General features: G+C 67.4%; 52 protein-coding genes (2 of these 52 only partly in view). 21 read left to right on the forward strand and 31 right to left on the reverse strand.

Features of this window, described 5'->3' with window-relative positions:
- On the forward strand, positions 1-2,059 hold the 3' portion of the coding sequence (locus tag AB0I35_RS01595; RefSeq protein ID WP_357393385.1) for a lysylphosphatidylglycerol synthase transmembrane domain-containing protein. The gene continues 314 nt to the left of window position 1, outside the view; only the last 2,059 of its 2,373 coding nucleotides appear in the window; its start codon lies beyond the left edge, outside the window; the stop codon is at positions 2,057-2,059.
- On the opposite strand, the gene AB0I35_RS01600 is transcribed toward AB0I35_RS01595, so the two are convergent.
- Positions 2,056-2,550 (reverse strand): hypothetical protein, encoded by a 495-nt coding sequence (locus tag AB0I35_RS01600; protein ID WP_357393387.1) that lies wholly within the window; start codon positions 2,548-2,550, stop codon positions 2,056-2,058. The two genes, AB0I35_RS01595 and AB0I35_RS01600, sit on opposite strands and share 4 nt — an antisense overlap.
- 274 nt (positions 2,551-2,824) lie before the next feature.
- Between AB0I35_RS01600 and AB0I35_RS01605 the strand changes: the two genes are divergently transcribed.
- Positions 2,825-3,592, forward strand: coding sequence for a GntR family transcriptional regulator (locus tag AB0I35_RS01605; RefSeq protein ID WP_357393389.1), 768 nt, complete (start codon positions 2,825-2,827; stop codon positions 3,590-3,592).
- Here AB0I35_RS01605 and AB0I35_RS01610 read toward each other — a convergent pair.
- The 5 genes from AB0I35_RS01610 to AB0I35_RS01630 form a co-directional block, all read right to left on the reverse strand.
- The gene (locus AB0I35_RS01610; RefSeq protein WP_357393391.1) at positions 3,584-5,029 is read right to left on the reverse strand and encodes a threonine/serine exporter family protein; all 1,446 of its coding nucleotides are present in this window, start codon (positions 5,027-5,029) and stop codon (positions 3,584-3,586) included. The two genes, AB0I35_RS01605 and AB0I35_RS01610, sit on opposite strands and share 9 nt — an antisense overlap.
- 114 nt (positions 5,030-5,143) lie before the next feature.
- Positions 5,144-6,262: a nitronate monooxygenase family protein gene (locus tag AB0I35_RS01615; protein ID WP_357393393.1), complete on the reverse strand. Its 1,119-nt coding sequence runs from the start codon at positions 6,260-6,262 to the stop codon at positions 5,144-5,146.
- A 44-nt stretch (positions 6,263-6,306) separates the two neighbouring features.
- On the reverse strand, positions 6,307-7,656 hold the full coding sequence (locus tag AB0I35_RS01620; protein ID WP_357393395.1) for a wax ester/triacylglycerol synthase family O-acyltransferase: 1,350 nt from the start codon (positions 7,654-7,656) through the stop codon (positions 6,307-6,309).
- 260 nt (positions 7,657-7,916) lie between these two features.
- Positions 7,917-8,783: a hypothetical protein gene (locus tag AB0I35_RS01625; RefSeq protein WP_357393397.1), complete on the reverse strand. Its 867-nt coding sequence runs from the start codon at positions 8,781-8,783 to the stop codon at positions 7,917-7,919.
- Positions 8,784-8,919: 136 nt separating this feature from the next.
- Positions 8,920-10,593: a cutinase family protein gene (locus AB0I35_RS01630; RefSeq protein ID WP_357393399.1), complete on the reverse strand. Its 1,674-nt coding sequence runs from the start codon at positions 10,591-10,593 to the stop codon at positions 8,920-8,922.
- 234 nt (positions 10,594-10,827) lie between these two features.
- Between AB0I35_RS01630 and AB0I35_RS01635 the strand changes: the two genes are divergently transcribed.
- Positions 10,828-11,529, forward strand: a complete 702-nt coding sequence (locus AB0I35_RS01635) for a VTT domain-containing protein (RefSeq protein ID WP_357393401.1) — start codon at positions 10,828-10,830, stop codon at positions 11,527-11,529.
- Between the two features lie 43 nt (positions 11,530-11,572).
- On the opposite strand, the gene AB0I35_RS01640 is transcribed toward AB0I35_RS01635, so the two are convergent.
- Positions 11,573-12,328 carry an alpha/beta hydrolase gene (locus AB0I35_RS01640; protein WP_357393403.1) on the reverse strand — a complete coding sequence of 252 codons (756 nt, stop codon included), beginning with the start codon at positions 12,326-12,328 and terminating at the stop codon, positions 11,573-11,575.
- 234 nt (positions 12,329-12,562) lie between these two features.
- Between AB0I35_RS01640 and AB0I35_RS01645 the strand changes: the two genes are divergently transcribed.
- Complete coding sequence (locus AB0I35_RS01645; RefSeq protein WP_357393405.1) at positions 12,563-13,039, forward strand: DUF1772 domain-containing protein; 477 nt, start codon at positions 12,563-12,565, stop codon at positions 13,037-13,039.
- A gap of 122 nt (positions 13,040-13,161) precedes the next feature.
- Here the strand turns inward: AB0I35_RS01645 and dnaB are convergent, their stop codons facing one another.
- From dnaB to rpsF, 5 genes are all read right to left on the reverse strand, one after another.
- On the reverse strand, positions 13,162-15,783 hold the full coding sequence (dnaB, locus tag AB0I35_RS01650) for a replicative DNA helicase (protein ID WP_357393407.1): 2,622 nt from the start codon (positions 15,781-15,783) through the stop codon (positions 13,162-13,164).
- A gap of 588 nt (positions 15,784-16,371) precedes the next feature.
- Entirely contained in the window at positions 16,372-16,824 is a 453-nt protein-coding gene (rplI, locus tag AB0I35_RS01655) for a 50S ribosomal protein L9 (protein ID WP_067497239.1), read from the reverse strand.
- Between the two features lie 17 nt (positions 16,825-16,841).
- Entirely contained in the window at positions 16,842-17,093 is a 252-nt protein-coding gene (gene rpsR, locus AB0I35_RS01660; RefSeq protein ID WP_067497238.1) for a 30S ribosomal protein S18, read from the reverse strand.
- A 32-nt stretch (positions 17,094-17,125) separates the two neighbouring features.
- Complete coding sequence (locus tag AB0I35_RS01665; RefSeq protein ID WP_067497236.1) at positions 17,126-17,683, reverse strand: single-stranded DNA-binding protein; 558 nt, start codon at positions 17,681-17,683, stop codon at positions 17,126-17,128.
- Positions 17,684-17,766: 83 nt separating this feature from the next.
- Positions 17,767-18,054: a 30S ribosomal protein S6 gene (gene rpsF, locus AB0I35_RS01670; protein WP_067497234.1), complete on the reverse strand. Its 288-nt coding sequence runs from the start codon at positions 18,052-18,054 to the stop codon at positions 17,767-17,769.
- 171 nt (positions 18,055-18,225) lie between these two features.
- Here rpsF and AB0I35_RS01675 point away from each other — a divergent pair, with 171 nt between their 5' ends.
- Positions 18,226-19,599, forward strand: a complete 1,374-nt coding sequence (locus AB0I35_RS01675; RefSeq protein WP_357393409.1) for a hypothetical protein — start codon at positions 18,226-18,228, stop codon at positions 19,597-19,599.
- A gap of 54 nt (positions 19,600-19,653) precedes the next feature.
- On the opposite strand, the gene AB0I35_RS01680 is transcribed toward AB0I35_RS01675, so the two are convergent.
- Together AB0I35_RS01680 and AB0I35_RS01685 are read right to left on the reverse strand one after the other, a co-directional pair.
- A complete protein-coding gene (locus AB0I35_RS01680) occupies positions 19,654-20,760 on the reverse strand; it encodes a DUF475 domain-containing protein (RefSeq protein WP_357393411.1) in 1,107 nt (368 codons plus the stop codon).
- A 69-nt stretch (positions 20,761-20,829) separates the two neighbouring features.
- Entirely contained in the window at positions 20,830-21,405 is a 576-nt protein-coding gene (locus AB0I35_RS01685; RefSeq protein WP_067497229.1) for a TerD family protein, read from the reverse strand.
- A 191-nt stretch (positions 21,406-21,596) separates the two neighbouring features.
- Here AB0I35_RS01685 and AB0I35_RS01690 point away from each other — a divergent pair, with 191 nt between their 5' ends.
- The 4 genes from AB0I35_RS01690 to AB0I35_RS01705 are packed head-to-tail and all read left to right on the forward strand — an operon-like array spanning position 21,597 to position 27,467.
- Positions 21,597-22,814 (forward strand): hypothetical protein, encoded by a 1,218-nt coding sequence (locus AB0I35_RS01690; RefSeq protein ID WP_357393413.1) that lies wholly within the window; start codon positions 21,597-21,599, stop codon positions 22,812-22,814.
- 44 nt (positions 22,815-22,858) lie between these two features.
- Positions 22,859-24,070: an HpcH/HpaI aldolase/citrate lyase family protein gene (locus AB0I35_RS01695; protein WP_174550367.1), complete on the forward strand. Its 1,212-nt coding sequence runs from the start codon at positions 22,859-22,861 to the stop codon at positions 24,068-24,070.
- Entirely contained in the window at positions 24,067-26,643 is a 2,577-nt protein-coding gene (locus AB0I35_RS01700) for a phosphoribosyltransferase (RefSeq protein WP_357393415.1), read from the forward strand. Before AB0I35_RS01695 ends, AB0I35_RS01700 begins: the two co-directional genes overlap by 4 nt.
- Positions 26,640-27,467, forward strand: a complete 828-nt coding sequence (locus tag AB0I35_RS01705; RefSeq protein ID WP_357393417.1) for an HAD family hydrolase — start codon at positions 26,640-26,642, stop codon at positions 27,465-27,467. The genes AB0I35_RS01700 and AB0I35_RS01705 overlap by 4 nt, the downstream gene beginning before the upstream one ends.
- Here the strand turns inward: AB0I35_RS01705 and AB0I35_RS01710 are convergent.
- The 3 genes from AB0I35_RS01710 to AB0I35_RS01720 are packed head-to-tail and all read right to left on the reverse strand — an operon-like array spanning position 27,464 to position 29,563.
- The gene (locus tag AB0I35_RS01710) at positions 27,464-28,225 is read right to left on the reverse strand and encodes an AIM24 family protein (RefSeq protein ID WP_067643392.1); all 762 of its coding nucleotides are present in this window, start codon (positions 28,223-28,225) and stop codon (positions 27,464-27,466) included. The genes AB0I35_RS01705 and AB0I35_RS01710 overlap by 4 nt on opposite strands.
- A 3-nt stretch (positions 28,226-28,228) precedes the next feature.
- The gene (locus AB0I35_RS01715; RefSeq protein WP_067643395.1) at positions 28,229-28,927 is read right to left on the reverse strand and encodes an AIM24 family protein; all 699 of its coding nucleotides are present in this window, start codon (positions 28,925-28,927) and stop codon (positions 28,229-28,231) included.
- 12 nt (positions 28,928-28,939) lie between these two features.
- Positions 28,940-29,563 carry an AIM24 family protein gene (locus AB0I35_RS01720; protein ID WP_067497217.1) on the reverse strand — a complete coding sequence of 208 codons (624 nt, stop codon included), beginning with the start codon at positions 29,561-29,563 and terminating at the stop codon, positions 28,940-28,942.
- 137 nt (positions 29,564-29,700) lie between these two features.
- Here AB0I35_RS01720 and AB0I35_RS01725 point away from each other — a divergent pair, with 137 nt between their 5' ends.
- The 4 genes from AB0I35_RS01725 to AB0I35_RS01740 all read left to right on the forward strand — a co-directional run bounded on the left by AB0I35_RS01725 (position 29,701) and on the right by AB0I35_RS01740 (position 33,739).
- Positions 29,701-31,047 carry a TerD family protein gene (locus tag AB0I35_RS01725; protein WP_357150722.1) on the forward strand — a complete coding sequence of 449 codons (1,347 nt, stop codon included), beginning with the start codon at positions 29,701-29,703 and terminating at the stop codon, positions 31,045-31,047.
- 30 nt (positions 31,048-31,077) lie between these two features.
- Positions 31,078-32,910 carry a TerD family protein gene (locus tag AB0I35_RS01730; protein WP_357393419.1) on the forward strand — a complete coding sequence of 611 codons (1,833 nt, stop codon included), beginning with the start codon at positions 31,078-31,080 and terminating at the stop codon, positions 32,908-32,910.
- A gap of 89 nt (positions 32,911-32,999) precedes the next feature.
- On the forward strand, positions 33,000-33,320 hold the full coding sequence (locus AB0I35_RS01735; protein ID WP_357393421.1) for a type II toxin-antitoxin system prevent-host-death family antitoxin: 321 nt from the start codon (positions 33,000-33,002) through the stop codon (positions 33,318-33,320).
- Positions 33,317-33,739: a type II toxin-antitoxin system VapC family toxin gene (locus AB0I35_RS01740; protein WP_357393423.1), complete on the forward strand. Its 423-nt coding sequence runs from the start codon at positions 33,317-33,319 to the stop codon at positions 33,737-33,739. Before AB0I35_RS01735 ends, AB0I35_RS01740 begins: the two co-directional genes overlap by 4 nt.
- 64 nt (positions 33,740-33,803) lie before the next feature.
- Here AB0I35_RS01740 and AB0I35_RS01745 read toward each other — a convergent pair whose 3' ends face one another.
- From AB0I35_RS01745 to AB0I35_RS01755, 3 genes are all read right to left on the reverse strand, one after another.
- Positions 33,804-35,519, reverse strand: coding sequence for a glycosyltransferase 87 family protein (locus tag AB0I35_RS01745; protein WP_357394131.1), 1,716 nt, complete (start codon positions 35,517-35,519; stop codon positions 33,804-33,806).
- A 90-nt stretch (positions 35,520-35,609) separates the two neighbouring features.
- Entirely contained in the window at positions 35,610-37,769 is a 2,160-nt protein-coding gene (locus AB0I35_RS01750) for a transglycosylase domain-containing protein (protein WP_357394133.1), read from the reverse strand.
- A gap of 801 nt (positions 37,770-38,570) precedes the next feature.
- Positions 38,571-38,990 (reverse strand): DUF5318 domain-containing protein, encoded by a 420-nt coding sequence (locus tag AB0I35_RS01755; RefSeq protein ID WP_159372838.1) that lies wholly within the window; start codon positions 38,988-38,990, stop codon positions 38,571-38,573.
- Between the two features lie 123 nt (positions 38,991-39,113).
- Here AB0I35_RS01755 and AB0I35_RS01760 point away from each other — a divergent pair, with 123 nt between their 5' ends.
- From AB0I35_RS01760 to AB0I35_RS01775, 4 genes are all read left to right on the forward strand, one after another.
- Positions 39,114-40,178 carry a DUF1707 domain-containing protein gene (locus tag AB0I35_RS01760; protein ID WP_357393425.1) on the forward strand — a complete coding sequence of 355 codons (1,065 nt, stop codon included), beginning with the start codon at positions 39,114-39,116 and terminating at the stop codon, positions 40,176-40,178.
- Between the two features lie 4 nt (positions 40,179-40,182).
- Complete coding sequence (locus tag AB0I35_RS01765; protein WP_357393426.1) at positions 40,183-40,971, forward strand: DUF1707 domain-containing protein; 789 nt, start codon at positions 40,183-40,185, stop codon at positions 40,969-40,971.
- Positions 40,972-41,125: 154 nt separating this feature from the next.
- Positions 41,126-41,683, forward strand: a complete 558-nt coding sequence (locus AB0I35_RS01770; RefSeq protein WP_067497596.1) for a PadR family transcriptional regulator — start codon at positions 41,126-41,128, stop codon at positions 41,681-41,683.
- Positions 41,676-42,785, forward strand: coding sequence for an inositol-3-phosphate synthase (locus tag AB0I35_RS01775; RefSeq protein ID WP_357393428.1), 1,110 nt, complete (start codon positions 41,676-41,678; stop codon positions 42,783-42,785). Before AB0I35_RS01770 ends, AB0I35_RS01775 begins: the two co-directional genes overlap by 8 nt.
- A 53-nt stretch (positions 42,786-42,838) precedes the next feature.
- Here AB0I35_RS01775 and AB0I35_RS01780 read toward each other — a convergent pair whose 3' ends face one another.
- The 6 genes from AB0I35_RS01780 to AB0I35_RS01805 form a co-directional block, all read right to left on the reverse strand.
- Positions 42,839-43,270 carry a GyrI-like domain-containing protein gene (locus AB0I35_RS01780; protein WP_067643408.1) on the reverse strand — a complete coding sequence of 144 codons (432 nt, stop codon included), beginning with the start codon at positions 43,268-43,270 and terminating at the stop codon, positions 42,839-42,841.
- Positions 43,267-43,734 (reverse strand): GyrI-like domain-containing protein, encoded by a 468-nt coding sequence (locus AB0I35_RS01785; protein ID WP_357150718.1) that lies wholly within the window; start codon positions 43,732-43,734, stop codon positions 43,267-43,269. Before AB0I35_RS01785 ends, AB0I35_RS01780 begins: the two co-directional genes overlap by 4 nt.
- Before the next feature lie 170 nt (positions 43,735-43,904).
- A complete protein-coding gene (locus tag AB0I35_RS01790) occupies positions 43,905-46,175 on the reverse strand; it encodes a transglycosylase domain-containing protein (RefSeq protein WP_357393430.1) in 2,271 nt (756 codons plus the stop codon).
- 65 nt (positions 46,176-46,240) lie between these two features.
- Entirely contained in the window at positions 46,241-47,140 is a 900-nt protein-coding gene (locus tag AB0I35_RS01795; RefSeq protein ID WP_357393432.1) for a carbohydrate ABC transporter permease, read from the reverse strand.
- On the reverse strand, positions 47,140-48,117 hold the full coding sequence (locus AB0I35_RS01800; protein WP_357393434.1) for a sugar ABC transporter permease: 978 nt from the start codon (positions 48,115-48,117) through the stop codon (positions 47,140-47,142). The genes AB0I35_RS01795 and AB0I35_RS01800 overlap by 1 nt, the downstream gene beginning before the upstream one ends.
- Before the next feature lie 45 nt (positions 48,118-48,162).
- Complete coding sequence (locus tag AB0I35_RS01805; protein WP_357393436.1) at positions 48,163-49,410, reverse strand: ABC transporter substrate-binding protein; 1,248 nt, start codon at positions 49,408-49,410, stop codon at positions 48,163-48,165.
- A gap of 365 nt (positions 49,411-49,775) precedes the next feature.
- On the opposite strand from AB0I35_RS01805, the gene AB0I35_RS01810 reads away from it, so the two are divergent.
- Both AB0I35_RS01810 and AB0I35_RS01815 read left to right on the forward strand, forming a co-directional pair.
- Positions 49,776-50,573, forward strand: a complete 798-nt coding sequence (locus AB0I35_RS01810; RefSeq protein ID WP_357394135.1) for a DUF2786 domain-containing protein — start codon at positions 49,776-49,778, stop codon at positions 50,571-50,573.
- On the forward strand, positions 50,570-51,112 hold the full coding sequence (locus AB0I35_RS01815; RefSeq protein ID WP_357393438.1) for a TIGR04338 family metallohydrolase: 543 nt from the start codon (positions 50,570-50,572) through the stop codon (positions 51,110-51,112). The genes AB0I35_RS01810 and AB0I35_RS01815 overlap by 4 nt, the downstream gene beginning before the upstream one ends.
- Positions 51,113-51,518: 406 nt before the next feature.
- Here AB0I35_RS01815 and AB0I35_RS01820 read toward each other — a convergent pair whose 3' ends face one another.
- From AB0I35_RS01820 to AB0I35_RS01835, 4 genes are all read right to left on the reverse strand, one after another.
- Positions 51,519-51,941: an organic hydroperoxide resistance protein gene (locus tag AB0I35_RS01820; protein ID WP_357393440.1), complete on the reverse strand. Its 423-nt coding sequence runs from the start codon at positions 51,939-51,941 to the stop codon at positions 51,519-51,521.
- An 8-nt stretch (positions 51,942-51,949) separates the two neighbouring features.
- Positions 51,950-52,381: a MarR family transcriptional regulator gene (locus AB0I35_RS01825; RefSeq protein ID WP_357393442.1), complete on the reverse strand. Its 432-nt coding sequence runs from the start codon at positions 52,379-52,381 to the stop codon at positions 51,950-51,952.
- Between the two features lie 97 nt (positions 52,382-52,478).
- Positions 52,479-53,465, reverse strand: coding sequence for an o-succinylbenzoate synthase (locus AB0I35_RS01830; RefSeq protein ID WP_357393444.1), 987 nt, complete (start codon positions 53,463-53,465; stop codon positions 52,479-52,481).
- Between the two features lie 71 nt (positions 53,466-53,536).
- On the reverse strand, positions 53,537-54,706 hold the full coding sequence (locus tag AB0I35_RS01835) for a thiolase family protein (RefSeq protein WP_357393446.1): 1,170 nt from the start codon (positions 54,704-54,706) through the stop codon (positions 53,537-53,539).
- Positions 54,707-54,797: 91 nt separating this feature from the next.
- Between AB0I35_RS01835 and AB0I35_RS01840 the strand changes: the two genes are divergently transcribed.
- Positions 54,798-55,322 (forward strand): helix-turn-helix domain-containing protein, encoded by a 525-nt coding sequence (locus AB0I35_RS01840; protein ID WP_357393448.1) that lies wholly within the window; start codon positions 54,798-54,800, stop codon positions 55,320-55,322.
- 67 nt (positions 55,323-55,389) lie between these two features.
- Here the strand turns inward: AB0I35_RS01840 and ugpC are convergent, their stop codons facing one another.
- Positions 55,390-56,472 carry a sn-glycerol-3-phosphate ABC transporter ATP-binding protein UgpC gene (ugpC, locus tag AB0I35_RS01845; RefSeq protein ID WP_357393450.1) on the reverse strand — a complete coding sequence of 361 codons (1,083 nt, stop codon included), beginning with the start codon at positions 56,470-56,472 and terminating at the stop codon, positions 55,390-55,392.
- Positions 56,473-56,613: 141 nt separating this feature from the next.
- On the opposite strand from ugpC, the gene AB0I35_RS01850 reads away from it, so the two are divergent.
- Positions 56,614-57,129: the 5' portion of an LLM class F420-dependent oxidoreductase gene (locus AB0I35_RS01850; protein ID WP_357393452.1), read on the forward strand. The gene runs 279 nt beyond the window's last position; 516 of the gene's 795 nt are visible here — the first part of the coding sequence; the start codon lies at positions 56,614-56,616; the stop codon falls past the right edge of the window.

Below are 57,129 nucleotides of genomic sequence, written 5' to 3' on the forward strand. Positions count from 1 at the left end.
GGGACTGCTCGCGGTGCTGGCCCTGTCGATCACCGGGGCGGGCATCTCCACGCCGAAATGGCATCTGCCGGTGCCCGACCGGTTCGACACCTTCCTTTCCCAGTTCCTCGACGATCCGCGCTGGATCGCCATGCTCGCCGCCATGCTCACCGTGTCGAGTCCGTGGTTGCCGGTGCGGCCGAGGCGCTGGATGTGGTTTCTGCTGCTGATGTTCGCGCCGATCCACCTGGTGGTGAGTTCGGTGGTGCCCGCGCGGGCGATGCTCGGTCTGGTCGTCGGCTGGCTGGTCGGCGCGGTGATCGTCTGGCTGGTCGGCACACCCGCACTCGAGGTGCCCCTCGACGCCGCCGTGCGCGTGCTGGCCGAACGCGGGTACACGGTGAACTCGTTCCGGGTGGTCCGCCCCGCCGGTCGCGGGCCGCTGCTGTTGGCCACCGCTGTCGACGGGCCGGAATCCGAAATCATCGTCGAGCTGTACGGCAAGAACCAGCGCAGTTTCGGTGCCATCCGTCAGCTGTGGCGCTGGCTCACCTTCCGCTCCAGCGAGACCGCGCCACTGCACGGCTCGCTGCACCGGGCGGTGGAACATCGCGCGCTGCTCGGTATCGCCATCGGCGATCTCGGCATGGCCTCGGCACATCAGGTCGCGGTGGCGAGCCTGAACCGTGGCTGGATGCTGTACGCGCACACCGTCCCTCGCGGTACACCCTTGCGCAAGCTCTCCGCGCAGGTGCTGCCCGGGGTGTGGCGCTCGCTGGTCCGCCTGCACGACAACCAGATCAGCCACGGCGACCTGCGCCCCGATCACGTGCGAGTGTGCCAGGGCGACACCCTGTTCAACGGTTTCGCCGCCGCCGAATTCGGGGCGTCGGACTCCCAGCGCCAAACCGACATCGCGCAACTGCTCGTGTCGACCACCGCGCTGTTCGGCAAGCACGAGGCCGTCTCGGCGGCTGTCGGCGTGCTCGGCGAGAGCGCCGTCGTCACCGCCGCGGGCAGGCTGACGAAATCGGCCATGCCGGCGGGCATTCGCAAGACGGTGCCGCAGTGGACCAAGGTGATGGCCACCGCGCGGGAAGAAGTCCGTGAGCAGACCGGTCACGACCGCATCGGCTCCGAACAGCTCACCCGGTTCACCCGCAACCAGGTGATCCAGCTGGTGCTGCTCGTCGCGCTCGTCTACGTGGCCTACCCGTTCTTCAGCCAGGTGCCGACGTTCTTCAGCCAGCTGCGCACCCTGAATTGGTGGTGGGCGCTGCTCGGCCTGGTCATCACCGCGTTCACCTATGTCGGTGCGGCGGCCGCGCTCGGCGCCTGTGCCGACGGGCTGGTCCGGGTCCGCGACCTGTTCCTCGAACAGTTCGCCAACACCTTCGTCGCCACCACCACCCCGGCCGGTGTCGGCGGACTCGCCCTGAGCGTGCGGTTCCTCGTGCAGGCGGGCATGTCGACCGCGCGTGCCACCGGAGCCGTCGCCTTGCAGCAGTCCATGCAGGTGCTCACCCACCTGGTGCTGCTCGTGGTGTTCAGTGTCGTCGCGGGCACCTCGACCAACCTCGCCCACATCGTGCCCGATGCCACCGTGCTGTACCTGGCCGCCGGGGTGGGCGTCGGGTTGATCGGCGCGTTCATGTTCGTGCCGAAACTGCGCCGCTGGGTGAACCATTCGGTGTGGCCGCAGATCCGGGAGGTGGTGGGCGAGGTCGTCGCGCTCGCCCGCAACCCGATACGGTTCTCCGTGATCGTCGGTGGGTCGGCGGTGATCACTCTCGGCAAGGCGTTCGTACTGTGGGTGAGCGTCGAGGCCTTCGGCGGCGGAACCGATTTCGTCGCCGTCACGATCGTCACCATGATCGGTGGCACCCTCGCCTCGGCCGCGCCGACCCCCGGCGGTGTCGGTGCGGTGGAGGCGGCCCTGATCGGTGGTCTGGCCGCCTTCGGGGTGCCCGCCGAGATCGCGGTGCCCGCCGTGCTGCTCTACCGCGTGCTCACCTGCTGGATCCCGGTGGCGCTCGGCTGGCCGATCATGCGCTGGATGGGCGAGAAGAACATGATCTAGTTCGCCCGCAGCGCGATGGTGAGCCCGTCCTTCTCGCAGATCGACGGGACGGCCGGGTCGGGCTGGGCGTGGCAGTCCCAGCCGTCGACGTCGAGCTCGTCGGACGGCTGGATCGTCGTCACGTAGGTGGAGGCGACGTCGATCGCCTCGGTGCAGCCGGGTCGGCCCTCCGGCGAGCCGACGGCGATCACCGTGCGGGTGCCGCCGACGGCGTCGGTGACCGGCCCGCAGTCCACGTCCTCGACGGGCTCGTCAGGGACCGCGCTCGTGGTCCGCGACGCGGTGGAAGTCGCCCTGGTCGTGCTCGATGCCGCTGCGCGGGTCGACTCGACGATCTCACTCGTCGGGGCGACCACCTGGGCCGATGTGGTCGGCGCGGCGGTGCTGCTCGGGTGTGCGGACTGGTTGCCGGAGTCCTCACCACAACCGGACGATCCGGCGATCACGGTGAGCGCGGCGACCGCGCACACGACGACATGAATCTGCTTCAACGCATCCTCCAGAGTCGGGGGTCCCGCCGATACGTGCGCATTCAATCACGATGCGGCGCAACGCTGTCTGATCCGCGCGCAGCCGAATCGGGAATTCTCGCTGCCCGAATCGCCGGTTGCCTGCCGGTCGCTGAACATGCCGGTCGGTCGGATCGGTTTGCTGATCGGCCGGGGTGGGGAATCACCGCGAGGATTGCCGACCGTGCCAAGCGTCGTGTCCAGCGCCTAAGCTGTCTGGGACGTAGCCGGATCATGACCGAGAGGTGTTGCTTCGATGGGATCCCGGACGGTGGTCGCCGACGTCGCCGACGAGCTGGCCCGCCGTGTCGCCACCGGCGAGTACCGCCCCGGCGAGCTGATGCCCTCGGTGCGCCAGGTCGCCGACGAATTCGGGATGAACCGGGCCACCGCCCAGCTCACCCTCGGCAGGCTCGAGTCCTACGGCTTCGTCGAGGCGCGCCGTGGCAAGGGCTTCACCATTCGCGATGTGCGCTCCGAAGGCGGGATGGACGCCTACCGGCACCTGTTCCGTTTCTCCCTGTCGGCGCCCGAGATCGCGGCGGAGATGTTCGCCGACATCGTCGAGGTGGAACGCGGCATCGTCCTGGAAGCGCTGCTCACCTACACCGGCGCGGCGAAAACGCTCGACCACCGCGAACTCGCCGCAACCGTCGACGAGCTGGAGGCGCTCGCCCGCCACACCGTGCCCGACTATCCGCGCATCATCGCCATCGAGATCGCCCTGATCCGGCGAATACTCGGTGCGCTCGGGATGAGCATGCAACGCGCGGTGCTCAATACGATCGGTGACATGGTCGCCGAGGTGCCCGAGGCGGTCACCGCCTACTTCGCCGTCGCCGCCGACCTGCACGTGCTCGTCTGGCGTGCGCTGCTGGCGGTGTGGGAGTCGGGCTCCGAGCCGACGGAGGCGCAATCGGCCCTGTTCGTCGACCTTTTCGCGCTGTACCACGAGAAGGTGAGCGCCCGGTTCGACGATCTGCTCGGCATCACCGGCCCCGTGGCCGAGGCCGAATCAGCCTGAGCTGTCTGGGTCGCCGTGGCGGCGGGCCTCGGCGGCGTGCCGTGCGTCGGCCGTGTGATGCCACGGCAGGTGCGCTCTGGGCACGATCGAGTCGAGGATCGGTGCGACGTGCGGCGGGTAGGAGGCCCGCAGACCCGAACCGACCATCACACCCAGCGCGATCGACATCACCGACAGCAATGCCGAGGCAATCACTTCCAGTCCGCCGCTCGCGGCCCCACCATGGGTGCGCATCACCAGCTCCGAGATGCCCGTGAGGCTGATGCCGCCGGGCACGAGCATCCAGAACGCGGGCAGGAACGCCACCTGCGTCGGCGGTGCGTTCTTGCGGTTCCGGATCAGGTAGGCCGCGGGCACGGCGACGAGACCGCCGAGAAACGTGCCGGTCAGCGGGCCCGACAGCGCCTTACCGGCGAACTGCGCGAGATAGGTGATGTAGAGGACGAGCAGCAGCCAGCCCACCGAATTCTGCGGCGCGCTCGACCGCCACGAATGCCCGTACCCGATCAGCAGCACCCCGAGCAGTGGTGCCCACCAACCCAATTGGGCCGAACTCACCGGAACCGTCTGTAACTGCCCGAGCAGACTGATGCCGACGAACAGCCCGAAAGCCAGCAGGAACAGCATGTTGATGCCGTAGACGAGCCGACTGGCCCCCGCCACCATCGACCCGGTCGACAGCTCGATCGTGCCGTTGGTGAGCATCGCCCCGGGCAGCAGCGTCGCCACCGCGGGGATCAGCAACTGCTGCGGCTGACCACCGGCCAGCGCCCCGGGAAACCCGAACGACAGCATCGCGACCACGGCCGCCGCGACCACCGGCAACGACGACTTCAACAGCCGGAACCGGTCGGCCAGCTGGGTGAGCAACCCGACGATCAGCCCGAGCACCACGTACCCGACCAACGCCCGCGCCCCGGGATTGAGCATCATGCCGATCCCGACCGTCAGCACCACGTGACCCAGCAGGATCACCAACGGCGGACTACCCGGTTTCGCCGACAGGATCTTGTCGAGGTCGGCCGATGCCTCGGCAGGCGGCGGCGCGTCCTGCTCGATCCTGTCGATGAGCTTGTAGAGCCCGGCGATCTGGTCGAGCGGCAGGGTGCCGACCCGCGCGTCGAGCATGTCGACCGCGGAACCCTCGTGCGTGCGAACGCGCACGAACACCGCCGTTGGCAGCACCATGAAATGGATGTTGTCGGTGGCGTATCGCTTGGACAGCCGGTCGAGGATCTGCTGCACGCCCTGGGAGGTCTCGCCCGAGCCGACCAGCGCCACGCCGAGCCGGCACAGCAGGTTCAGCAGGTCGGCCGGTACCGGTGGGTCGTCCACCGGCGCCGGCCGACCGGGGTACTGCGCGCGGGTGGTCGCCACGGCATCGGCGACCCGCTTGCGCGCCGCCGCCCACGTGCTGATCCTGTGTTCGGAAGCCATGCCACCGCCGTCCGCAACCGTTGGGCACTGTGCACCTGGGTGAGATACCGCGAGTCTAGGCGAGCAGTGCCGTTGCGACGGTGTGGTGCCGGCAACCTACCGGCATCCGGGCGGTCAGGAGTTGAGGGTGCTGAGCCGATCGCACGCGGTGACGTATTCGTTCACCAGTCGCTCGATCACGTCGGCACTGCGCTCCACCTTGTTCATCATGCCGACCACCTGGCCCACCGGATTGAAGTTCACGTCCTTGGCGGCCTCGGGGTAGCGGTGTCCGCGCTTGACGCCGTCGAGGGCAACCATCATCTGCAGCGGCATCGGCAGCGGGTCGGGAGTGTCGGTCGATTCCCAGGCGTCGGTCCAGTCGTTGCGCAGCATGCGGCACGGCTTGCCCGTCCACGACCGCGAGCGGATGGTGGCGTGGCTGTCGGCCTCGAGGTAGGTCTCCATCTGCGCGGGCGGCACATTGGCCTCCTCGACGGTGAGCCACAGCGAGCCCGTCCACGCCCCCGCCGCGCCCATCGCCAGCGCCGCCGCGACCTGCGCGCCGTTGCCGATACCACCGGCCGCGAGCACCGGCGTGTCGCCGATCGCCTCGATCACCTGCGGCCACAGCACCAGCGAGGACACCTCGCCGCAGTGCCCGCCGCCCTCGGTGCCCTGACACACCACGAAGTCCAGGCCCGCGGCCTTGTGGTTCATCGCGTGCTTCACCGAACCGCACAGCGCCCCGATCACCCGGCCGGAGTCCTGGATGCGCTTGATGACGTCGTCGGGCGGGGTGCCGAGGGCGTTGGCGACGAGCTTGGCCTTGGGATGGTTCAGGATGACGTCGACCTGCGGACCCGCGGTGGTCGCGGTCCAGCCGAGCAGCTCGTTGTGGTGTTCGCCGTCGGGCAGCGGCGGCACGTTGTGGTCGGCAAGGATCTGCTGGGCGAAGTCGCGATGGCCCTGCGGAACCATCTGCGCCAGTTGCTTTTCCAGCTGCTCGGGGGTCAGGCCGTCGACACCCTTGCCCTCGTACTTCGAGGGGATCACCAGGTCGACGCCGTAGATGCCGTTGACGTGTTCATCGAGCCAAGCCAGCTCCACCTCGAGCTGTTCGGCGGTGAAGCCGACCGCGCCGAGCACCCCGAGTCCGCCCGCATTGCTCACCGCCGCCACGACGTCGCGGCAGTGGGTGAAGGCGAAGATCGGGAATTCGATGCCGAGCTGTTCGCAGAATTCGGTACGCATACCGAACTGTAACACGTTCTAGTTTGGTGGAGAATGCCCAATTTCTAGAGTGCCGCGTCCTCCAGCGCCGACAGCGAATCCTCCAGGTGGTCGAGCAATCGATGCAGGTCGGGCAGGGTGCGTCGGCAACCGACCAGGCCGAAATCGAGGTTGTCGGCATTGGAGGTGAGGGTGATGTTCACGGCCTGGCTGTCCAGTGGGATGGAGAGCGGGAAGACCGCGTCCAGCCGCGCACCGTTCCAGTACATCGATTCGCGCGGACCGGGCACATTGGAGATGACGATGTTGAACGGCGGCGCCGTCATCGACGCGAACCCCGGCAGCAGCATCGCCGCCATCGGGCTCACCACCGCACCCGACACGGCGAGCGTCTGCAGCGGACCGAGGCCCTCATACACCTGCTTGTTGCGGCGCATCGAATCACTCACCACCCGAAGGCGTTCGGCCGGGTCCTCGATATCGGTACCGAGATTGCAGAGCAGCGCGGCCACTTTCACGCCCTGCGTGTCGAGGTCGTCCTCGTCGCGCAGCGACACCGGAACCATCGCGATCAGCGGCTTGTCCGGTAAGGCGTTGTGTTCCACCAGGTATGCGCGCAGCGCGCCCGCCGACATCGCGAGCACCACATCGTTGAGCGTGGTGCCGGTCGCCTTCTTCACCTGCTTGAGCCGGTCCATCGACCAGCTGCGCACCGCGCACTTGCGGGCGCCACCGATCGGCACGTTGAGCAGGGTGCGCGGCGCCTCGAACGGCAGGGTGAGCTGCTGCTCGAGCAGCCCGGTCCTGGTGGCTTTCAGCAGTGCGGCGGCCGATGAACTCGCCGACGACAGCGCGCCGAGCAATCCGGTCTTCGGCTGCGCGGTCCGCGGTGCGCGCTCCTTACGTGGCAGGTTCCACGGAACCGTGACATCGGTCGCGAACGGGTCGGTGGTGAGAGTGCGCTGCATGATTCGCTGGGCGGAAACGCCGTCGATCAGCGCGTGGTGCATCTTCGCGTACAGCGCGAAGCGGCCGTCGGCCAGACCCTCGATGAAATGCATCTCCCACATCGGGCGATGCCGGTCGAGCAGCGCGCTGTGCAGGGTCGAGACGTGGTCGAGCAGCTGGTCCATCCCGCCGGGCGCGGGCAGTGCGCTGTGCTGCAGGTGATAGTCCAGGTCGACCTCGTCGTCCTGGGTCCACGCCAGCTGCGGAGCGCCGAGCCAGGTGGCGGGCCGCCTGCTGAAGGTGGGCCGAACGGTGTTGTCGGCCAGTAAGGTTTCGCGGAGTTCGCGAAGATAGTCGGGCCCGGCGTCCTCGGGCGGTTCGAACAGTTGCAGTGACCCGACATGCATCGGGTGTTCCCGAGATTCCGCGAGCAAGAACAGCGCATCCAACGGCGCTATGAGATCCATGCGAGATCGCCCCCTGACGACAGGTGATGGCAAAGATTTCAGATGATCGACCACGCTGTCGGGTACGGCACCCCTGCGTGCCGTATGTATCCACGCTACCCGGTGATGCGGGTGACGTCAGCCGAACGTCGCGACCCTGCCGAACTCCACAGCGCACCACGGCTTCACCTCGTACCGGGAAACAGCGGTCCGGACGAGCAGGCGTTGGTTTCACCGAGAGGCGAATCAGTGCGCCCGTCGGTCTCGCATGCGATGACTGGTCAGGCCCTGACCGTTTCCGCTTCGCGTGGGTCGGCCGCGTCGCGCGGATCATCGGCCAGTGCTTCGGTCGGGTGCTCTGATTCCGGCTGAGTCTCGGTGACCTGTTCGGGTTCGGCCTGGAGATCAGCGGATTGCGGTGGCACAGACGGCAATTGCTCCGTCACCTGTTCCGCCTCGGGCTCGTCGGAATGCGCTGTCGGCGACGGGGTTTCGGCGACCGGCCGGACCGGGGCCGGAGCCGGTTCCGCGCCTACGGTTTTCGAGGCGATCTCGATCCCGAGTTCGATCCGGGTGGTCTCCACCAGTGCCCGCTCCTGCTCGGCCGCATGACGCATCGCCTTCTGCCACAGCGACGCCATCTCCTCTAGCTCCTCCACCGTCGCCTCCACATCGATGTGGAGCTTCAGGCGCTGCATGGTGATGTGCTGGGCGACGGTGAGCGTGCGCAACAGGTCTTCGCACTTGTTGGGGATGCGGCGATGCGCCACCACCCGCAACCGAGTGAGCATGCCGCTCGGGCCACCCCAGATCAGCTTGTGGATCTGCGCGCCCGCATTGTCGATCTCGTCGACAGTTAGCAGCTCCCAATCGCCACAGCTGGCCAGGTCGGCCCGCACCGACGCCGAGGTCTCCAGGATCGAAGCGACTGCGGCGAGCACTGCCTCGCGCCGCCACGCCTCGTGATCGCGCTGGTCGCCGACCATGTTCGACAGCTCGACATGGCGTTGCGCGGCGTCGAGCGCCTGCCTGCCGCGCTCGTCGGCCGCCGCGAGTGCATCGCGGTGGGTTCGGTTGTTGGCGATCACGCCGACCAGAACTGCGCCGGCGACGGGGAGCGAGCCGAGGAGTGGGAGCCACTGAGTCACCCGCCGATCATTGCACCGAGGCCCGTCACAGTCACCATGATCGGCGCGTCGGACCGCGATGTCGGTGCGTTCCCGGCGGGCGTGGACACGAAAAACCCGGTGCGACACGAGGTCACACCGGGTTCTTCGGCGTCGGTCAGTTCGTCGCGGTGCTGGACGGCTCGACAGTGGTGCTCGGTGCGACCGTTGTGGTCGGAGCCACCGTTGTGCTCGGCGCGGGCGCCTGGGTGGTGGTCTCCGGGGCGGCGGCCTGGTTCGTCGCCGGTTCGGTGGTGGTCGGCGGGGCCGTCGGGGTGGACGGTGCGACGGTCGTGGTCGACGATTCGACGGTGGTCGTCGGCTTCGACGTGCTGGTCGCCGCCTTCGACGTGCTCGACGTGGGCTCGGCGACCTTCGATGTGCTCGGCGCCGCCGAGGTGGTCGTGGTCGCCGGCTTGGTCGGCGCGGCGAGCGCGGCCGTCACATCGGAGTCCTCCGGAGCCGACTTCGCGTCGACCGTCTCACCCGCCTGCGCCTGCTTGGCCAGGTGTGTCAGCCAGGCGGCGGCGTACTCCGCCGAGGTCAGCGGCTTACCGTTGGCCGCATCGGAATCGCGCCAGTAGTCGAAGTGATGACCGGTGCCGTTGGGGCCGAGGGTGAGCTGGTACGGATCGCTCAGCGCGACCGGGATGGTGTTCTGGTTCGTCACGATCAGCCCGATGATCTCGTTGAACACCTTCTGCGGCAGGTACGCCAGCGGCGAGATCTTCTCGGCCGCAATCGTGTCCGCCTTGGCGGGCGCCTTCGTCTCGCCCGGCTTGTAATCCGGGTCCGACACCTTCAGCAGCACATCGAGGAAGGTTTCGTCGCTGGCCATCCAGTTCGGATTCGCGGCGATATCGGAGAAGGCGGCCATCGCGATCCGGCCGAGCGTGAACGCCATGTCCTGACCCGTCGCCGGGGTGAGACCATCGCGCTGCAGATCGTCGACATTGATCTGCCTGCCCACGTTGGCGGCCAGTTGCAGCAGCGAAATGTTCTCCGGCGCCGCGCAAGTCAGGTCGCCTTCGGAGCAGAACGAGGCGATCTTGCCGTTGAGGGCGCCGAAGTCGCCGCCCGTGGTCACGCCCTTGCCCGAGATCGGCTTCGTGCCGTCCTGGTATTTCTGGTCGAAACCGTCGGGGTTGGCGAACGGATCCTCGGCGCCGATGAACGGGCCCTCACCCGCTCCGCGACCGGCATCGGCGAACATCACCACACCGAGCACGTCGTCGGGGTCCACCACCGAGTAGCCGTCCTCGGGGGCGTCGTTGCCGATGCCCTCGGCGACGCGGCGAACCACATCGGCGCCCTCGCTGTAGCCGACGATGGAGAACTTGGTGTCCGGGCAGGCCGCGGAGATCTCACGCATCACCCGCTGGGTGTTGGCGACACCCGCGTTCACCGCGTCCTCGTAGGTGGACATGTCCGCCGGATAGGCGATGTACACCGCCGCGTACTGGCCTTCGGCCAGATCGTCACGTGGCGCGTTCACCACCGGGTCGACCCACACACTGCTGTGGTCGCCCGACAGTGCGGCGGGCAGTGGGTTGCCGTTGGCGTCGAGCAGCATAGCGGTGGTGCCCTCGACCGGGGTGTCGTTGCGTCCGGCCACCGAGATGGTCACCATCTCGCGGCACTCGGTCACCGAGGTGGTGAGGGTGTATTCAGGGGAGGCGGGCTTCGATGTCACCGCGAACGACGCGGCGACGATGGCCGCGACCCCCAACGCCGCAGGCGCGGCAACAGCAGAAGCGATGCGATGTTTCGCGAGAAACGCACGCAGATTCATATGTTGATCCCGTTCGAACGACCTACAGGTGGGCAGGCCCCCCGACGGGCCGCATGTCACGAACCATGTCGCCCCCACCTGCAAGATCGTTACTGCGGCGTACGGGATCGTATGCCCCCATTTCCGTGGTCATGTGGGCTCGCTATCGCGGTGAGGGTGATGGCGCGGGCCGGGTGATAGCGTCCGAATGGAACAATGACGACGTGAACCGACCCGTCATCCCCAGGTAGGACTATGACCTCGCACATCCCGGCCGACACCGTGCACCTCGCGCTGCTGCCCGGCTTCCTCGACCCGGTGAACCTGCTCAACTCCTTCGGCACCTGGATGCTCGCCGGGCTCCTGCTGGTGGTGTTCATCGAGTCCGGGTTGCTGTTCCCGCTGCTGCCCGGCGATTCCCTGCTGTTCACCGCCGGGTTGATCGCGGCGTCGAAGTCGACCGAGATCGAACCGTTCGCGCCGATCGGGGTGTTGCTCGTGCTGATCCCCGTCGCCGCGATCCTCGGCGATCAGGTCGGGTACGTGATCGGCGCGCGCGGCGGGACCGCGTTGTTCAAGAGCAACGACGCCCGGTTCTTCAAGAAGCGCTATATCGACGAATCCCACGAATTCTTCGAAAAGCACGGACCGATCACCATCGTGCTCGCCCGCTTCGTCCCCATCGTGCGCACCTTCGCGCCGGTGGTGGCAGGCGCGTCCGGCATGCGGTACCGGACGTTCCTCGTCTACAACGTGGTCGGCGGTGTCGCCTGGGGTTCCGGTGTCACCTATCTCGGATTCCTGCTCGGTCAGATCGCCATCGTCCGCGACAATGTCGACCTGATCTTCCTGCTCATCGTCGCCGTCTCCGTGCTGCCGATCGTCGTCGAGGTCGTCAAGCGCATGCGTCGCAAGGGTTCTCCCGACGACGACCCCACCGAGCGCGTCAACTCCTGACCGGCCCGGCCGGGAAGTTCGTCGCTTCCCGGCCCCGTCGGCCTCATCCGGCGATCTCGCGGACCGAATCCGCGATCGCCCGGAAATCCTTCCGCAGGATGGCGCCGTGATTACTCGGCACCTTCGCCCCGAGCTGGATATGGGGATTGCGCGCGATAGCCGAATCCAGTCCCTGGCGGATCTTCTCCTGTTCGTCCTTCTTGCTGCCGAACGAAGTTCCCGAAGCGATCACATACCGCACCGGAACAGTGATCGCCTCCAGCACGGGACCCAGCGCGCTTTCCCGCGAAAGTTTCCCGAGCTCGATATTGCTCTCCGCCTGCTCACTTGCCGACAACCTCGGCGTCAGTCCCGTCGGCCGAAGCAACGGCATCACCCAGTTCAACCGCTTGAACAACTTCCGAATCCGCTGCTCCATCGCCTCATCGAGCCAGTCGTACGGAAACGCGCCGTCCACCAGCACCGCCCCGATGGTGCGCCCCGGATTCCGTTGTGCCCAATGCGCTCCCACGACGGCGCCATAGGACCACGCCACGACAATGGCCCGCTCCACACCCCTGGCCGCGAGCACCGCATCCACATCGCGCACCGCCGCCTCGAACGAGTAATCCTTGGAAGTCTTGGACTTCCGCCCACGCCCCCGCTCGTCGAAGGTGATGTGCCGGAACCCGTCGCCCAATTCGGCAATGGTCTTCTTCCAATAACCCTGGGTAGCGAACTGCCCGTTCAGGTAGATCACCGGAATACCGTCGCCACCGGTGTCGGTGACGGCCAACGCGGTGTCGTCCACCTCGACCATGCCGCTCCACGCATAACCCCGATTTGTTCCCTGAGCAGTCATCACTCTTGCCTTCCAGTCGTTCTCGCCGTTACGAGAACCACTGTCACACCACCTCCTGACACCGCCCTGACACCCGACCTACACGCCCGCTGATACGGGGGCGTCCGCCGTTTCCAAGTCCGCTCCTAGTGCCTTCCAAACCCCTGCGCGCATTCTCGGACATACGAGAAAGCCCCAGGAAGGGAAGCCGAAATGCTTGTTGTCACCGGCCAGATCATTGCCACCGTCGCCGTACTCGCCAATGCCGTCGTCTACGGCACCGATGTCTGCGGGGCGGTGATCATGCGGTCGGTCTACCGGAAGCTCGACGACGCGACCGTGACGGTGAGTGCGGGGTGGGGTCACTACTACGGTGACAAGCGCATGCCGGTCATCGGCGCCGGAGGCATAGTGACCGCGGTGCTCACCTTGTTGATCGCGCTGCTGGCCGGCCGGCTGGGCGCGGCCGTCGCCGCGGCAATCACGGTGGCGGCTCTATTCATCTGGCTCGCCCTCTACGTGCGCATCGCCAAGCCGATCAATTCCCAGCAGACCGCCGCCGCTCTGTCGGGCATCATTCCGCCGGATGCCCGGGCGCTGCAAAACAAGTGGGACAGCATCCTGAAGTATCGAGTCACCCTGCAGTTCACCGCCATCGCCGGCTTGTGCGCCGCACTGATCCTGTTCTGATCCGTCAGCGAGGCGAAGGCCGCAAAACGTATCGCTCCGAAACCCGACAGGCGTTGGTGCTGATCATCACGCCGGCGCCGAGGAAGCGGTAGGACGGTGCGCGACGCTTCCCCGCGCACCGATCAGCCGCGTGCCATATCCACGAACCGGCTCAAATGCAGCTGGTGCGCAACGGTGATCGTGGCCGTCGGACCGTTACGGTGCTTGCCGACGATGAGGTCGGCTTCGCCGCCGCGCGGGTCGTCGCGCTCGAACGCGTCCGGGCGGTGCAGCAGGATGACCATGTCGGCGTCCTGCTCGAGCGAGCCGGACTCGCGGAGGTCGGACACCATGGGACGCTTGTCGGTTCGCTGTTCCGGACCACGGTTCAGCTGGGAAATCGCGATCACGGGAACTTCGAGTTCCTTGGCCAGCAGCTTGAGATGCCGCGAGAATTCCGAGACTTCCTGCTGCCGCGACTCGACCTTCTTCCCCGAGCTCATCAGCTGCAGGTAGTCCACCACGACGAGTTTCAGATCATGACGCTGCTTGAGCCGCCGCGCCTTGGCCCGAATCTCCATCATGGTCAAGTTCGGCGAATCATCCACGAACAGCGGCGCCTCACTGATCTCACTCATCCGCCGCGCGAGCTTGGTCCAGTCGTCATCACTCATCCGCCCGGACCGCATATCACCCAGCTTGATCTTCGCCTCAGCTGAAAGCAGACGCATCACAATCTCGGTCCGGCTCATTTCGAGCGAAAAAATAACACTGGCCATGCCGTGCTTGATCGAGCAACTGCGCATGAAATCCATGCCGAGCGTCGAGTTGTGTGTCGGGACCATGGAGCGACCGGCCAGATAGAGATGGTCGGCATTGTCGACTTCCACGCATCGGACCGGAACGGAATCGATGCGACGCACATCGACGATATAGCGTGAATTCGAGCGGGCGGTGTTGCGAGCCGCACGACGTTCCTTGTGTAGCAAGGCTTTCCGGTGCAGCCCGAAGACCTCGTCGTCGGTCGCGAAAGTGAGGGTGAAGCAGGTCGACGACTCTTCCGACCGTCCGCGAACACGCTTGGTCGACACACCGCAGCGGTAGCCCAGCCCGACGACGAGTTCCTGCACATCACGGAACAGCCGTTCGCTGGTGACCGCGAACTGCACCGAACCGCCATGGGTGACGGTGCCGTCGGTGTCGAGCAGACCGGCCAGCAGGGCTCGGCGCTGGCCCTCCGACGCACGCAGATAGGACATCGGAATGTGCTTGTCGCCCAGGACACCGAGCGTCCGCAGGCGGGCCTGCACACTACCGACGGTGTTGCGGCACGACTGGCACGAACGCAGACCGATGGAAGGGCCACCGCAGTTCGCACAGGTGGGTGCCGGAACGGGCGCGGAGATGAACCGCGCCTTGCCACCGCAGGAACGGCCGCAGGTGCGAACTTCACTGGTGAACGGGACGAATTCGGTGCCACACACCACGCATTCGCGCGGCGCGACGGGTTCGTCCGCAGGCAACGTCAACTGGAAGCGCCATCGCGCGGACTGGGACGGGACCGCGACGATGCCCTCGGCTTCGATACGCGCGACGATTTCGGGGTCGACGCTGGTGATCTGGGCGGCAGCTGCGGTTCCGTCGCCCAACCATGCCCCGAGGGTGTACGGCGGGACGAGCAGGTCTCTTGCGGGGAGTTGCAACGGTGCCGCGTTGGTGACCGAGTGGTTGATCCGCCGGTCCGCGGTGTCGCAGCGCAGTGTCCGCGCGATCTCGGCCGTGGTGCGGACCGCGGCGGAGGTCCGCTGGGTGCCGCCTCGGGCAGCCTCCTGTGCGGAACGTCGTGAAGCACGGGTCTCGGTAAGCCACTGGTGCTGTTCATCCGCGACCAAGACGGTGCCGTCGGAGAACTCGACCTCGTAGCAAGGACGGTCGGTCATGACTTCGGTTGCCGCGACGACGCGTGTCGGATGCCCCTGCGCGTCTAGCAATTCATCGCCAACGCGGACCTCACCCATCGTGGTCCACCCGCTGGGGGTAGGCAGCGGCGTATCGAGCGCCAGCGCCTTGCCCACGCCTGGTCGCGCGGCGACGATGATCATCTGACCCGGGTGCAGACCGTTGGTGAGCTCGTCCAGTTCGGTGAAGCCCGTGGGGACGCCGAGGGAGATGCCACCTCGGGAGGCGATGGAGTCGATTTCGTCCATCGTCGGCTGGAGGAGTTCTTCGAGGGGGGTGAAGTCCTCGGTGGTGCGGCGTTCGGTGACCTCGTAGATCTCGGCCTGGGCGCGGTCGACGACCTCGGCGACGTCCTGGCCGTCGGCGCCCGCGTAGCCGAACTGGACGATGCGGGTGCCCGCTTCGACGAGGCGGCGCAGGATGGCCTTCTCGGCGACGATTTCGGCGTAGAAGCCGGCGTTGGCGGCGGTGGGGACGGTCTGGGTGAGGGTGACCAGGTAGGCGGGGCCGCCGATGCGCTTCAGCTCGCCACGGCGGTCGAGGCCGGCGGCGACGGTGACCGGGTCGGCGGGTTCGCCGCGGCCGTACAGGTCGAGGATCGTGTCGTAGACGGCCTGGTGGGCGGGGCGGTAGAAGTCGCCGGGCCGCAGCACCTCCACCACGTCGGCGATGGCGTCCTTGCTGAGCAGCATGCCGCCGAGGACGGACTGTTCGGCAGCCATGTCGTGCGGGGGCTGACGGCCGAAGTCCTCGCCGGGGGGCTCGGGTGGAAACTCGGTATGCGCGCGGTCACCGGTGGTAGTCACCAGAATCGACCGTCCTCTCTGCCCGCAGAACCGGGGGTTTCACATCGATGTACTCGTTGTACTCCCGGGCACCGACACGAGTGCCAGCAATCGGTTCCCTGCACGATTCCCGGGGTCACGTGCGAGGCGATGCGATGAACCTAGGCGACGTTTTCGAGCCACGCCAAACCGACATGTGCACACAACTGTGGATAACTTGGGGGTAGTTCACCTGTTGTTGTGCAGCCCCTGTGGAAAACGTGGGGAAAACCCAGGTCAGTGCGGTAGAACGCCCTGATAGATCGCCCTTTACCAGACTTCGGCCCTGTGGATTAAAGAAGTTGCGGCGTGTCGGCGAACGTGAACAACCGGGCGTGTTGGGTAAACAGCGGGCGTTCACGTTATGACCGGAGTCACAATTCTGCCGGTCGGTTTCCTCGGTAATCCACAGGCTGAATAACAGGAGGTCAGGCAGTTGCCGACTGTGGGCTGGGTTACTCGACCACAACGAACCCGAATCTCGGCTACTAGCCAGCTATCGGAGAAGATCCCTCGACAAGGGCAGCAGAAACCACCCCCGTGACAACACGGGGGTGGTTTCCGGCGAAACTAGTTCGCAGTGACCTCGAGGTCGAACTTGGCAACCACATCGGGGTGCAGGTGCACCACGATGCCGTGCTTGCCGGTCGCCTTGATGTGCGACTTCGGCAGCTCGATGCTGCGCTTGTCGACCACGGGGCCACCGGCCGCCTTGATGGCCGAGGCCACGTCGGCGGTGGTGACCGAACCGAACAGCTTGCCGCTGTCGGCGGTCTTCACGGCCAGCGAGACACCGGTCAGGCCCTCGATGGCCTGCTTCAGCTCGTTGGCGTGATCCAGGTCGCGCACCTTGCGGGCGTCCTGGGCGCGGCGGATGCCGTCGACCTGCTTCTGGGCGCCACGGGTGGCCTGGATGGCCAGACCGCGGGGCAGCAGGAAGTTGCGGCCGTAGCCGTCCTTGACCTCGACAAGGTCGCCGGGGGCGCCGAGATTGTCGACATCAGCAGTGAGGATGAGCTTCATCTGTCCGACTCCCTTTCTCAGCGAGCAGTCGACACGTAAGGCAGCAGAGCCACCTCACGCGAGTTCTTGACGGCAACGGCGATGTCACGCTGGTGCTGCACGCAGTTGCCGGTGACGCGGCGGGCGCGGATCTTGCCGCGATCGCTGACGTACTTACGCAGCAGCGTGGTGTCCTTGTAATCGATATTGACGATTCCGGACTTGCTTTCCTTGCAGAAAGCGCAGGCCTTCTTCTTCAGTACCTTTTCGCGCGCGGGCGCTTTAGGCATGGTTTTCTCTCCGTACTATGAGTGCCGTTCGATCAGAACGGCGGTTCGTCATCCATGCGGCCGCCGCCCCCGAAGGAGCCGGCCGCGGGCGCGCTACCCCACGGGTCGTCGTCGCCGGCATTACCTGCCGGGCGTCCGCCACCACTGTTGGCGTTGTAGCCGCCTGCGCTTGCACCACCACCGGCATTACCGGAACCACCACCGAAGCCACCGCCTCCGCCACCACGACCGGCCTTGGAGACCTTCGCGGTCGCGTACCGCAGCGACGGGCCGACCTCGTCGACCTCGAGCTCGACGACCGTGCGCTTCTCACCCTCGCGGGTTTCGTAGGAGCGCTGCTTGAGCCGTCCGCTCACGATCACGCGAGCGCCTCGGGTCAGGCTTTCGGCGACGTTCTCCGCTGCTTCGCGCCAGATGTTGCAGCGCAGAAACAGTGCCTCGCCGTCTTTCCATTCGTTCGAATTGCGATCGAACACACGGGGAGTCGAAGCGACGGTGAAATTCGCCACCGCTGCGCCCGCGGGCGTGAAACGAAGCTCGGGGTCTGCCGTCAAGTTTCCGATGACGGTGATGACCGTGTCGCCTGCCATGGGGTTCCTCCTGCTCGGGGGTGCAGTCCACATCCTGGATTTGCGCTGAGCCTAAAGCCAGGCTCCGACACAAAGGAGGTGAACTACTTGTCGTTGCGCAGAACCTTGGTGCGCAGCACCGTCTCGTTCAGGCCCAGCTGGCGGTCGAGCTCGCTCACGGTGGCCGGGGTCGCGGTCAGGTTGACGATCGCGTAGATGCCTTCTGCCTGCTTGGCGATTTCGTAGGCGAGCCGGCGGCGGCCCCAGATGTCGACCTTGTCGAGCTTGCCGCCCTCGGTCTTCACGACCGAGAACAGATTATCCAGGGACTGCCCGACGATGCGCTCGTCCAGGCTGGGGTCGAGGATGACCATCACTTCATATTGACGCACGGACCAATCACCTCCTGTGGACTGGTAAACGGCCACGGACTTTCCGTGGCAGGAGGGTTCGTTGCGTCAGCAACCCGACAAGGCTACATGACCCGCCGAGTGCGATCGAAACCGGTCGGCGCGGCGGGTGATCGCCGGGCTCCGGCGCCGGTTCCGCTTAATGTGGTCGACATGACCACGGCCGTACCGCTGCAGCATTCGGCACGCCGTGCGGCGACAGCCACGGCGTTGACCTTCCTGATCGTGCTGTTGTGCGGGCTCACCCTCGCCTTGGCGTATGCGAACAAGGCGCGGTGCGCGGGCGGCGCGATCGACGAATCGGGCCGCAGCCTGATCTTCGAGGAGCGCAAGGACACCGCCGTCTGTTATTCGGATATCCAGTTCCTCTGGCTTGGCCGCGATATCGACAATCACGTTTTCCCGTACGTCGACGGTGCCATCACCGACGACGGCGCGCTCACCGGTGGCGCCGTCGAGTACCCCGTGCTGAGCGGCCTGCTGATGTGGGCGGGCGCGATCGGCGCGTCCAACGACGCCGATTTCCTGTGGCATTCGGCGTTGCTGCTCACCCCGTTCGCCCTGCTCACCGCCTGGATGCTGGCGCGAATGGCCGGTCCGGCCGCGCTGCTGTGGGCGATCGGCCCGCCGCTGGTGCTCTACGCCTTCCACAACTGGGAGCTGCCGGTGGTGTGCACGGCGGTGGCGGCGGTCTATGTGATGACGATGCTGACCGGTCTGTCGGTGCGGACCAGGGGAATCATCGCCGGGGTACTGCTCGCGCTCGGTTTCTGCCTCAAGATCTACCCCGGAATCTTCGTGCTGCCCTTGGCCTTCTACGTCCTCACCGAGGGTGCGCCGCGCGACGGGCGCCGGTTGCGCGAACTCGATGTGGCAGGCGCGTCGCAGACCCTGCTCGCGGCGATGGCGACGGTGGTCGCGGTGAATCTGCCGTTCGTCCTGGCGGGAGTCGAGGGCTGGCGGGCCTCGATCACCTTCCAGCAGATGCGGCAGGCCGACATCACCACCAATTCGATCTGGTACTGGGGTCATCAAGCCCTGTTCGGCCGGACCGCCGAAACGTCGGCAAGCTGGCACACCATGGTCTCGGTGGTCTCACCGCTGCTGATCTTCGTGTCGTTCGCCCTTGCCCTGTGGCTCGGTTACCGGCGCTGGACCCCGGCCTCGGCGTTCCCGTGGGTGGGTGTGAGCGCTGCGATGCTGGCCGGTTTCCTGCTTTTCCACAAGGTGCACTCACCCCAATACACCCTGTGGATAATTCCGTTCCTCGTGCTGCTCGAGGTGCCGTGGACACTCGTCGCCGGCTACCTGATCGCCGACATCGCGGTCGGCGTCGGCGTCTTCCGCTACTTCGCGGCGATGGGCGAGGGGAAGAACGTGCACCTCATGGAAGGCATCGTCCAGTTCGGTGTCTGGACACGGATCGCCCTGCTCGTCATCCTGTTCTTCGTGTTCCTGCGGGCCGGTCCACGCCGCACCGCCCAGCGCGTCTCAGGACAGCTCCGGCGCGAACTGCAACCGGCCTGAGAAACGACAACGGCGGCGGATCCGTCGAGGATCCGCCGCCGCAGGTCACCACGTCTAGACCGACGCGGGTTCCTTGCTGTCTTCGATCGCGTCCGGCTCCGCCTTGCGGTTGCGGATGATCGAGCTGATCAGCGCCGCGCCGATGAACGCCACACCGATCAGGCCGGTGATGAGCTCGTCGACGTGCACGCCGATCGAGACCAGCAGGATCGTGGCCAGCGCGCCGATCGCCCAGTGGGCGCCGTGCTCGAGGTATACGTAGTCGCCGAGCGTGCCCTGACGGACCAGGTACACCGTGATCGACCGGACGAACATCGCACCGATGAGGCCGAGGCCGAGCGCGATGATGATCGGGTCGGACGTGATGGCGAACGCGCCGATCACACCGTCGAACGAGAACGAGGCATCGAGCACCTCGAGGTACAGGAAGAGGAAGAACGCGGCCTTACCGGTCGCCTTGACCAGCGTGGACGGCCCACCCTGCGGGCCTTCCTCGAATTCCTCGGTGTGGAACATCGAACCGAGGCCGTCGACGAGGATGTAGACGATCATGCCGAGCAGGCCGGCGACCAGCACGGTAGAGCGGTCGTCGTCGGCGGCGAGGAACTCCGCGACCAGGACCAGGCCGGTGCCAGCGACGACCACGGAGAGCATGTCGAGCTTGCCCGCCTTCGCCAGCGGCTTCTCCAGCCAGCTCAGCCAGGTGATCTCACGCTCTTCGAAGATGAAGTTCAGGAACAGCAGTGCGAGGAACATGCCGCCGAAGGCCGCGATCTGTGGATGCGCGTCGGTGAGCAGCTTCTCGTAGCTGGGGCTGCCGTCGGGGAACTCGAGGGCATCGTTGGCCGGCGGGTTCAGCGCCAGGTCGAAGGCTTCGACCGGGTTCAGTCCGGCGGTGACCCACACGATGGCGAGCGGGAACAGCAGACGCATACCGAACACGGCGATGAGGATGCCGACGGTCAGGAAGATCCGCTGCCAGAATTCGCTCATCCGTTCCAGCACGGTGGCGTTGATGACGGCGTTGTCGAACGACAGCGACACCTCGAGGATGCCGAGGATCGCACACAGTGCGAGGGCAGTCATGCCACCGTAGAGGTAGGCCACGACCAACGAGAGCACCGTGATGACGATGGACAGGCCGAAGATGCGCGTTATCACGCGGAGGGACCTTTCTGTGTCACACGAGCAGGGGGCCCGAAACCTGGAACCCCCTGCTCATGATGATGACTAGACGTTGACGCCGTAGTCGCGGGCGATACCGGCCAGGCCGGAGGCGTAGCCCTGACCGATGGCGCGGAACTTCCATTCGGCACCGTTACGGTACAGCTCACCGAAGACCATAGCCGTCTCGGTGGAAGCGTCCTCGGACAGGTCGTAGCGGGCGAGCTCGGTGCCGTTGGCGCGGTCGACAACGCGGATGTAGGCGTTGCGCACCTGGCCGAACGACTGCTGACGGGTCTCCGCGTCGTAGATCGAGACCGGGAAGAAGATGCTCTCGATGGTCGGCGGGGTGTTGGCCAGGTCGACGTTGATGACCTCGTCGTCGCCCTCGCCCTCACCGGTGGTGTTGTCGCCGGCGTGCTCGATCGCGCCTTCGGGGGACTTCAGGTTGTTGAAGAACACGAAGTGCTTGTCGGACACGACCTTCTTGTCGGCGCCGGTCGCGATGGCGCTGGCGTCGAGGTCGAAGTCGGTGCCGGTGGTGGTGCGCACGTCCCAGCCGAGGCCGACCGCGACCGCGGTCAGGTTCGGGGCCTCTTTGGTCAGCGAGACATTGCCGCCCTTGGACAGACTGACACCCATGCGGGAATCCCTTCGGTTAGTCCGGTGTGTCGTTTCCCAGCATGTCCGAATCGCCGGGTACCGCTACGACAGTAATAGGTTTCGGCGAACTTGCGTAGGAACAACCGAGAGCCCTGGTAGCTAGGCGGAATCTCCTACGATCGGGTCAGCGGGCGGGTGACCGCTGCGTGGTTCGGAAAGGGGATACGCCGGTGACACCTCGCAGACGCGGATGGTTCAGGTCGGGGCCGGACAATGCCTGGATCAGTGGGGCGCGGGCCGCGACGGCCGCGGCCTTCCTGGATATGGATCGCAGGCAGACGGCAGCGGAGGCGGGTGTGGCGGCGAGCGAGCAGGTGTTCCCCGAGCGCCACATCGGCGCCGTATGGGAACCGGTGCGCACGCGGTGCTATGCCGCGTCGGGCGCCTATCTGAGTTTCACCGACGAACTCGACAGCGCCGAGGCCGCGGGGACCGCGATCGCCGACGGCCCGGCCAGGGCCGACGCGCTGGTTCGTGAGCTCGCCGACGCCGCGCGCGGGGTCGACGAGTTCTATCACGCGCATCGGGCCGGACTCGAGCACGCGGTGAGCGTGCGGGCGTCGGTGCCGCAGTTGCTCGCACAGGTGCGGGCCGAGGCCGAGCGGGAACTCGCCGCGGCCGAGTCGTCGGAGTACGTCTCCTACCCTTCGGTGGCCGCGGGCGTGCGGAAATTGAATGAGGCACTGGTCACAGCTTCAGGGGTCGATCCGGGTACCGCCGTCGCGGCCGCGCGGGAGGCCGCGACCGAGATCCGCCAGGCATGTGTGGGATTGCGGGAAGTGTTGGCGCAGGCACCATCTCGTGCCAACGCCGCGTCCAACGCGATCGCCTCGGTGACCACCCGGCTGGCGGCCGTACGCAATCGGGCCGACGCGCTCGGCCCCGCGTACTCGGCGTTGCTGCGCGAGTTCAACGCTGCGAGTTCGGCGGATCTGACCAACAATGAACGCGAAAGCCGGCGCGGTATCGAGGCCGCGGACGCGGCGCTGGTACGCGCGCGCGTCGCGGCTGCCGACCGCGATCCGGAGACCGCCCTTGACCTGACAGCGACCGCGCGCGAACACCTCGCCGAGTCCGAACAGCTCGTCGACGCCGTCACCCGGCGGCTCGAACTGTTGCGCGAGGTACGTGCGGACCCCGAAGCGCAGCTGCGCACCGTACGATTCCGGCTGCGGGACGCGCAGATGCTCGCCGTCGATCGAGGGCTGGTCGGCGAGTGGGGTTCGGTGCTCGACGCGCAAGCCGAACGCCTCGATCGCATGACGGCTGGACTGACCGGTCGTCATCCAGACTATTGGGCGTATGTTTCTGAACTGCGAACCGTCGCGGAGTTCATCGCCGGAGTGGTCGATCGCATGCGAAAAACCGTAGGAACCGACAGCACTTAGGACCGCACACGACATGACACGGGTCGACGAATGAGGTGGGGGGAATGACCGCAGGCTACGCCATCGCACCGGAGGTGAACCTGCGAAAGCAGGTGCCGCTGCGCCACTTCCACAATCTGCAGGGCCCGCGCAGCCGTGAGTTGTTCCTGGTCGAACCGGAACCGATTCCGGGAACCGCCGACCGCGAACTGCTCGCCACCGCGCTCGGCGCCACCCTCTATGTGCCCGCGACCCGTCCCGATCTGGCCGCGACCATTCTGCGTCGCGCCGCGCGCGGAGTGTGTTCGATGGTGATCGACCTCGAGGACGCCGTGGCCGACCATCAGGTCGACGCCGCGAAGGAACACGCGGTCGCCACCCTCGACCTGCTCGCCGGTGTCGCGGACCCGGTGCCGATGTTGTTCGTCCGGGTGCGCGACGTGCAGACCGTCACCGAATTGGCCGACCGGCTCGGGCCGGGCGCCGACATGCTCACCGGTTTCGTCTTCCCCAAGTTCGACGCCGTCACCGGGCCCGCCTATCTGGCCGCGCTCGACGCGGCCGGTGACCGCCTCGGCCGCCCCGTCTACGGCATGCCGGTGCTGGAATCGGCGAACCTGGTGCATCGCCAGACCCGCGACGAACAGCTCTCGCGCATCGCCGAGCTGCTCGCCGAGCATCGGGACCGGTTGCTCGCGGTGCGCATCGGCGCCACCGACATGTGCTCGACCTTCGGCATCCGCCGCGACCGCGACCTCACCATCTACGACGTGCGGGTGATCGCCGACGTGATCGCCGACATCGTCAACTACCTCGGCCGCGCCGACGGCACCGGTTTCATCATCACCGGCCCGGTGTGGGAGTACTTCGCCGACCACGAACGCATGTTCCGCCCGCTGCTGCGCACCGCCCCGTTCGAGGAATCCGACGCGGTGCCGTTCCGGCAGTACCTGGTGAGCCGCGACCTCGACGGTTTGCTGCGCGAGATCACCCTCGACCGCGCCAACGGCATCCAGGGCAAAACGGTGATCCACCCGTCGCACGTGGCCGCCGTGCACGCGCTGTCGGTGGTGACGCACGAGGAATACGCCGACGCGCTGCACATCATGGAGGCCGATGTCGGCGGGGTTGCCGCCTCCGAGTACCGCAACAAGATGAACGAGATGCGCCCCCACCGCAGTTGGGCCCGCCAGACGCTGGTCCGGGCTCGCGCGTTCGGGGTGGCGAACAAGGGAGTGTCCTTCGTGGATCTGCTGACAGCGATGATCGCGGAATGAACGCGGTGCGCACGATCGAAATGCCTTGGGCCACAAGTCATCTCGGAATTCGCCTGCATCACGGACAGGCTTTCGCCACGGGCGCGTCGCAGGAAGTGACCGCGATCGCCGAGTCGGACGTGCTGCCCGGCGCACTGTCGATCGGTGAATTGGTGCGTCCGGGTCTGCGTCGGAATCCGCGTCGGGCGCATCTGCTGGTCTCGACCGTGCTCGGCAAACACCTGCCGACCGACCCGCACGTGGTGATCGGGGCGGGCAACCGCCTGGCCGACCTGGTCGCGGACAAGCTCGGCGGGCAGGAGGCGGTGGTTCTCGGATTCGCCGAGACAGCAACAGGTCTCGGTCACTGTGTGGCCGCGCGCCTGGACGCGGGGTGCTACCTGCATTCCACCCGTCGACACGAATCGCGGGCCACTACGCTCACCGGTTTCGAGGAGGGGCACTCCCATGCCACCTCGCACCTGCTGCAACCGGCACCGGCCGACATCTTCGCCAACGATCTGCCGCTTGTCCTCGTCGACGACGAAATCTCCACCGGTGATACGGCTATCGACGCCGTGCGCGCCCTGCACGAGTTCGCACCGCGTTCGCACTATGTGCTCGCCTCGCTGGTCGATTTGCGGACCGCCGCCGACCGCGACAAGTTCGAGAAGTTCGCTGCCGAACTGGGCGCTCGCATCGACACCGTTTGTCTGGCAACAGGTCTGGTCGACCTTCCTGACGACCTGGTCGACGCGGTCGCGGCGCTTCCGGAGCCGCGACTCAATCCCGAAGCGGTGCAGCCCGGTTCGTACGCGCGCCTCGAGGTGTCGTGGCCGAGCGATGCTCCCGAGGGCGGGCGGCACGGGATTCTGCGCACGGACAAGGCAGCTTTCGACGATGCGGTGAACGGTGTCGTCGACGAGGTGCGTGCACGACTGGATGCCGAGTTCAACGGGCGTCCGGTGATCGTGCTCGGTCACGAAGAACTCATGTACATGCCGGTGCGCCTGGCTGCCGGACTGGCCGACGCGGGCATCCCCGCCCGCTTCCAAACCACCACTCGTTCACCGGCTTACGTTCTCGACGAACCCGGCTACCCGCTGCGCAGAGGTTTCCGCTTCACCGCCCCCGAACCAGACCCGACCGCACAGCGCTACCTCTACAACGCGCAGTGGGAAGGGGAGAACCCGGTCTTGCTTGTCGTCATCGACCCACCCGCCGACACCGCGGAACTCGTCGCACCGGGTGGATTGGTGGATGTACTCACGACATCCGGTGCGGATGTGCTGGTCGCCGTTGTCCCGGGGGCCGACCCTCGTGTGCTGAACTCCTCGCGCACTGCGCAGGTATCGGACGAGGGTACGCAAGCAGTGGATGGGCTGATCCGGGCCACGAACGGCGCACCGGGCAGTGCCGCCGGCCGGGACGAGCTGGTGGCTCCAGATCACGAGCCCGTGGAGGCGCGGGCGTTCCCGGCGCCACTGTACGGCCCGGAGTTCGGCTCCTACGCGCGCGAAGACGTGTCGTGGCTGCTCAAGGATCTCTCCGATGTCGACCTGGAAGCCGATGTGGCCGAACGGGAACGGCGTATCCAGGCGGGCAAGGCTCATTACGCCGAGTCACTGCCGGTGGAGTATCAGCCCGACGCCGCCTACCGCGAACTCTTCGATCGGGTGCTCGCCGACAGCGCCGAGCGGCTCGCCCTTGCCGTGGCGACGGTGGCCGAACTTGTCGTCGCCGAACGTGGCGAGAACATCGTGCTGGTGTCGCTGGCGCGCGCGGGGACACCGATCGGTGTGCTGATGCGGCGCTGGCTCGCGAGCGGGATCGGGCGTCCGGCCCTCGACGCACCGCATTACGCGGTGTCCATCGTCCGCGACCGCGGCATCGACTCCGTCGCCCTGGATTACCTTGCCCACCACCACGATCCGTCCACGATCGTGTTCGTCGACGGCTGGACCGGCAAGGGTGCCATCACCCACGAACTCACCGCCGCCCTGGACGCCTATCACGCGGCGGGCGGCGCCAGGTTCGACGACGAACTCGTCGTGCTGGCCGACCCGGCCAATTGTGTGCGAACCTTCGGCACCCGTGACGATTTCCTCATCGCCTCGGCCTGCCTGAATTCCACTGTTTCCGGCTTGGTTTCACGCACGGTCCTGAACGAGAAGCTGATCGGTCCGCGTGACTTCCACGGCGCCAAGTTCTATCGCGAACTGGCCGCCGACGACGTGTCGAACAAACTGATCGACACCGTCACCACCGCCTTCGAAGCCATTCGTGACAAGGTGCCCGCCGCCGTCGCCGCGATCCGGGATTCCGATCGAACACCCGACTGGTCGGGCTGGGCGTCGGTGGAGAAGGTGCGTGCCGAATATGGCATCAGCACAGTGAATTACGTGAAACCCGGCGTCGGCGAGACCACCCGGGTGCTGCTGCGTCGCGTACCGTGGCGGGTGCTGGTGCGGGAAGCCGACGCACCCGAGCACGCCCACATCCGCCTGCTCGCCGCCGCACGCAATGTCCCGGTAGAGGTGGTGCCGGATCTGGCCTACTCCTGCATGGGCCTGATCAAGGAGCTATCGCAGTGACCGCCCTGTTCGCCACCGACCTGGATCGCACGATGATCTTCTCGCGCAACGCCTTCCACGGCGCGGACAGTGTCGAGAAGGAATGCGTCGAGTACTACGAGGGCGAACCCCTGTCCTATATGACCACCACCGCGATCGCCCGTTTGCGTGAGCTGGCCGCGAACGCGCCGGTGCTCCCGACGACCACCCGCACTATCGAGCAGTTCCAGCGCATCGAATTACCCGGTGCGCCGTGGCGTTTCGCCATCACGAGCAACGGCGGCAATATCCTCGTCGACGGCATTCCCGACCCGGCGTGGCGGTTGTCCATCGACGATCAGGTCAACGCGACGGGCGCGACCTTGGCTTCGGTCGGCGCCGAGTTACGTTCGCGGATCAGCGATTCCTGGGTCACCAAGTATCGCGAGGCCGACGAATTGTTCTGCTACCTGGTCGTCCGCCCCGAGGCGGTCCCGGCGGGCTTCCTCGCCGAATGGGACACCTGGTGTCGCGCCAACGGCTGGTCGGCCTCCCAGCAGGGCCGCAAGATCTACACCATGCCCGACGCGGTCTGCAAAAGCCTCGCCGTCGCCGAAGTCCGCCGCCGCCTCACCGAATCCGGTGACTTACCCGACGGCGCGCAACTGTTCGCCGCGGGCGACGGCGCCCTCGACGCGAACATGCTCGAATCCGCCGACGCCGCCATCCGCCCCCGCCACGGCGAACTCGAAGAACTCGCCTACACCGCCCCGAACCTCACCGTCACCACCGCCGCAGGCATCCTGGCCGGCGCGGAAATCCTCGACTGGTTCCACGCCGCCCTCCCCGTCGCGGATCCGGTCTAGTACTGCTGCTGACCGGCGAGTTTCTGGGTGACGACGGCCTGGATGCGCTGCAGGCCGCCCACGCTCACGCCGCTCTGCAGCTGGCCCTCGATGGTGCGGACCAGGGCGTTGTCGCTCATCACCTTCTCCGAGGACTGGATGAGGACGGTGCCCGCGCCGGTGAAGTCGAACTGGCGTTCCTCGCCGGAGGTGGCGCCCATCGCGGCCGCGCCCGCCGACAGGAAACCGGTGATCCAGCCCTGGTCGTAGTGGTGGCTCGGGGACGGGCAGTCGGCCCAGCCGACCAGCGCCTCGGGGTCCACCCGCAGTGGGGGTTCGGCGAACATCACCGGTCCGTTGGACGAGGCGAGGAACTTGCCGGTGCCGATGAGGGTGAGGAAGCCGGGCACGATCGACTGTTTCAGCGCGAGACCCGGCTCGAACGCGAGCAGGTTGGCGCCGCGGATCGTGAGGTTGCCGTCCTCGAGATCGTAGGAATTGATGTCGTAGCCCCGGTCGCCGATGATGAGCTTGCCGTGGCCCTCGGCCACCACGTATTCACCGGCGAACAGCGGCGCCGAGAACTGACTGCTCACCATTTGGGTGAGATGACCCTGCAGACCGTGCGTGAGCAGCTGGAAATTGATCTGGCCGTAGTAGGCGATCATGGCGCCCTTGCGCATGAACCACGGCCCGGTCAGGTCGATGCAATAGGCGTAGCTGTTACCCGGAATATTGTCGCTGGCACCGAGATTCATGGGGGACAGGATTTCGCTCATGACTCACAACTTCTCTTCGGAGGCCTGCACATACACGACACCCTGACCGTGGCAATGCAATTGCATCGCCTCGCCCGATCCGCGACCCACCGCGTCGCGCCAGCTCATCGCCGCCTTCAATTCGGTCTGCACGTTTCCGTAGGCCGCGACGAATGCCTGCGGGTCGACGACCACCGGATTCGGCCCGCCCACTTGCAATTCCAGGAATCCGCCGTGCGCCAGCAGCACCGCCGAACCCTGACCGCTCAGTTGCGTGGTGAACATGCCCTGCCCGGTCGCCACACCCGCGGCGGCCCCGCGCAGCGCACCCATCAGGCCACCACCGCCACCACCACCAGAACTGGCCACCGACACCACCGAGGCCTGCAACCCGGCGGTGTTCGCCAGCAGCCGCGAGGCCTCCACCCGCAGCACCGCACCGGGCTGCATCTGCACCACGTGCACCTCGAGCCCGGCGAATCCGTAATGGACGGAACCGTTTCCGCGCGCGAGCATGGTCCGCTCGTGTTCGCCCGCCATCATGGCGCCCGCCATGCGCATCAGCCCACCACCGCCGCCCATGCCGCCACCCGCGCCGGGAATCTGGTGTGGGGAGAACTGCACCTGGCCGGTGTAGAACAGCATCGCGCCGGTGCGCCCGACCACCCCGCCGGCCTGGGCGACGTCGACCTTGACGACCTTGCTGTTGACCTTCTCGAACATCGTCGCTTTCCCTTACCGTTCCGCGGGCTGGATCAGCACAACGCCCTGGCCGTCCCACCGCAGCGAGAACGCCTCGCCCGCGTCCTGGCCGACCATCGTGCGCCAGGAGACGTCGGTGACGAACGACTGGTTGAGATTGCCGCGCGCCGCGACGAACGCATCCGGGTCGACGATCAGCGGGTACTGCGGCGACACCTCGAGGTGGATCAACGGCCCACCGGCCGACAGCAGCGCCACCTGACCTTGACCGCTCACCGTTGTAGTGAAAAGGCCACTGCCCGAAGACATTCCACCGACACCGGCGAACCGCACGTCGGTGCGCAGATTGCCCGCGAAGGCAAGCAACTGCTGCGACTCGACCTGCAACGTGTCGTTGTTCAGGTTCACCACGGTGACGTTCTGGCCGTTGACCGCGAAGAACACCCGGCCGTTGCCGGTGCACTCCATCAGCGACAGCTTCTCGCCGGTGGCGCGGCGCTTGAGACCATTGAGCACGCCCTCGCCGCCGCCGAAGCCGGCCGATTTGAACTGCACATTGCCCTCGTAGGCAACCATCGAGCCCGCGATCGCGCGGATACTGGTCCCCGCGAGATGTGCCTCGATCACTTTCTTCGATTGTTCGAACAACTGCGCCATTCCTGGCCCCTTTGTAAGGCGGGTGCGACGCCCCGTTCCGACAGCGACGTCACCCTAACCGATCGGGAGGCTGAACGCCCGGGCCCGGTTTCTCGTACAGTGACAACAAGACCGCACCGACAAGCGAAGGGTCGAACTTGTCTGCAACACTCGCCAAAGGCCAGAACGGTCCACTGGCCGTCAGTGACGTGGTGATCTCACTCCAGCTCACGGCACCGGCCGATCTGTCCGCGCTGCTCGTCACCGAGCAGGGCAAGGTCCGCACCGACGCCGATTTCGTGTTCTACAACCAGCCGAGCGGTCCGGGTGTGGACCTGCGACCCGGGCCGGCCGGGCAGCCCGCCTCGCTCGCGGTGTCGCTGCCCGCCGTGCCCGCCGAGATCGACCAGATCCGCGCGGTCATCACCCTCGACGACGCGACCAGCAATTTCGGTCGTTTCGCCCCGCCGACCGCGATCATCTCCGACGCCGCGGGCAACCAGCTGTACTCGTACCTCATCGAGGGTCTCAACGCCGAGTCGATCGTGATCGCGTTGGAGCTGTACCGCCGTCAAGGTGGCTGGAAGGTGCGCGCCGTCGGCCAGGGGTACGCCGGTGGCTTCGCCGCGCTGGTCACCGATCACGGTGTGCAGGTGGATGATTCGCCCGCGCAGCCCGCCGCCGCACCGCAGCAGGCCGCACCGCCGCCGCCTCCGGCGCCGAGTTACCAGCAGCCCGCGCCCGCCTACGCGCCGCCCGGTGGGGGTTACCCGCCGCCCGCACCGCCGCAGCAGCCCCCCGCGGGTGGTGGCTATCCGCCGCCGCAGCAGGGTGGTTACCCGCCGCCGCCCGGTGGGGGCTACCCGCCCGCCGCCTCGCCGGCCGCGCCGCCGCAGCCGACCGGGGAGATCAGTCTCAGCAAGGACCGGCCGGTCAGCTTGCAGAAGGGGCAGCGGGTCACCCTCCGCAAGGAAGGCGCCGCGCTCACCTTCGTGAAGATGGGTCTGGGCTGGGACCCGGTGCGCACCCGTGGCATGTTCGGCAACCGCACCGTCGACATCGACCTCGACGCCTCGGTGTGCCTGTTCGCCGACCAGAACCTGGTCGACGTGGCCTACTACGGTCAGCTCTCGTCCAAGGACGGCTCAGTCCGCCATCAGGGCGACAACCTCACCGGTGAGGGCGAAGGCGACGACGAGATGATCCTCGTCGACCTCACCCGCATCCCCGCCCACATCTCCACGCTGCTGTTCATCGTCACCTCCTACAAGGGGCACACCTTCGAACAGGTGCAGAACGCCTTCTGCCGCCTGATCGACGGCACGACCAACGGCGAACTCGCCCGCTACACCCTCGCGGGCGGCATGCCGTTCACCGCGATGGCGATGGCGAAGGTGTACCGCTCCGGTGGTGACTGGAAGATGCAGGCGCTCGGCGAGGGTTTCCAGGCCAAGCATCCCGGCGAGGCCGTCCCGCAGCTCGGCCGTTTCCTCGGCCGCGACTGACCTTCCGCACCACACAGCAAGGCAGACACCGTGATTCACCTGAAGGCAGGGCAGAACACCACACTGACCGCCGACTCCGTGCGTTTCACCGCCCAGACCACGGGCACCGTCGAACTCGGCGCGCTCGTGGTCGGCGAGGACCTGCGGGTGCGCGACGAACACGATCATGTGTGCGCGTCGCGTCCCTCGGCTCCCGGTGTGCGGTTCGGCGGCAGTTCGGTGGAACTTGCCCTGTCCCAGGTGCGTTCGGACGCGCACGCCGTGCTGCTGTACGTCGCCGCCGGGCACGTGCTCGGGCCGGTGACCGCGTCGTTCGCCGAGAACGGTGTTCCCGCAGCGGAATTCGTCATCTCGCCGACGGCGGGGGAGAGTTCGCTGATCTGCCTCGAGGCGTATCGGCGGGGGCCGGGCTGGAAGTTGCGTGCGCTCGGCCAGGGTTATGCCGGTGGTGTGGCTCAGTTGCTGAGCACGCATGGCGTTCCTGGCCAAAGTGCCTCGGGTGCCGCAGCTTTCGGGCACAACGCGGCAAATGGCGTGTCGTCGGCGACCGGTGGTTTCGGGTCGGGCGCGCAGGGCGATTCGTTCAGCGGTAGTGCCCACGGTGGCGTACCTGGCGGTGCTGCCTTCGGCGGTGCGCCTGGTGGTGCTGCGCATGGCGGTGTCCCCGGTGGTGGTGCGCAGGGCGGCCTGCCCGGTAGTGCGCACGGCGGAGTGCCTGGCGGCGTTGCGCACGGCGGTCACGTTCCGGATGGGACGGTGCCGGTGGCGCCGGTTCATGGAGCAGGCGCGTCGGCGGGACCAGCTTCGGGCCATGCTGCTGCCTCGACCGAATCGCTCGCCCAACCGACGCCCGCCCCCGGCATCCCCCTCGAAGTCGACCACGGCCTACAGCGCATGTGGATGATCTTCGAGGACGCCGCACGCTCCGCCGCAGCCCTCGTCTCGGCGCGTGACTACGCCGCCAAGCGCCTGGATCAGGAACTGTCGGAAGCGGTTTCGAATCCGGCAACGCGAAACACCCCCGCCGCCGACGCCGCCCGTCACGCCGCGCAACGCCGCCACGACGAGCTGGTCGGTCGCGCCGATGCCGACCACCGCCGCGACAGCGACATGCTCGCCCGCGAGATCGCCGAAGCCGACTCCGTGATGCCCGCGGCCCTGGCCTCCTGGCTGGCCCCCGCGTGGACCACCCGCGCCGCCGCCAGCGATGGCATCCGTCTCGGCGAGCTCTACGCACCCGAGCGAGGCGACCTGCGCATCCCGTATTGCGTTCCGGTGCCGCTGAACCGGCCGCTGTGGGTCGACACGGAGTCCAGCGCCGCCGCCTCCCGCGTGGTCGGCGCCCTGCTGGCCCGCCTCGTCGCCGCCATCCCCGACCGACCCACCCGCATCGACCTGATCGACCTCACCGGCGGCCTACGCGGCCTCGCCACACCCCTGTCACCCCTGCTGGCAGGCCCCGTGATCGCCGACCACCTCGACATCTCCCCGCGCCTGGCCGAACTCGCCAACGCCGCCGAACTGGCCGAAATCGCCTACCACGCAGGCGAAGTGGCACCCCCGAAAGAACACCGCATCCTGGTAGCGGCCGACTTCCCCCACGGCTACCAAGCCGCCGATGTAGTCCGCCTCGGCCAACTCATGGTCCGCGGCGACCTCATCGGCCTCTCCCTCCTCATCGTCGGCACCGCCACCCCCGACGCAGCCGACGCCCCCGCCACCCTCCTCTCCCAATCCTGTCGCCACCTCCCCACCCTCCCCGGCACCCCCCTCTTCGACCCCTGGACCGGCAACGCCTGGGAACTCGACCTCGACATGCTCCCCGTCGAACCCGAACTCCAGGCCCGCTACCTGCGGATGTAGTCCGCGTAGTTCGCGTGTCGCATAGTCGCCTCGCCGGGCGTGTAGCAAGTCCGTAGCTTGTGTGTAGCATCGCAGGCTACGATGGGTTTATGACTTCACCAGCCGACTTGCCGGAGATCCCGCAACGGGAGCTGCGCAACGATGCAAGCAGAGTGCTGCGGGAAGTCCGCAGCGGACGGTCCTACACAATCACGGTGGATGGGTCGCCCGTCGCCGACTTGATTCCGCATCGCCACCGGCGGCGTCGCACCGCCGTCCCACGGGACGAGGTACTGAGCGCGTTCGCCGACCTGGCCTCGCCGCGTGACACTTCGCTGGCGGAGTCCGAGGCCGTCATTGATGATTCGCTGTACGACCCCTACGATCGCGCCCACCGCCGCGGTGATTTCGCCGTGGAGGACCCTCGATGACCGGCGAGCCATCGCGGGGGCTGGTCGACACGAATGTCGTCATCCTGTTCGACGAATTGGATCCGGCCGAGTTGCCGGAGGAGATCGTCGTCAGCTCGATCACCATGGCGGAGTTGGCCTCCGGCCCGCATTACGCCGGCGACGCCGGTGAGCGCGCGGTGCGCATCGAACGTCTGCAGAACGCCGAGGCACTGTTCGATCCCCTCCCGTTCGATACCCGCGCCGCCCGCCGTTACGGCCACCTGATCGCCGCGGTGCTCGCGACAGGGCGAAACCCCAAGCCGCGCCGCATAGATCTGCTCATCGCCTCGATCGCCTCCGCGCACCGATTGCCGCTGTACACGGTGAATCCCAAGGACTTCGCCGGCCTGGAAGGACTCGTGGAACTCTGCCCTGTCACGCACCCGGCCGAACGCTAGATTCGCGTAGTCGCTCGGCTGACAGCGGCTTCGGCCGTCGGCGGGGCTTCGGCGCGGCACCCCGCTAACTGCGGAGATAGGGCCGCTCAGTCCATTCGGGGTCCTGCGCCACGCGGACAGCGTTCGGGTGGACGGTGTCGGTCCAGCTCTTGCGGGGCTGGAGGAAGTGGGGGAGCCAGGGGAGTAGCGGGTCGGGGGCTCGGTCGAGGAGGCCGCCTGCTGGGTCGTCGACGTTGTCGCGGCGGACGAGGTCGGCTTCGGGGCGAAGGATTTGGTAGATGATCATCGCGCACAGGGCGACGACGGCCAGGTCGCGGAGGACCACTGTGCCGGTGAACCACTGTTCAGGGAGGCCCTTGTTGTCCTCGCCGAGGTAATAGAACATGCGCGGCACCCAGACCAGGGCGTCGATTGTCATCCAGGCCAACAGGATTCGGCGGTGGGGGAGGGCGAGGACGGCGAGGGGGACCAGCCACAGGGAGTACTGCGGGCTCCACACCTTGTTGGTGAGCAGGAACGCGGCGACCACCAGGAAGCACAGCTGGGCGAGGCGGGGGCGGCGGTTGGCGGTGAGTATCAGATAGGCGATACCCACGCAGGCCAGCACGAACAACAGCAGCGAGACCGTGTTGAGGATGGTCGGGGGTTCACCGTGCGACAGCGGACCGTCGAAACCTTCCCAACCGGTGAACGAGGCGATCACGTTGTAGATCGAGTCGGGGTCGGCGTGACGGGTGGTGTTGAGGCGGAAGAACTCTCGCCACCCGTTCGGGAACAGCACCGCGATCGGCAGGTTCACCGCACCCCACGTACCGAGGGCCGCCGCCACGGCCAGCGTGGCCGAACCGAGCGGACGCTGCGCGAAAACCTGGGTCCGCGTCGGGGTCGCACGCAGCCAGGCCCGGGCCGCTGCAAGACTGTCGATATCGCGTAATCGCAGGCCTGCCTGGGCGGCGGGCACACGTTGCATCGGATCGGTGCGCAGACACAACACGATGATCGGTCCGAGCAACAGCAGCGGATACAACTTCGCCGCACCGCCGAGACCGAGCAGCACCCCGGCGAGCACCGGCCGCCGCCGTGCCCACGCCAGCAGGCCGGTGGCCGCGAAAGCCGTTGCGAGGGCGTCGAAATTGGTGAAGATGTGCACGATCACCAACGGCGACACCGCGATCAACGCGGCATCCCAGACCCGCCGCCCGGCTAGTCGCGACGACGCCCACACCGTGATCAACCACCCCACGGCCAGCCCGAGCGCGACCACATTGAAGTACACGACAACCGACAGCGCACCGGGCAGCGGCAGGTGATCCCACACATTGCCGACCTGCATGGCCGCGTACTGGTAGAGCCCCGAAAGCACCGGGTACTCCATGTATCTGACCTCGGTGCCACCGTCGGGTGTCGACTCGAGCCAGTACTTCTTGTACGGGAACGCACCCTCGTTGAGCCGCTCGGCGCCGTAGAGCGGCACCGTGTCGGAGTAGCACATGGCCACGTATTGGCGGCCGTTGTTCCAGTCGAGCATCAGCCCGCCCGCGCCGTCGTCGGTCTGCTGGATGCAGCCCGCCTTCGTCGCCCAACCGAGCGCGAGGAAGACGACGGTGAAGGCGAACAGCACCCGCAGCGGCGTCCAGAACCGGACCCGCCCGATCAGCGCGTGCGCGCCGACCGGGCCGCCGATCACCGTCGACAGTTGCGAGGTGAGGGAATCGTTGCGGCTCGGGCGGTCTCGCGCGTCGATCGAACGCAGGTCCGGTGCCAATGGTGCGGGCGACACGTACTGCGGCTCGCGGCCGGGCCAGGTGTCATTCGGCGCCGGCTGGTCCGCGAGTTGCTGATCGGTCACGACATCCGAGGCTACCGGTGGCTATCGGGAGCGCGTCGGTGTGGCTCCCGCGCCGCCGCTCTCCTCGTCGTCGTTGCCGCCACCACCAGGCCTGCCGTTGCCGTTGCCGTTGCCGGGGGACTCGCCCGGCGTCGCGGTCGGCTGACCGGGCAGCGGGCCGGTGGTCGGCTCGGCCTGCTGCGGCGCCTGCACGGCGGGCTGCTGCACACCGGGCACGGGGATGCGGATACCGGGCAGGATCTCCACCTGCGACGGCACGATCACCGGCGGCGCGATGGTGGGCGCGGTGGTCTCCGGCGCCGTGTAGGGCGCCGACCATTCCGGCACACCGGCCTGGCCCTTGATTGCGGCGGGCTTGGGGAACGTCTCGGTGGGGGTGCCCGCAAGGGCGCCGTCCATCGTGGCCTTCCAGATGTCGGACGGCAGGCCGGAACCGTAGATGTGCGAGCCGCCGTAGTTCTTCAGCGGATCACCCTGTTCGGTACCGACCCACACCGCGGTCGACAGCGACGGCGTGTAGCCGACCATCCAGGCGTCGCGGTTGTTGCCGGTGTCGCCGAGCTGGTGGGTACCGGTCTTGGCGGCCGATTCCCGGCCACCGGCCAGGTTGTGGTTGTTGGAGTAGGCCGCGATCGGCTTCATCGCCGCGGTGACGTTGTCGGCGACGGCCGCGCTCACCCGCTGCTCACCGGCGGGTTCTCCGCGATCGAGCAGCACCTGCCCGTCGGCGGTGACGACACGCTGCACGAAGTGCGGTGCGTGGTACATGCCGGAGGCGGCCAGCGTGGCGTAGGCCGAGGCCATGTCGAGCGGACGCGACTGGTACTGGCCGAGGATGATGCCGTTGTTGGGGCCGGCGCCGTCGGGTTCGGTGAGCGTGGGGCCCACGCCCGGCAGTTCCTTGGCGATGCCGAGCTTGTGACCCATGTCGGCGATCTTCTGCGGACCGTTCTGCATGTCGAGCTGCATCCGGTAGAAGCTGGTGTTCAGCGAACGCTTCAGCGACTCGGCGATCGTGCACATACCGCACGACTGGCCTTCGACATTGTTGATCTCGATGCCGTTGACCTTGAGCGGCGAACTGTCGTACATCTGCGACAGCGGAATGCCCTGCTCGAGGTTGGCGGCAAGACCGATCACCTTGAACGACGAACCGGTCGGCAGACCCGCGTTGGCGAAGTCGTAGCCCTGGCCGTCCTCACCGCCGTAGTAGGCGCGGACAGCACCGGTGCGTGGGTCGATGGACACCACCGCGGTGCGCAGGTTCTCGGGTTCGCCGTCGAGCTTGTTGCGCGCGGCGTTCACCGCGGCTTCCTGTGCCTTCGGGTCGATGGTCGTGGTGATCTGCAGGCCCTCGGTGTTGAGCTGCTGCTCGCTGATCCCCGCGGCCGACAGCTCCTCGAGCACCCGGTTCTTCACGTGCCCCTCGGGGCCGGAGTCCAGGCTGTTCTCGCCGAGCGACGCGATGGGCACCACGGCCGGGTACTGCATCGACTGACGTTCGGCCGCCGACAGGTTGCCGCCGGAGACCATGCCGTCGAGGACGTAGTTCCAGCGCGACTTCGCGCCGGTGGGGTTCTTCTCCGGGTCCAGCAGCGAGGGCAGCTGGATGGTCGCGGCGAGGACGGCGCCCTCGGACACGGACAGCTCCTGCACCGGCTTGCCGAAGTAGGCCTTGGCGGCGGCGTCGATGCCGTACGCGCCACGACCGAAGTAGATGGTGTTCAGGTAGGCGGCAAGGATTTCCTCCTTGCTCCACTGGCGGGCCATCTTGGCCGAGATCACCAGCTCGTGCATCTTTCGGGTCATCGAGCGCTCGTCACCGACCAGCGCGTTCTTCACGTACTGCTGGGTGATGGTCGAACCACCACCGGCGCTTTCCTTGCCGAGGATGTTGTCGCGGGCGGCGCGCGCGAAGCCCGAGACCGAGAAGCCCGGGTTGGTGTAGAAGTCGCGGTCCTCGGCGGCGATCACGGCATTGCGCACATGCGGCGGGATCTGGTCGATGGAGACCTCGGTGCGGTTGCCCTGCGGCGGCACCACCTTGCTGATCACGCTCGTCCCGTCGGAGGCGTAGATCATGGCGACCTGATTGGTCTCGAGGTCCTCCGGCTTGGGCACCGAAACGGTGGTGTAGGCGACGAGGAAAACGGCACTCGGCACGACGATGGCCAAGGCCATCAGGACATACAGTGTCCGGCGCACGGCACGCCACGGCGATTTCTTGGTCACCGAACCATCCCTACCCGAGCCGTCGTCGCCCCCGCCACCATCGCGGCGATTGCGTGGCCCGACCGGCGGCGGTGTGCCGCCGGTTCCGGTGGCGCGGCGTTCACCGGTGGTCGGTCCGCCCGGGCGGCGACCCGCGCCGGGTCGCGCGGCGACGGGCGTGCCACCGGTGCGCGGACGACCCGCCTCCTCGCGCGCGGTCCGCGGCGGATGACTCGCCCGCACCGTCGACTCGTCGACACCCGGACGTGGAAGTTTCTGAGTGGCGCCGGCAGCCCCTGCGGCGGGCGCGGCCGCACGACCCGGCGCGGGCCTGCCCTGCGGCGCACCGGGACGGTCCTGCGGTGCGCCGGGACGCTGCGGCGGCTGACCCGGCCGACGCGGCGGCATCCCACCCGGCGGCGGCGCGGGCTGACGGTTCTGCGGCTGCGGACCACGCGCACCCGGCGCGGGCCCACGCCCGGTCGGTGCGGGCGGACGCCCACCCGGTCCACCCTGCGGGCGCGGCGGTCCGGCGGGCGGCGTCGGCCGACGCGGCGGCCCGGCAGGACGATCACCGGACTGCGGACCTGGCTGTGCACCCCGCGACGGGCGGCCGCCGCGCGGATCGTCACCGTAGGGGGAGGGCTCGTAGGGCGAACTCACTGACCAGATCTCCATAACTCGTAAGGTTCGACCGGCACACAACATCCGCGCCGGAGGACCGGCGCGGATATTTTGCACCCCGAACTGCGGCGCGTCACGCGGCCGCTGTCATTCGGCTGCAGAGCGACGTCCCGCTCTCGGTCCCGCCCGGCGACGGGCGGGCGCGGGCGCCGACCCGAGCACGTACGACTGCACCAGGTGGTTCCAGCTGCACGAGCGGCACACCTCGACGACATGCACCGAGAATTCCTCGTTCGACTCTGCCATCCGCGTCAACTCGTCGGGTGTGCGCGCCGACCCGGCCGCCTGGCCGAGCCCGTCGCCGAACACCCACGACACCAACGTCAGCTGCTCTTTCCGGCAGATCGGGCAGGTCACCTCGCTGCCGCGACCGTGGAACTTCGCGGCCCGCAGCAGGTAGGGATTGGCATCGCACACCTCGGCGACGCCGACCCGCCCCGCGTAGACATCGGCGAGCAGCGACCTGCGCCGGAGCGCATAGTCCACCACCTGCCGCTGAATTCGCACGATCACCAGAGTAGCCGGGATTGATTTCCACCGCCGGTGCCACCGCTTGTTGCCCCCGGCGGCCTTAGACTCCCGATACCGGGTACTTTCCGGGTCTTTTCGCAGGTGAGGCATGGCAAGTAGATGGCAGATTCTCCACCGGCGCGCTCCGTCGCCGATCCCCGGACGAGGGCGCGTGATATCGATCGCGCCGAGGTGTCGACCGTGCTTGACGCGGCCTACGCGGAGGGCCAGCTCGGCGCGCAGGAGTACCACGACCGGGTGAAACGGGCAGGTTCGGCGCGCACCCTCGGTGAATTACGTGGTCTGACCGGCGATCTGCAGTCACCCGCGGTGTTCGGCCCGACCACCGAACGGAAGCGCTTCGGCCGCAGGCATTCCGGCGAGTACCCGGCCAGGACGAAGGCGCGCGACGTCGACCGGGCTCGTACGATCGCCGCCCTGGACGCCGCCCGCGCCGACGGTCAGCTCGATGCCGAGGAGCACACGGCGATGACCGAGCTGGCCGCCGAAGCGCGCACGCTCGGTGAGCTGACCACCCTCGTCACCGAGTTGCAGCAGCGCCCTGCGGCGCCGGTGAAACCCAAGGTGCGCAACACCTTCCGCATCGCGACTATCGCGGCCGTCGTGCTCGCGGCGGTCGGCGGCTTCGCCTGGACGATCCGCGCCGACGAACCGGCCGCGCGGGAAACCGCCGCGTCGATCAATTACGACGCGGCCCCGCCCCTGGTGATCCCCACCCCGAACCTCGACACCATCGCCGGATTCGTACAGTTTCGCGACGACTACCGCACCAAGTTCGGCGACGCCGTCGTCGACGAGGCAGTGCTGCACGACGAGCACGCCTCAGCGGTCCGTCGCGCACCCGACAACGGCGACTGGACGGTGAGCTACACCTATCGCGGCGGGTTCGAACGCTCGAATTCGCAGGTCGCCACCCGTGACCGCAAGGCGGTCGACATCGACCTGGCCCAGGTGAACACCGACGCCCTCGGCGCGGTGCTGAGCACCGCCGCCGCCACCCTCGGTGTACCCGACGGCGTGGTCACCCACTACCGGATCGCCAACGACACCTGGGTCGGCAGGCCCTCGATCACCGTCTACGTGCGCAACGAGGTCTCCCAGTCCGCGCATCTCGTCCTCGCGCTCTCGGGCGAAGTGCTGCAGACCTACCCGTACGAAAGATGACGCCATGAAGACCACCTCCCCGGCGAAGAACCTGCGGGCCCGCGACGCCGACCGCGCCGACGTGTGCGCCCTGCTCGACGCCGCCCTTGCCGACGGCCAACTCACCGAGACCGAACACGGCAAGCGCACCGCCACCGCCATGCGCGCCGAAACCTTCGGCGACCTCGACCGCCTCGTCGACGACCTGCAGATCCCCGACGGCCTGGCAGCCACCCCCGTCGCGCGCGGTATCCCCCGCGCACCACGCCGCTGGTGGATCCCGGTGGGCGCGGTCGTCCTCGCCGGCCTGGTCGGCGCAGGTGCCGGTCTGCTCGGCCGCAGCACCGTCCTCGCGCCGCCGCTGCCCGATCTCACCACCGGTAACGGCTTCGCCCATTTCCTCGCCGACTACCGCGCCGAATACGGAAGCGCGCTCGCCGACGAGTTGACGCTCTATCCGGAGTACGCGCTGGTCGAGCGCGACTCCGGGAAGCCGGGCAAGCAGGACGAGCTGCAATATCGCGGCGATTTCGACCGGTGGGGTTCACCCGGTTCGCGACCGCCGGGCACCCGCTCGTTCGACGTGGCCATGGTCGACCTGGCGAAGTACGCGCGCCTGATGTCGGGCGCCCCGCAGACCACCCGCGTGCCCGGTGGTTGGGTGTCGCACGTGCTCGTCCGGTTTCCACCGGGTGGCGCCAAAGATGCCGAGCCGGAAATCAGCATCTACGTCAAGAACGAGGCCGAGCAGAGCGGTTATCTGAAGATCCGGCTCAGCGGCGAACCTATCGCGGTGTACCCGGCAGACTCCTGACCTGCTGAATCGCTCGCTCCCGAGGGTCGGTCCCCCATCCATGTGAGGGATCCGACTACGCCCGGATGTATCGCTCCGATATAGTGGGAAGTCGCATCCATCGGTTAGGTCCGTTCGGCCTGTCAGGCCGTCATAGTCAGGGAGTGAGGTCGGCATGCTCGAGTTGGCGATTCTCGGCCTGCTCCTCGACGCGCCCATGCACGGTTACGAGCTGCGCAAGCGGTTGACGGGCCTGCTCGGGGCGTTCCGGGCCTTCTCCTACGGTTCGCTCTACCCGACGCTGCGCCGGATGCAGGCCGACGGGTTGATCGCCGAGGAGATACCGGAGGGCGCGACCGCGCGCCGTGCGCGCCGCGTCTACCGGCTCACGCCGGTCGGGCGGGAACGGTTCAAAGAACTCCTCGCCGATACCGGTCCGCAGAACTACACCGATGACGGCTTCGGTGTTCATCTGGCCTTTTTCAGCCGCACCCCCGCCGAGGCGAGGATGCGGATCCTGGAGGGCAGGCGACGCCAGGTCGAGGAGCGCCGAGAGGGTCTGCGGGAAGCGATCAAGAAGGCCAGTGGCTCGCTGGATCGCTACACCCGCCAGCTCCACCAGCTCGGATTGGAATCAAGCGAGCGCGAAGTGCGCTGGCTCAACGAGTTGATTGCGGCGGAGCAATCGACGAAGGCGGCACCACAGAAAGAGGGAAAGAGCGGCCATGAGTGATGTCAACAAGGTTGGATCCGGCGAAGTACGCGTCGCGATCGTCGGTGTCGGCAACTGCGCATCGTCGCTGGTGCAGGGCGTGCAGTACTACAAGGACGCCGACGAGAACGCGGTCGTTCCGGGTCTGATGCACGTCCGGTTCGGTCCCTATCACGTCAAGGACGTGAAGTTCGTCGCCGCGTTCGACGTCGACGCCAAGAAGGTCGGCTTCGACCTGGCCGAGGCCATCTTCGCCAGCGAGAACAACACCATCAAGATCTCCGACGTGCCGCCCACCGACGTGACGGTCCTGCGCGGCCCGACCCTCGACGGCATCGGCAAGTACTACGCCGAGACCATCGAGCAGTCCGAGGCCCCCGCGGTCGACGTCGTGCAGGCGCTGAAGGACGCGAACGTCGACGTGCTGGTGTCCTACCTGCCCGTGGGTTCGGAAGAGGCCGACAAGTTCTACGCCCAGTGCGCCATCGACGCGGGTGTCGCGTTCGTCAACGCCCTGCCGGTGTTCATCGCCTCCGACCCGGTGTGGGCCAAGAAGTTCACCGACGCCGGTGTGCCGATCGTCGGCGACGACATCAAGTCCCAGGTCGGCGCGACCATCACCCACCGCGTGATGGCCAAACTGTTCGAAGACCGTGGCGTGGCGCTGGACCGCACCTACCAGCTCAATGTCGGCGGCAACATGGACTTCAAGAACATGCTCGAGCGTGAGCGCCTGGAGTCCAAGAAGGTGTCCAAGACCCAGGCCGTCACCTCGAATCTGAGCGGTTCGCTGGCGGGCAAGGTGCACGACCGCAACGTCCACATCGGTCCCTCGGACTACGTGGAGTGGCTCGACGACCGCAAGTGGGCCTACGTGCGCCTCGAGGGCCGCGCCTTCGGCGATGTGCCGCTGAACCTGGAGTACAAGCTCGAGGTGTGGGACTCGCCGAACTCGGCGGGCATCATCATCGACGCGGTGCGCGCGGCCAAGATCGCCAAGGACCGCGGCATCGGCGGCCCGGTCATCCCGGCCTCGGCCTACCTGATGAAGTCCCCGCCGGAGCAGATCGCCGACGATGTGGCTCGTAAGCAGCTGGAAGCCTTCATCATCGGTGCCGACTAGTCACTGAACAGGAAGGCCGGGCGCACATCGGTGCGCCCGGCCTTTTCGTCTGCTCAGTCGAGGGAGACGTACACCTCGACGCTGGTCGGGCCGGTGTAGCGCTCCAGTTCCGCGGTGTGGGAGCGGGTGATGGTTCCTGCGTTCTCGGCCTTGATCACCTGGGCCCAGGCGGTGCGCAGGAGGTCGTAGGGCTTGTCGGAGACAACGAATTTGGCGTAGCGGCCCGCGGGGATGCGGGTCAGGACGTCGCCTTCGTCCACGTCGTCGAGCCCGGCGACCTCGTAGCCGAGGACGGCTACGGCGTGGTCGTTCTGGCCGATGTAGGCGGCGGCCCGGGTGACCGGCTTCTCGCGGGACAGGTAGCGGTCCCAGGTGAAGTTCACCAGGTCGAGGTCCCGGGCGGTGACCTCGCGCCCGGCCAGCGGGACGGTGAGTCCGGCGATCAGGCTGTTGTCCAGGGTGACGATCTCGAAGTCGGCGGTCATCGGCTGTCCCCGCTCTGCGCGTCGGTCAAGGAAACGAAGATCTCGACGGTGCGTTCGTCGGGGTACTGCTCGCAGTCGCCGGTGTAGGCGCGCACGAACTCGCCCGCGGCCTCGGCGTCCCAGACTTGCCGCCACAGGGCGACGATGGTGTCGCCGATCTCGTCACCGTGCGCCACGAACCGCGCGTAGCGGCCCGCCGGAATCCGCGCGAGCACATCGCCTACCCGCAGGTCGGCGAGGGTTTTGCATTCGTAGCCGACGATATGGGTCAGGTAGGAGTTGATCTCGGGCGCGAAGTCGACGTAGCCCGTCGCGAACGGTCCGGGTAAGTCCTGTCGTGCCCGTAGCCGCTGCCACGCTTCCACCACTTTGGCGCGTCGCGGCCCCTCCACAGCGAGCGCCGGACTGCGCAGCACTGTGCCCGCGATCAGCATCTCGGGACGGTCAACGACATTGAAATCCACCTGCGTAGCCCCTATGTCTAGTCTCGTCGTCGCTCGAGCGCACATCTTCCCGCATGGATACGACAGGTTCCGCGCCGGGATTCCGCCGGCGCCCGATCTCCGGATGCGCACTGGCCAACGATGTTGCCATGTTCGTGCAGATGTGTGGTCACGCCTGTCCAATCCGTGATCTATCGCGGCGCCTCACCGCCCAGTCCGGGGAACCATTCACCGGGGGTACTCGGGCTCGGAGCAGGCGGGATGATGATGATGGGCGCCGGATTGCGTGGAGTGTCGCTCGGTGGGTTGAGGATGTCGAAGCCGCCACCGCCACCACCACCACCGCCACCGGACGAGGGCGGTGGGGCAGGCACCAGTGAACCGCTGCCGCCCAGCGGCGGAGTCGGGAATTCCTCGACGGGCGAACCGGCGAGCGCGGTGTCCATCGTCTGCTTCCAGATGTCGGCGGGCAGCCCCGAACCCCAGATCGGGTTGCCGCGTCCGTCGCGCAGCGGCTGCGGATGCTCGGTGCCCACCCACACCGCCGTCGACAGCGACGGCGTGTACCCGACCATCCAAGCGTCCTTGTTGGCCTCGGTCTCACCCAACTGGGTCGTCCCCGTCTTGCTCGCCGACGGCCTGCCCCCGGCCAGGCCGTGCCCGTTGGAGTAGTTGGCGATCGGCTCCATCGCCTGCGTGGTCGCGTCGGCGACGGCCGGGCTGATGCGCTGCTCGGGCTCCGGAAGTTGTTTGCCCGTGCGGGTTTCCGGCGGACCACGATCGAGCAGCACATGACCGTTCCCGGTGGTCACCCGCTGTACGAAGTACGGCTGCCGGTACACCCCCGACGCGGCGAGCGTGGCATAGGCCGACGCCATATCGATCGGTCGAACCAGATACTGCCCCAGCACGATTCCGTTGAGCGGCGGCTCGCCGTTCTCGGTGAGCGTTTCGCCCTCGACCCCCGGAATGTGCTCGGGGATGCCCGCGAGATGCGCGGCCTGGGCCACCGAGCGCGGACCGTCGGCCATCGTCATGGTGAGCCGGTAGAAACTGGTGTTGAGGGAGCGTTTCAGCGCCTCGGCCAGCGAACACCGCCCACACGAATCGCCGTCCACGTTGGTGATGGTGGTGCCACGGTCGGTGATGGGCGAACTGTCGATCGCCCGTGTCACCGGGATGCCCTGCATCTGGGCGGCGACGAGCGCGAAAACCTTGAAGGCCGAACCGGTTTGCAGCGGCGCCTGGGCGAAGTCGAAGCCGGTGCCGTCCTCGCCGCCGTAGTAGGCGCGCACCGCACCGCTTCGCGGGTCGATCGACACTACGGCCGCCCGCAATTCCGGTGGCTGCCACGAGGATCGGGCTCGCACGCTGTCGACGGCCCCCGCCTGCGCGACCGGATCGATGGTCGTGGTGATCCGCAGGGCGCCGGTATTGATGTCGGCGTCGGTGAGTCCGGCGGCGCGCAGTTCCCGCAGCACCATGGTGCGGATGTGGCCCTCTGGTCCGGATGTCTCGGGTTCGGTCGCCACGTCGTCGAGGGCGAGGATCGGCGGGAACACCGTCGCGTCACGGTCGCCCGGAGCGAGTACGCGCATCTCGACCATCCCGTCGAGCACGTACTGCCAGCGGGCTCGCAGCTGGTCGAAGTGGGTTTCCGGGTCGAGCACCGAGGGCGAGCGGATCACAGCGGCCAGTACCGCGCCCTCGGCGAGGGTCAGTTCGGGCACCGGTTTTCCGAAGTAGGCCTTGGCCGCCGCCGCGATACCGTACGCACCGCGGCCGTAGTAGATGGTGTTCAGGTAGGCGGCGAGGATCTCGTCCTTGCTCCACTGCCGTGACATCTTCGCCGCGATGATGAGCTCCCGCATCTTGCGGCTGACGGTGCGTTCGGAGCTCAGGAAGGCGTTCTTCACGTACTGCTGGGTGATCGTCGACCCGCCACCGGCGTTGTCGTGCCCGGCCAGGTTGTCCCGTGCCGCGCGCAGGAACCCGCTCGTGGAGTATCCGGCGTTGGTGTAGAAGGTGCGGTCCTCGGCCGCGAGCACCGCCTCCCGCACGTGCATGGGCACCTCGGTCAGCGGGATCGGGATCCGGTTGCCTTGCGGCGGAATGATTTTCGCCAGCACCGTGGTGCCGTCGGCGGCCAGCACCGTCGCCGGTTGCTCGACGGCTACCTCGCCCGGTTCGGGGATCTCCGAACTCCAGTACACCGCGAAGAACAGCAACGCGGGCACACACACGAAGATCACGAACAGCGCGAAGACCAGCCGCCGGATCCGCTGTGCCCTGGTGCGTGGCGGGCGGGGTCCGGGGTCGTCGTCGCCCGCCAGCCGGGCAGCCTGGGCTCGCCGGGCCGCACCCTTGCGCGGCTGCTGCTCGCGCAGAGGATCCCGGAAGCCTGCGATCGACGTATACGGCACGTCCTCGTCGGAACGCCCGCGCCTGCCGGCCACGACCATCTCCTCCCGTCGGTGCAGGCGACTTTACCCGCCTGCACCGGCATAACCCGGGAGCAGCACGCCCGTCAGCTCTTCACGCCGCCCGCGGTGAGGCCGGAGATGATGCGGCGCTGGAAGATCAGCACCATGATCACCAGCGGCACGGTGACGATCACACCGGCCGCCATGATCGCCGCGTACGGCTGGACGAGCGGGTCGTTGCCGGAGAAGCTCGCGATGGCGACCGTCACCGGCTTGGTCTGCTCACCGGAGAGCAACCGGGCGAGCAGATATTCGTTGACCGAGGCGATGAACGCCAGGATCGCGGTGGTGAACACCGCGGGCGCCGCCAGCGGCAGCATGACCAACCGGAACGCCTGCAGCTTGCTCGCACCGTCGATGCGCGCGGCTTCTTCGAGCTCCCAGGGCAATTCGGCGAAGAACGACGCCAGGATGTACACCGTCATCGGCAGTACGAACGAGATGTTCGGGATGATCATCGCCTGGTACTGGCCGATCCAGCCGAGGTCGGTGAACAGCTGGAACAGCGGCGTCACCAGCACGACGGCAGGAAACATCGACGCCGACAGGATCAGTCCCGAAACCAGGTACTTGCCCGCGAAGGTCATCCGGGCGAGCGCGTACGCGGCGAGCACGCCGAGCAGCAACGCGACCACCGTCGTCACCGAGCCGATGATCACGCTGTTGAGCAGCGCCTTGCCGAAGTCGTTGCCGCGGCTGGTGTCGAAGGCGTTGCTGAAGTTCTCCAGCGTCACGTGGGTCGGCCACGGAGTGCTGTCGAAGGTGTGGGCCGGGTCGCGGAACGCGACCACGGCCATCCAGTAGAACGGCCCGAGCCCCCACACGAGCACGATCGCCACGCCGAGGTACAGGCGAACGGTTCCGAGCCGTTTTCGCCACGAAACCGACTGTGCCGCAACAGGTTCGCGTTCGGCGGTGGGCTCTTTGGTCATCGAGATGCTCATCAGTTCGCCTTCCGCTGCTCTTCCTGCGTGCGAACGGCGTTGGCGCCCAACACCCTCACCAGCAGGAACGCGATCGCGAACACCAGCACGAAGGTGATCGTCGACAGGGCGGCCGCGCTGTTGGGACCCTGGCGCACCTGGTCGACCACCAGGATCGACAGGGTGCTGGTGGCCGGGTTCGCGCCGGTCATGATCGCGGGCAGGTCGTACATGCGCAGCGCGTCCATGGTGCGGAACAGCACCGCGACCAGCAGTGCGGGCTTGAGCAGCGGCAGCGTGATGTGCACGAACCGCTGCCAGGCCGAGGCGCCGTCGACCTTGGCCGCCTCGTACACGTCGTTCGGGATCACCTGCAGCCCGGCCAGGATCAGCAGCGCCATGAACGGGGTGGTCTTCCACACGTCGGCCACGATCACCGCGAACCGCGAGGCCCACACATCCGAGGTCCACAGGATCTCGGTGCCGAGCACCCGGTTCACCACGCCGTCGTACTGGAACATGAACTCCCACAGCCGCGCGGTGACAGCGGTGGGAATGGCCCACGGGATCAGCACCGCCGCTCGCAACAGCGCCCGGCCACGGAAGGTCTTGCCCATCACCATGGCCATGCCGAGGCCGAGGGTCGCCTCGATCGTCACGGTCACCACCGTGAAGAACAGGGTCACCCCGACCGCCGCCCAGAACTGCGACCCGAGCGTGCCGGTCGGGCACGACACCGTGCCCATCAGCGAATTGCATTGCTGCAGTAGCCAATGGGTGTAGTTGTCGAAACCCGCGCTGCCGCCCTCGACGAACATGCCGGTGGCCGGGTCGATGCCGGCGTCCTTGCGGAACGACATCCACAGCGCCTGGAACACCGGATAACCGATGACCACCGCCAGCGCGACCATCACCGGCGTGACGAACAGCCACGCCCGCCGTGATTGCCTCAGTTGCAGCGCTAGCCCGCGCTGCTTGGCTCCCGAAGGATCCGACACCGTTTCTACTCTCCTACGGTCTGGTCGGGTCCGCTGCGCGTACCGCTACGAACCAGCGGTCTCGATGCCCTTTTGCATGCCTGCGACTGCGTCGTCGACGGACTTCGTGCCGTTCAGGGCAGCATATGCGTTGTCCTGGATGGCCTTTGACACCGCCTCGTAGAACGGCGAGACCGGTCGCGGCACCGCGTTGGCGATCGACTCCTTCAGCGCGGGCAGGTACGGCATCTTCGCGATCAGGGCAGGGTCGTCGTAGAGCGAGGTACGCACCGGCGGGAAGGCGCCCTGGGCGACGATCTGCTGTGCCTCTTCGCTGACCATGAAGCGAACGAAGTCGGCGGCGGTGGCCTTGTTCTTGGAGAACGCGCTGATCGCGACGTTGTAGCCGCCGAGGGTCGAGGCGCCGACATCGGTCTTGCCGGGCAGCGGTGCCACGCCGAAGCGGTCCTTCACCATCGAACCCTCGCCGTTGGCCTGGCCGTACAGATACGGCCAGGTGCGCAGGAACAGCAGCTTGCCCGACTCGAACGCGTTCGCGCTCTCGCCTTCCTTGAAGCTGATGGCCTCTTTGGGAATGTCGCCGCGCTGGTAGGCGTCGACCAGAACCTTCAGCCCCTCTTTGGATTCGGGGCTGTTCACGGTGGGGGTCTTGCCGTCGGCGCCGACGAAGCTGCCGCCGTAGGCGTTGATGACCTCGGAGGTGTTCACGGTCAGGCCCTCGTAGGGGAACAGCTGACCGGCGTAGCAGCCGATGTTGTTGTCGCGCGCGATCTGACACTGGCCGAGCATCTCGGTCCAGGTGCGCGGCGGGTTGGGAACCAGGTCCTTGCGGTAGTACAGCAGGCCGCCGTTGGTGTTGCGCGGTGCCGCGTACAGCTTGCCGTTGTAGGTGGCGCTGGCAACGGTCGGCGCGAGCAGCGGCGCGGTGTCGATGGCGAAGCTGCCTTCGAGCGGCTGGATCCAGCCCTTGGCGGCGAACTCCGCGGTGTAGGGCACGTCCAGGGCGACCACGTCGTAGCCGTCCTGCTTGGAGCGGAAGTGCTCGGCCATGTCGTCGCGCTGCTGGTCGGCGTCGGCCGACTGCTCCTTGAACGTCACCTGCTCGTTCGGGTGCGCGGCGTTCCAGCGGTCGATGAGCTGCTTGACCATGCCGGTCTCGGAGACGTCCTTACCCTCGACATAGGTGATCGGTCCGCGCCCGGTCAGGTTCTGGTCGAGGGCGTTGCCGCCGTTGTCACTCGAGCAGGCGCTGGCGAACGATGCGGTAAGCAACGCAATCGAGGCAGCAGCCATCGTTGCTCTTGGAACAAACTTCATCGCAGACACTCCAGGGTCGAGACAGTGAGCAGCAGCACACCCGTGCGGGCCAGGGTCAACATACAGCATCGCGGGTGTCCCGGTGCCGGTGTGTGTGAGGCGGTCCGGAGGCGCGGAGGCTCTGAGGGTTTTGTGCACCATAGAGGTATTGGGCTGTGTTTTTGGAGCGCTGGCGCGCTCGAGCGCGGCCCCTGGAGGGCCGCTGCGCCGCTTCGCGGCGGTCCCTCCTCGAGGTCGGGACGGGCGGGGTTGGGAGTGTGGTCATGGCGGACCTAGGGGTGTCCGTGGGGTGACCTACCCTCGATCAGGTGACCACTGGATCGTCGGCGGGGCCCGACCGGATGCTCTCCCGGATCGGTGGTTTGCTGCGCAAGGCCGAGGCCACCGACAACGAGCACGAGGCGGAGGCGTTTCTCGCGGCCGCGCAACGGCTGGCGACGAAGTCGTCGATCGATCTGGCGGTGGCGCGCTCGCATGTGTCGCGGCGCGAACGCAGGTCCACTCCGGTGCAGCGGATCATTCCGATCGGGGAGCCGGGGCGCAAGGGGTTGCGCACCTACGTGCAGTTGTTCGTCGCCATCGCCACGGCCAACGACGTGCGCTGCGATGTGGCGCGCACCTCCACACAGGTGTACGCCTACGGTTTCGAAGCCGATATCGACGCCTGCGAGGCGCTGTACGCGAGTCTGCTGGTGCAGATGGTGCGGGCCTCGGATCACTACATCAAGTCGGGTGCGTATCGCGAGGCCACGGTGGTCAAGGTGGTCACCGAGAAGCGGTTCGGCCGCACGGTGCGGCGCAAGGTGCGGGCCCCGGTCGCCGGTGTGACGGCGCGACTGAATTTCCAGATGGCGTTCGCGGCGCGGATCGGCGCGCGACTGGCCGAGGTGAAGGCCGAGGTGGTCGCCGAGGAATCTGCGGTCGAGTCGACCGGAACCGCACTCGCCCTGCGTGACAAGGAAATCGCCCTCACCGACTTCTACACCGCCACCTCGGAAGCACGCGGCACCTGGCGTGGACCGCAGACCTCCACCGGCCACTCGGCCGCCGCCCGGCAGGCGGGCGACCGGGCGGGTCGCGACGCCCGCCTCGGCCCCTCCACCGAACTACCCGCCGCACGCGGCAAGCTCACGGGATGAACCGCGAGCCCGACGATGTTTCCAGTCCGGCTCCACGACGCGACACCCAGCGGGCGCGGGTGTACGACGCCGAGCAATTGGTGCGCGGTGTCTTCGATCGGGCCGAGGAGTTCGGGCACCGCACTGTCGATATCTATGGTTCACAGGTGACCTTGCCGGTCGAGCGGCGATTCGCGTCGGTGGAATCGGTGCAGAGTTATGTCGACAAGGTGCTCGCGCTGAATTGGGTTCGAGCCCACTGGGATCGGGCGGTGATTTCCGTGCGGGTCCGTGCGCGGGTGGGCACGGCCGCGGCACATTACGAACGCGCCGGTGCCGTGCTCGCCGTCCCACTCCATACCGGCGCCACCGCGTGGGCGCTGCGCGAACTGGTTGTTCTGCACGAACTCGCCCATCATTTGGCGCCGACCCCCGACGAAGTGGCGCACGGACCCGAATTCTGCACTCGCTATGCGGAATTGGCCGACGGCGTGATCGGCCCCGAAGCGGCTCTGCTGATCCGGGCGACATTCGCCGGTTGCGGAGTCCGCTTCGGGTGAGCCTCGATCACGAAGCTCGATCACCGGCCCCCGGTGCTCCCCGGGGCGCTGCCGCGTCCGCCCTGTCCGCTTCCACGCGGACCGGTCGAGGTGCAGGACTTGCTGTCTGTGCAGGGCGAACCGCTCGTCGAACCGCCCTTCCCGCCTCCGCCGAGCGATCCGGGAGCCGCGACGTAACTCGTTTGCGCGGTGTCGGACGTTGCCGCCGAGGCCACCCCGACCCCCGTCACGCTGAACGCGGCGATCATCGCGGCGGCAATTGCTGTTCTCATTGTTTCCCCTTTGTTCTCGACGATGAGTTCATCGTGCGGGCGAGGGGATAATGAATTCTCAAGGGCCGCTTATAGATAAGGCGCGAGGCCCCGGCGCAGGAGCACCGGGGCCTCGACTCGACGGGTGTTGCCGATCAGTCGTCGGTCACCTGGACATCGACGTCGATATTGCCGCGGGTCGCGTTGGAGTACGGGCACACCTGGTGCGCCTGGTCAGCCAGTTGCTGTGCTTCCTCGCGGGTGAGGTGGGGGAGGGTGACCTCGAGGGTGACGGCGAGCTGGAAGCCGCCCTTGTCGTTCGGCCCGATCGAAACCTGCGCGCCCACCGCGGAATCGGCGATATTCGCGCCTGCCTGCTTACCGACCAGGCGCAGCGCGGAGTGGAAGCACGCGGCGTAACCGGCCGCGAACAGCTGCTCGGGGTTGGTGCCCGCGCCGTCGCCGCCCATTTCCTTCGGCGGGGCGAGCACCACGTCGAGCTTGCCGTCGGTGGTGCGGGCGGAGCCGGTGCGGCCTTCGCCGGTGGCAAGCGCTTCGGCGGTGTAGAGAACCTGCATGGGGAGTCTCATTTCTCGGTGAGGGAATCGGTCAGTTTGCGGAGCAGAGTGCGAAGGGCGGCGGCTTCGTCGCCGGTCAGGCCCGCTGCTTGCGCCATTTCCGTGGGGATTGCGCACGCTCGGGCGCGGACTGCCCGCCCGTGGTCGGTGAGCACGATGTCGACACGGCGTTCGTCGTCGGCCGCGCGCCTGCGCTGCACGAACCCGGTCGTTTCCAGCCGCTTGAGCAGCGGTGACAGGGTGCCGGAGTCGAGATCCAACGCCCTGCCGAGTTCGCCGACGCTGCGGCCGTCGCGTTCCCATAGCGCCAGCATCACCAGGTACTGCGGGTAGGTGAGCCCTAGTTGTTCCAGTTTCGGACGGTAGACCGCCGTCATCGCTCGCGAGGCCGCGTAGAGCGGGAAGCACAGCTGCTCGTCGAGGGTGAGTCCGTCGGTCATGCGAGTAACTGTAGCGCACAATTAAGTTGTGTGCAATGAATCCGGCCGACCCTGGTCCACGTTCGCTCGGCGGTGGCCGTACCGGTGTGGTCGGCGTCTACGGACCGGAGCCGGGCGCTGGTGTGTCCTCGAGCAACGCGCGCACCCGCTCGTATCGCCGCAGCCACCACCGCGCCCGCTCGGCATCCGGGTGCCGGTATCGATCCATCGCCGCAGGATCGGGTTCCGGCGCACTGGTCGGCACCGTCAACCACCCGTCCACCGGCCGCAGCGAATCCGCGACCAGATCGCCGTCGAACAGCGCGAGTGTCCCGAGCCCACAGGCGAATTCGAGATCCGGCAGCGTCCCGGCCAGAGCGATCTGGGCTGCCAGTCCCACACTCGTCTCCAGCGCCGACGACACGACCGTCGGCAGCCCCGCCGCCTCGGCAACCGCGAGCGACCGCCGTACCCCACCGAGCGGCGTGCATTTGAGCACCGCCACATCCGCCGCCCCCGCCACCGCGACGCGCAGCGGATCCTCCGCCCGCCGAATCGACTCGTCGGCCGCGATCGGCACCGAAACCCGCGCCCGCACCTCCGCGAGTTCCTCGATGCTCCGGCACGGCTGCTCGACGTACTGCAAACCCCCTGCCGCTGAATCTATTTCCCGAATATGCCGCACGGCGGTCTCGACATCCCACACGGCATTGGCATCGATCCGCACCGCTGCGGTTTCTCCGAGCGCCGCCCGCACGGCCGCCACTCGTGCCACATCCTCGGCCAGTGAATCCGGATGATCGGCCACCTTCACCTTGGCTGTGCCGCAACGGGAGTCACGAACAATGTGCGCCGCACGCTCGGGATCGACCGCGGGCACGATGCAGTTCACGGCGACCCGTTCACGCACCGGCGCAGGCCACCCGACCGTGGCCTGCTCGACCGCGGTCGCCAACCACCCCGCCGCTTCCCGATCGTCGTACTCGGGGAACGCGCAGAACTCCCCCCACCCGTTTTCCCCCCGAATCAGCATGCCTTCCCGCACGGTGATCCCCCGAAACCGCGTACGCAGCGGAATCGCATAGACAAAGGTCTCGAAGTCCACGTCGCCGATCGTAAAGGTTCACCACCGAGCGACCTCGGCGGCGGCATCCGCGTGGACACCGCCGCCGAGTCTCACAACCTTTCGATGATGGTCGCGTTGGCGAGCCCGCCCGCTTCGCACATGGTCTGCAAGCCGTAACGCGCGCCACGCTGGTGCAGCGCGTGTACCAGCGTGGTCATCAGCCGTGCCCCGGACGCGCCGAGCGGGTGACCGATGGCGATGGCACCGCCGTTGACGTTCACCTTGCTCAGGTCGGCGCCGGTTTCCCGCGCCCAGGCCAGGACGACGGGCGAGAACGCCTCGTTGATCTCGATCAGGTCGATGTCGGACAGATCGAGGCCCGCCCGCCGCAGCACCTTCTCGGTCGCGGGGATCACCGCGGTGAGCATGAGCAACGGGTCGTCGCCCGCGACGGCGAAGCTGTGCAGCCGGGCAAGCGGGCGCAGGCCGAGCTGTTCGGCCCGCTCGCCCGACATGATGAGCACGGCCGAGCTGCCGTCGCTGACCTGGCTGGCGGAGGCGGCGGTGATCTCCCAGCCGATCTGCGGGAACCGCGCCGCCATGGCCGGGTCGTAGTAGGCGGGCTTCAGCTTCGCCAGCGTTTCGAGTGTGGAGCCGACGCGGATGCCCTCGTCGGCGGTCAGCCCGTTCAGTGGGGCGAGTTCGCCGGCGAAGAGCCCGTCTTTCGTCGCGCGGGCCGCTTTTTCGTGGCTGCTCAGCGCGAACTCGTCGAGCTGGGTGCGGCTCAGCCCCCACTTGGCGGCGATCAGCTCGGCGCTGATGCCCTGCGGGACCAGGTCCTGCGGATACCGTTGCGCGAAGGCGACCCCGGACAGGTCGTCGGCCCCGGCCGCACTGGCGCCCATCGGAACTCGCCCCATGGACTCGACGCCCGCCGCGACGACGATGTCGTACGCGCCCGCGATCACGCCCTGCGCGGCGAAATGGATGGCCTGCTGGCTGCTTCCGCACTGCCGGTCGACGGTGGTCGCCGGGACCGATTCGGGGTATCCGGCGGCAAGTGCGGCCCGCCGGGTCATGTTCACGCCCTGCTCGCCGACCTGGGTGACGATGCCGCCGATCACGTCGTCGACCAGTACCGGGTCGATGCCGCTGCGCTCGATCACCGCGCGCAGGCTGTGCGCGAGCAGGTCGACGGGATGGACGTCGTGGAGTGCGCCGTCGGGTTTGCCCCGCCCGATGGGGGTGCGTACCGCTTCGACGATGACCGCGTCTCGCATGGGAGCCCTCTTCCCTCTGACTATATCAGACAATAGCCAGATTAGACGCTAACTATCATATGCTCAAGTCAGGGAGGCGTATGATGTGGCTATGGCAGCGGTGATGGAAGGACCCTTGGCCGATCTGAGCAGGTGGGAGACCGAAGGCTGTTCGATCGCCAGAGCCATGGAGCTCATCGGCACCCGCTCGGCCGTCCTAATCCTGCGCGAGGCCTACTACGGCACCACCCGCTTCGACGGCTTCGCCCGCCGCGTCGGCATCACCGACGCGGCGGCCGCGAGCCAACTCCGCAAACTCACCGCGGCGGGGATCCTGGAAAAGCGCCCCTACCAGGAGGAAGGCAAGCGCACCCGGCACGAGTACGTCCTCACCCAGATGGGCAGGGACCTACTCCCGGTGGTCGTGGCGCTGTGGCAGTGGGGCGACACCTACCTCCAGCCGGGCCCGGCGCCACTGCTGCGCGTGGACACCGAAACCGGTGAGCCGGTGCGGGCCCGGCTCACCACACCCACCGGCACTCCGGTCGAACTCGAACAGCTCACCGTTCGCGTCAACCCGGACTACCTGCGTGCCCGCAAGAAGGCAGGCCGCCCGCCGAACGACACCGGTGCCTGATCGATACGACGACGGCAGCCGACCGCACCGATGATGCGGTCGGAATGTCGGGCCGTCGAGCGGTGGATCAGCGCAGCCGCCGACCGTCCTCGGCGCTGAAGAAGTAGAGGTTCGCCGGGTCGGTGGTGAGCGAAAGCCGCTCGCCCTTCGCCGGCGGGTTGCGCCAATCCACCCGCGCCACAAGGGTTTCCCCGGACGTGCCGCCCGCCCCGGTGGACAGTGCCCGGCCGTAGACGTAGGCGTCGGAACCCAGTTCCTCCACCACGTCCACCTCCATCTGCATCCCTTGGCCGCCGACCTCGAGATGCTCGGGACGGATGCCGAGCACGACCGAACCCGCACCCGCGTCGGCCACCGCGCGCGGCACCTGCACCGGGTAGCCGCCGATGGTGACGGTGCCGTCGGTGACGGGCAGGGTGAACAGATTCATCGCCGGGGAGCCCATGAACCCGGCGACGAACACATTCGCCGGGTCGCGGTACAGGTCGCGCGGCGACGCGCACTGCTGCAGCAGGCCGTCCTTGAGCACGGCGACGCGGTCGCCCATGGTCATGGCCTCGACCTGGTCGTGGGTGACGTACACCGTCGTCGTGCCGAGCCGCCGCTGCAGCTGGGCGATCTGGGTCCGGGTCTGCACGCGCAGCTTGGCGTCGAGGTTCGACAGCGGCTCGTCCATCAGGAACACCTGCGGCTGCCGCACGATCGCGCGCCCCATCGCCACGCGCTGGCGCTGACCGCCCGAGAGCGCCTTGGGCTTGCGGTCCAGGTACTCGGTGAGGTCGAGCAATTCGGCTGCCGCGCGCACCCTTTCGTCGCGTTCGGCCTTGGACACCTTGGCCAGCTTGAGTGCGAAACCCATGTTCTCCGCGACCGACATGTGCGGGTACAGCGCGTAGTTCTGGAACACCATCGCGATGTCGCGATCCTTGGGTTCGGCGTGGGTCACATCGTTGTCGCCGATCAGGATGCGCCCGCCGTTGACCTCCTCCAGGCCGGCGAGCATCCGCAGCGAGGTCGACTTGCCACAGCCGGAGGGTCCGACGAGAACGAGGAATTCGCCGTCGGCGATTTCGAGGTCGAGGGCGTCGACGGCGGGTTTGCCCGCGCCGGGGTAGAGCCGGGTGGCGCCTTCGAAGGTCACGGTAGCCATGCGTAGATCATTCTTCCCATCCCGGCAGGAACGTGCCGGACGATCCGAGAACAGGGTCGGCTCGGATCGTAGCGGCCCGGTGCTCCGGACGTGCTGCGGTAGCCTCGGTCCCGGAGCCCACCGAGTACCGAGGAGCGCGGTATGAGTCGTCCAGTTCGTATCGGAGTCCAGCTTCAGCCCCAGCACGCACCGGATTACGGGCTGATTCGTGACGCGGTGATGCGTGCCGAGGACGCCGGGGTGGACATCGTCTTCAACTGGGACCATTTCTATCCGCTCACCGGCGATCCGGCGGGGGCGCATTTCGAATGCTGGACCATGCTCGGCGCGTGGGCCGAGCAGACCGAGCGGGTCGAGTTCGGTGCGCTGGTCACCGGCGGTGGCTACCGCAATCCCGATCTGCTCGCCGATATGGCGCGCACGGTCGACCGGATCAGCGGCGGCCGGTTGATCCTCGGCATCGGTGCGGGCTGGTTCCAGCGCGACTACACCGAATACGGGTACGAATTCGGTACGGCCGGTAGCAGGCTGAACCTGTTGAAGGACAACATGTCCCGGCTCACCGCCCGCCTGCGCGTGCTCAGCCCGCCGCCGGTGCGTGACATCCCGATCCTCATCGGTGGCGGCGGCGAGCGCAAAACGCTGCGCCTGGTCGCC

This window comes from Nocardia sp. NPDC050378 (assembly GCF_040655675.1).
GTDB classification, from domain to species: domain Bacteria; phylum Actinomycetota; class Actinomycetes; order Mycobacteriales; family Mycobacteriaceae; genus Nocardia; species Nocardia coubleae.

Coding starts and splice junctions, on each gene's coding strand:
- AB0I35_RS01610 (WP_357393391.1), bottom strand. CDS start 5,029: ATGGCTTCCGAACACAGGATCAGCACGTGGGCGGCGGCGCGCAAGCGG.
- AB0I35_RS01815 (WP_357393438.1), top strand. CDS start 50,570: ATGAACCGCGAGCCCGACGATGTTTCCAGTCCGGCTCCACGACGCGAC.
- AB0I35_RS01770 (WP_067497596.1), top strand. CDS start 41,126: ATGCTCGAGTTGGCGATTCTCGGCCTGCTCCTCGACGCGCCCATGCAC.
- AB0I35_RS01825 (WP_357393442.1), bottom strand. CDS start 52,381: ATGACCGACGGACTCACCCTCGACGAGCAGCTGTGCTTCCCGCTCTAC.
- AB0I35_RS01835 (WP_357393446.1), bottom strand. CDS start 54,706: ATGCGAGACGCGGTCATCGTCGAAGCGGTACGCACCCCCATCGGGCGG.
- AB0I35_RS01675 (WP_357393409.1), top strand. CDS start 18,226: ATGACCACGGCCGTACCGCTGCAGCATTCGGCACGCCGTGCGGCGACA.
- AB0I35_RS01805 (WP_357393436.1), bottom strand. CDS start 49,410: ATGGCTGCTGCCTCGATTGCGTTGCTTACCGCATCGTTCGCCAGCGCC.
- AB0I35_RS01780 (WP_067643408.1), bottom strand. CDS start 43,270: ATGACCGCCGACTTCGAGATCGTCACCCTGGACAACAGCCTGATCGCC.
- AB0I35_RS01740 (WP_357393423.1), top strand. CDS start 33,317: ATGACCGGCGAGCCATCGCGGGGGCTGGTCGACACGAATGTCGTCATC.
- ugpC (WP_357393450.1), bottom strand. CDS start 56,472: ATGGCTACCGTGACCTTCGAAGGCGCCACCCGGCTCTACCCCGGCGCG.
- AB0I35_RS01630 (WP_357393399.1), bottom strand. CDS start 10,593: ATGAATCTGCGTGCGTTTCTCGCGAAACATCGCATCGCTTCTGCTGTT.
- AB0I35_RS01700 (WP_357393415.1), top strand. CDS start 24,067: ATGAACGCGGTGCGCACGATCGAAATGCCTTGGGCCACAAGTCATCTC.
- rpsR (WP_067497238.1), bottom strand. CDS start 17,093: ATGCCTAAAGCGCCCGCGCGCGAAAAGGTACTGAAGAAGAAGGCCTGC.
- rplI (WP_067497239.1), bottom strand. CDS start 16,824: ATGAAGCTCATCCTCACTGCTGATGTCGACAATCTCGGCGCCCCCGGC.
- AB0I35_RS01765 (WP_357393426.1), top strand. CDS start 40,183: ATGAAGACCACCTCCCCGGCGAAGAACCTGCGGGCCCGCGACGCCGAC.
- AB0I35_RS01715 (WP_067643395.1), bottom strand. CDS start 28,927: ATGTTCGAGAAGGTCAACAGCAAGGTCGTCAAGGTCGACGTCGCCCAG.
- AB0I35_RS01795 (WP_357393432.1), bottom strand. CDS start 47,140: ATGAGCATCTCGATGACCAAAGAGCCCACCGCCGAACGCGAACCTGTT.
- AB0I35_RS01775 (WP_357393428.1), top strand. CDS start 41,676: ATGAGTGATGTCAACAAGGTTGGATCCGGCGAAGTACGCGTCGCGATC.
- AB0I35_RS01605 (WP_357393389.1), top strand. CDS start 2,825: ATGGGATCCCGGACGGTGGTCGCCGACGTCGCCGACGAGCTGGCCCGC.
- AB0I35_RS01710 (WP_067643392.1), bottom strand. CDS start 28,225: ATGAGCGAAATCCTGTCCCCCATGAATCTCGGTGCCAGCGACAATATT.
- AB0I35_RS01760 (WP_357393425.1), top strand. CDS start 39,114: ATGGCAGATTCTCCACCGGCGCGCTCCGTCGCCGATCCCCGGACGAGG.
- AB0I35_RS01685 (WP_067497229.1), bottom strand. CDS start 21,405: ATGGGTGTCAGTCTGTCCAAGGGCGGCAATGTCTCGCTGACCAAAGAG.
- AB0I35_RS01735 (WP_357393421.1), top strand. CDS start 33,000: ATGACTTCACCAGCCGACTTGCCGGAGATCCCGCAACGGGAGCTGCGC.
- AB0I35_RS01620 (WP_357393395.1), bottom strand. CDS start 7,656: ATGGATCTCATAGCGCCGTTGGATGCGCTGTTCTTGCTCGCGGAATCT.
- AB0I35_RS01810 (WP_357394135.1), top strand. CDS start 49,776: ATGCTCTCCCGGATCGGTGGTTTGCTGCGCAAGGCCGAGGCCACCGAC.
- AB0I35_RS01615 (WP_357393393.1), bottom strand. CDS start 6,262: ATGCGTACCGAATTCTGCGAACAGCTCGGCATCGAATTCCCGATCTTC.
- AB0I35_RS01665 (WP_067497236.1), bottom strand. CDS start 17,683: ATGGCAGGCGACACGGTCATCACCGTCATCGGAAACTTGACGGCAGAC.
- AB0I35_RS01790 (WP_357393430.1), bottom strand. CDS start 46,175: ATGGTCGTGGCCGGCAGGCGCGGGCGTTCCGACGAGGACGTGCCGTAT.
- AB0I35_RS01840 (WP_357393448.1), top strand. CDS start 54,798: ATGGCAGCGGTGATGGAAGGACCCTTGGCCGATCTGAGCAGGTGGGAG.
- AB0I35_RS01695 (WP_174550367.1), top strand. CDS start 22,859: ATGACCGCAGGCTACGCCATCGCACCGGAGGTGAACCTGCGAAAGCAG.
- AB0I35_RS01635 (WP_357393401.1), top strand. CDS start 10,828: ATGACCTCGCACATCCCGGCCGACACCGTGCACCTCGCGCTGCTGCCC.
- AB0I35_RS01640 (WP_357393403.1), bottom strand. CDS start 12,328: ATGGTCGAGGTGGACGACACCGCGTTGGCCGTCACCGACACCGGTGGC.
- AB0I35_RS01750 (WP_357394133.1), bottom strand. CDS start 37,769: ATGGCCTTGGCCATCGTCGTGCCGAGTGCCGTTTTCCTCGTCGCCTAC.
- AB0I35_RS01720 (WP_067497217.1), bottom strand. CDS start 29,563: ATGGCGCAGTTGTTCGAACAATCGAAGAAAGTGATCGAGGCACATCTC.
- AB0I35_RS01820 (WP_357393440.1), bottom strand. CDS start 51,941: ATGCAGGTTCTCTACACCGCCGAAGCGCTTGCCACCGGCGAAGGCCGC.
- AB0I35_RS01645 (WP_357393405.1), top strand. CDS start 12,563: ATGCTTGTTGTCACCGGCCAGATCATTGCCACCGTCGCCGTACTCGCC.